Source organism: Streptomyces sp. NPDC020681, assembly GCF_044334895.1.
In the GTDB taxonomy this organism is placed as follows: domain Bacteria; phylum Actinomycetota; class Actinomycetes; order Streptomycetales; family Streptomycetaceae; genus Streptomyces.
Genome location: NZ_JBIRTX010000009.1, coordinates 24,819 through 80,940, shown reverse-complemented (window position 1 = coordinate 80,940; position 56,122 = coordinate 24,819). Strand labels below are relative to the sequence as shown.

The window sequence follows — 56,122 nt, the reverse complement described above, 5'->3', positions numbered from 1 at the left end:
CGGCGGCCTTGGCCGGGGCCGCCGTTGCGGGCATCAACCCGACGCGGCGCGGGCCCGAACTGGCCCGCGACATCCTGCACACCGACTGCCGGGTGCTGGTCACCGAGCGCGCCCACCTTCCCCTCCTCGACGGGCTCGGCCTGCCGGGGGTACGGGTGCTGGTGACCGGCACCGACGCGTACGCCGAACTGCTGGCCCCGTACGCATCCGCCGTGCCCGGAGAGTCCCCGCTCGGACCGGTCGGTCCGGGCAGCCGGATGCTGCTCTACTTCACGTCCGGGTCGACCGGCGCGCCCAAGGCGGCGATCTGCAGCCAGGGGCGGCTGGCGGCGGCGGGCGCTTCGCTCGTCGACCACTTCGGCGTGCGCGCGGACGACATCCACTACATCTGCATGCCGATGTTCCACGGGAACGCGGTGATCGCGGACTGGGCGCCGGCGCTTGCGGCGGGGGCGGGCATCGCGTTGCGGCCGCGCTTCTCCGCCTCGGGCTTCCTGCCCGACGTACGTCACTTCGGCGCGACGTACTTCACGTATGTCGGCCGGGCGGTCCAGTACCTGCTGGCCACCCCTGAGGCGGACGACGACCGTTCGCACTCGCTGCGGCTCGGCTTCGGCACCGAGGCGGGCGCCGTGGACGCGGCCCGCTTCGAAGCGCGGTTCGGAGTGCGGCTGGTGGAGGGCTACGGCTCGTCCGAGGGCGGCGCGTCGATCCAGCGGACCCCGGACACTCCGCCGGGCGCGATCGGCCGGGCGGCCGCGGCGGACGACCTGGCGGTGGTGGACCCTCGGACGGGGGAGGAGCGGGCGGCGGCCGAGCTGTCCGCGGACGGCCGGCTGCTCAACGGCGCTGCCGCGATAGGAGAGTTGGTGAACCGCGGCCCGAACCCCTTCGAGGGCTACTGGCGCCACCCGGAGGCGGACGCGGCCCGTACAAGGGGCGGCTGGTACTGGACCGGCGACCTCTTCTTCCGTGACACGAAGGGCTTCCTGTACTTCGCGGGCCGCGCCGACGACCGGCTGCGGGTGGACAGCGAGAACCTCGCGGCGGCGGTGATCGAGAGCATCCTCTCGCGCTGGGAGCGGGCGGCGGCGGTCGCGGTCTACGCGGTCCCGGACCCGGTCGCGGGCGACCAGGTGATGGCGGCGCTGGCGCTGCGGCCCGGACTCTCCTTCGACGCGGCGGACTTCGCGTCCTTCCTCTCCGAGCAGCCGGACCTGGGTACGAAGATGGCCCCTCGTTTCGTACGGGTGCTGAGCCGGCTCCCGGTGACGGCGACGAACAAGATTCACCGGGTCGGGCTGCGCAGGGAGGGTTTCCGCTGCGGGGGCGATGTGTGGTGGCGTCCTGCGGATGCGGCGGGGTATCGCGTGCTGGGGACCGAGGACGTCTCGGCTCTCGAGGCGGAGTACGCGGACCGCGGGAGGACGGCCCTGCTGGACAGGTGAGGCTCACACCCGGGCACCGTAACCACTCCCGTCCCGGTTGTTTCAGGGCAAGTTGGCGCAACCGCCGAGTGGTCGCCCCCGCGCCCGGGAAGGCAGAAGGTTTCCGAGACCCAGGGAGCCCGTCGTGCCGAGCGTGCCGCCGATGCATCGTCGCCAGTTTCTGCAGACCGCCGCAGGGGCGGCCCTCGCGGCCGGAGCCGTGGGCACGGCCGTCCCCGCCGCGGCGGCGCAGCGCACGGCGCCGGCCGCGGACCTCCACCTCACCGCCGCCACCAACGGCGCGGCCGCGCCCGCCTCCGGCGGCCGTTTCGTCGCCGAGGTGCAGAACATCCTCTGGTCCGTCCCGGCCGACGGATCACCGGCCACGTCCCTCACCCCGCCCGACCTGGAGCCCGGCCGCCCCGTCTGCTCGCCGGACGGACGGCGGATCGCCGTCGCCGCGTTCAAGGGAGGGCAGTTCCACATCTGGACCCTTGGTGTCGACGGGTCGGGGCTGCGGCAGCTGACCGACGGGAACTGGGACGACCGCGGGCCGGCCTGGTCGCCGGACGGGAACCGGATCGCCTTCTCCTCCGAGCGCGGCGGCGACCCGGTCAAAGGCAGCCCGTACCGCATCTGGACCGTCGACGTGCGCACCGGCAGGCTCAACCGACTCACCGGTCTGGACGGCCAGGAGAGCCCGGCCACGCCCTTCGAGGACTACGACCCGGTCTGGTCGCCGGACGGCTCCCGCGTGCTGTTCGTGCGGGCCGGGCACGACGGGACCGCGCTCAGGGCGCGGACGCTCGCTTCCGTGCCCGCCTCCGGCAGCGGCCCGGTCCTCGTCGAGCACACCGAGACCGAGCCGGGCAATCTGCTGACCCCGGCCGTCTCACCCGCCGGCCGGCGCGCCTGGCTGCGGGCCGTCGGGTCCAACACGCGGTACGAGAAGGTCCTGCTCGTCGTGGACGGCAAAGCGGCCGCCGTGGACGGCGAGATCGCGGGCGCGCCGCCGCGCTGGCTGGACGACGAGCGGCTGCTGCTCACCGTCGGCGGGCAGTTCACGGTCGTACGGCCGCACCGCGGCACCGCCGCCGAGCGGATCGCCTTCAGCGCGACGCTCTCCGTCGAGCGCCCGCGCTACCGCGTCAAGTCCTACGACTTCGAGCCGCGAAGCGCCCGTCCCGTGCGGGGCATCCATCTGCCCGCGCTGTCCCCGGACGGCCGTTCCGTCGCCTTCGTCTCCCTCAACGCGCTCTGGATCAGCCACACTTCGCCCGGGACCCGCCCCCGCAAGGTGCTTCAGGCCGCCCCGACGACGTACCTCCAGGGCCCCTCCTGGACCCCGGACGGCACGGCGATCGTGTACGTCGACGACCGCGACGGCGGGCTGAACACCGTCCGCCGTCTCGACCTGGCGAGCGGTGAGGACACCGTGCTGGCGTCCGGCGGCCGGGTCCACGCCGCGCTCTCGCCGGACGCCGAGCGCCTCGCCTGCCTCGACATGGCGGGCAATCTCGTCGTACGGGACCTGGCGGCCGGCACCGAGAAGAAGCTCGCCGCGCCACTGGGCGGCGGCGGGCTGCCCGGCCGGCCGAGCTGGTCGCCGGACGGGCGGTATCTCGCCTACTGCGACCGCAACCGGCTCAACCTCCGCTTCCGCGAGGGCTACAACCTCATCCGCGTCATCGACACCACGACCGGAGCCTCCGCGCTCCATCTCCTCGCACCGCACGTCTCCCTCTCCGACCGGTACGCGAGCGGACCCGTCTGGTCACCCGACGGCCGCCACCTGGCCTGCGTCAGCGAGTCCGCGCTCTGGCTGCTCCCGGTGCGCCCCGACGGCTCGCCCGACGGCGAACCGCGCCGGATCACCGACGAGGCCGCCGACCACCCGAGCTGGTCCGGGGACTCGCGCACGCTGCTCTATCTCTCGAACGGCCGGCTGCGCCTGCTGGAGCCCGGCGGCACCCCGCGCACCGTGCCCGTGCCGCTCACCTACCGCCGCCAGACGCCGGTCGACACGGTCGTCCACGCGGGCAGGCTCTGGGACGGCACCGGCTCGGCCCCGCGCGAGGACGTCGACGTGCTGATCCGGGACGGCCGGATCGCCGGAGTCGAGCCGCACCGCGCGTCCCGCCGGACCGTCCGGACGGTCGACGCCTCGGACCAGACGGTGCTGCCGGGCCTGTGGGACACGCACACCCACCCCTGGCAGTACACCTATGGCGCACGCCAGACGGCGGTGTCCCTCGCGTACGGAATCACCACCACCGTCTCGTTCGCGGGCTTCTCCTACGAACAGGCCAGGCTCCGCGAGGACATCACCGCGGGCCGCCTCGCCGGGCCGCGGCTGCTGACCACCGGCGAGCTGCTCGACGGCTCCCGTGTCGCGTACAGCATGGCCCGCGCCCATCGCACCTCCGAGGGCCTGCAGCGCTCGCTGGCCCGCGGGGCAGCGCTGGACTGGGACTTCGTGAAGACGTACGTCCGGGCCCCGGCCCGGCTCATGAAGGAGGCGGCCGATTTCGGCCATGAGCTGCTCGGTGTCCGCTCCGGCTCGCATCTGTGCTCGCAGGGATTCCAGACCGGCCAGGACCTCACCACGCACCTGATAGCGACGGAGCGCGCGGAGTACGGGCACGGCGCGACCGCCGAAGGATTCACCCACCGGGACACGATCGACAACTACGCCCACGGCTTCCATCTGATCGAGACCCCGTTCACGGCGATCATCGTCCTCTCGGACAACCCCGGGCTGCTCGACGACCCTCGCGTGACCGCGATGATGCCGCCGTGGGACCTGCTCGCACTGCGGGAGAGGGCCGGGCAGCCCGCCACCGACATCGAGCGGCTGTGGCTCCGCCGCGAGCTGGACACCTGCCGCAAGGTGATCGCGGCCGGCGGCCTGCTCGCGCTCGGCACGGACACTCCGCTGACCCCGGTCGGCCTCCATCTCCACCTCGGCCTGCGGGCGCTGGTGGCGCACGGCTTCTCGCCGTCCCAGGCGCTGCTGACGGCGACGGCGAACGCGGCGAAGGCGTTCGGCGCGGACAAGGACCTGGGCACCGTGGAGCCCGGAAAGCTGGCGGATCTGACGATCGTGGACGGCGACCCGTTCGCCGACTTCGAGGCGCTGACCCGGATCAGCCGGGTGCTGATCGCGGGCCGGACGCATGAGCGCGGGAAGCTGGAGGACGTGTACACCCGGCCGTCGGGGGTCCGGGCGGATGCCGACGAACCGCTGTGGGCCGCGGCGAGTGAGCTGATGCACCGGGACGGCTGCTGCGGCTGACACAGCGGCCGGAAACACATCCGGGGCTTCTCGGACGAACCGAGAAGCCCCAGATGATCAGTTGTGCGCCGCCAGGGACTCGAACCCCGGACCCGCTGATTAAGAGTCAGCTGCTCTAACCAACTGAGCTAGCGGCGCGTGACTCGAAAATAATACCTGGTCCGAGGGGGTGCTCCGGACACCTGCCGCGGGCTAGATCGCCAGTGACAGGACGACCGGCGCCGCCTTGCGGTTCAGCGTGTCCGCGGCCGAGCGCAGCCGGTGGGCGTGCTCGACCGGCATGGACAGCGCCAGACAGCCGACCGCCGATCCCGCCGTCAGCGGGACCGCCGCGCAGACCGTGCCCACCGCGTACTCCTGGAGGTCCAGGACCGGGACGGTCGGCGGCTGGCTGTCCAGCTTCGAGAAGAGCAGCTGCTCGCTGGTGATCGTCCGCGAGGTGAGGCGCGTGATCCGGTGCCGGGAGAGATGGTCGCGTCGGCCGTTCTGGTCGAGCTGGGTCAGCAGGCACTTGCCGACCGCGCTCGCATGCGCCGCCGAGCGGAAGTCCACCCACTCGTTGACCTTGGGAGCGCGCGGACCGTCGGAGTACTGCGTGATCTTGACCTCGCCGTCGATGTACCGGCTGATGTAGACCGCGGCGCCGACGGCGTCCCGCAGCTCGACGAGCGTCTCCTGGATCTTGGCCTCGAGCGCCTGCTGGCGGGTGATCCCGGAGCCCAGGAGGACGAGGGAGTCGCCGATCACATAGGCACCGTCCGCAACCTGCTCCACATAGCCCTCGCGGCGCAGCATTGTCAGCATCGGGGCCAGATGGCCGGTCGGAAGACCCGTCTCGCGTCCGATCTGCACATCGGTGACACCGCCACCGTGCTTCGAGATCGTCTCCAGGACACGCAAGACGTACTGCACCGAATGGAACGGCGCGGTCGGCTCGGGCTTCAGCGCCACGGTCTCCCCCTAGCAGGTTGTTACCGCAAGCTTCCGTACCACGATAGCGGCCAAGAGCCGTTCCGGGGTGGGCTGTTGGCGTAAATGATGAGGCGCCTCAGCCTCATATCCTGCGGCTCATCCACCCGTCATATGCCAAAGTCACGAGCGTGCCTTTCGGGCCCTTTGTGCGGTGCATTTCCGCGCGGCGGCCGGCCGGCCGGACACCCCGTCCGGCCTGCCCGGCCGTCGCACGGTTTTTACCGAACCGCGCTGAGGAACTCCCGTGTCCGGATCTGCTCGGGCTCGCCGAAGATTTTGTCCGGGTGGCCGAATTCGATGACCCGTCCCTGGTCGAACATCATCACGCAGTCGGAAATGTCCCGGGCGAAATTCATCTCGTGCGTCACGCAGAGCATCGTGATGTCCGTGGTGTGCGCGATGTCCCTGAGCAGGTCCAGCACTCCCGCCACGAGCTCCGGGTCGAGCGCCGACGTCACCTCGTCGAGCAGCAGCACCTTCGGGCGCATCGCCAGCGCGCGGGCGATGGCCACCCGCTGCTGCTGGCCGCCGGAGAGCTGGCTCGGATACGCGTCGCAGCGGTCGCCGAGACCGACGAGATCCAGCAGCCCACGCGCCCGCTCGTCCGCCTCGTCCTGGGACAGGCCCAGCACATGGACGGGAGCCTCGGTGATGTTGCGCAGCACCTTCATGTTGGGGAAGAGATTGAACTGCTGGAACACCATGCCGATGTTCTTGCGCACCTCGCGGATGTGCTTCTCGCCGGCCGGCACGAGCTTTCCGTCGCGCTCCTCGTGACAGAGGTATTCGCCGTCGACCTTGATCGTGCCCTCGTCCGGCTTGATCAGCGTCATCAGCAGTCGCAGGATCGTGGTCTTGCCGGATCCCGACGGGCCGATCAGCGTCACATGCTTGCCCGGGTGGACCTTGAAGTCCAGCGAGTCCAGGACGGTGTTGTCGCCGAAGCGCTTGGTGACGTTCTCGAAGCGGATCAGCTCGTAGGGGTCCGTGGCGGTGCCGGGCGTTTCCTCGGCGGCCTCGGCGATCTTCAGGGGATTGCTGTCAGCGGACAAGGCGACGCTCCAGTGCTCGCATGAGAAGGGATGCCGGATAGGAGATGAGGATGAAGGCGATGCCGACGACCGTGAACGCCTCGACCGTCAGGAAGGTCTCGGACGCGAACTGCCGTGCCTCGCCGAGCATTTCCATCACTCCGATGACAAAGATCATCGGAGTGTCCTTCAGCATCGCGATGACGTAGTTGCCGAGCGCGGGCGCGACCCGGCGGATCGCCTGCGGCAGGATCACGGCGCCCCAGGTCCGCGTGCGCGGCAGGCTCAGCGCGACGGCCGCCTCCCACTGGCCCTTCGGGACGCCGTCGATGCCGGCGCGGTAGACCTCGGCGGTGTACGTCGAGTAGTGCAGGCCGAGCCCGACGACGCCGGTGACCATCGCGGAGAGCGTGATGCCCCACTCCGGCAGTACGTAGTAGAGGAAGAAGAGCTGCACCAGCAGCGGTGTGTTGCGGACGAACTCGGTGACGACCACCACCGGCCAGCGGATCACGGCCAGGCTGGAACGCTGCGCCAGCGCCCACACCAGACCCAGCGCGAAGGCGAGCAGCGCCCCCAGCACCAGCGCCTGGAGCGTGACCAGCAGGCCGTCCCAGAACCGCGGCAGGAAGTTGTCGACTGCGGACCAGTCCCACTCCATCAGCGCTCACCTCCCGCGGCGACCGAGACGTCCTTCTGGCGGGGCAGGTCGAGCTTGCGGCCGATGCCGAAGGAGCGCGGCGGAGCCTGCCCGATGCCGGCCTTCGCCTTCCGTTCCAGCGCGCGCATACCGCGGGTCAGCACAAAGGCGAGCACGAAGTACATCACCAGGATGACCGTGTAGACGGGCGCGCTCTGGCCGGTGGCGTTGCGTACCAGCGAAGCGCCGAACGCGATGTCGGCGACGCCCATGATGGAGACCAGCGCCGTGCCCTTGAGCAGCTCGATCAGCAGATTGCAGAACGGCGGCACCATCTCCGGCCAGGCCTGCGGCAGGATGATCTTCCGCAGCTGCTGCGCCGGGGTGAAGCTCAGTGCGATGCCCGCCTCGCGCTGCGCGGGCGCAACGGCGTTGACCGCGCCGCGCACCACCTCGGAGCCGTACGCCCCGTAGGTGAGGCCCAGCGCCAGCACGGCGGCCCACATCGGCACCAGCTGCCAGCCGAAGCCCAGCGGCAGCACGAAGAAGATCCAGAACATCAGGATCAGCGCCGAAGTGCCGCGGAAGATCTCGAAGTAGACGCCGGCGAGGAAGCGCACGATCCACAGCCGGTGCGTGCGCGCCAGGCCGATGACAAAGGCGACGACCGCGCCGAACGCCGCGCTGAGGACGGTCAGTTGGACGGTGATCCACACGCCTTTGAAGAGGAGTTCCCACAAACCCGTGCTGATTTCGCTCATGGCTTGCACTTCTCCTTGGCGGTGATGGTGGTCATCTGGTCCTTCGAGAAGCCGAAGGGCCGCATGATGGCCAGCAGTTCGCCGCTCCGCTTCAGCTTGTGCAGCTCGCGGTTGAAGGCGTCGCGGAGACTGGTCTCCGGGCTGCGGAACGCGAAGCCGCCCACGTCGATGACCGGCTTTCCGTCGACGTACGGAGTGACCTCGGCGGTCGCCTCGGCCTTGGTGGACTCGGTCTCCTGGATCACGTTGCGCACGGTGACGGCGGTGCCGACGAAGACATCGACCCGGCCCTGTTCCACCGCGAGCAGACCCGCCAGCTGGTCGGGGAGCGTCGTGATGCTCTTGACCCCGGCCTCCTTGGCGTAGTCGATCTCCGCATAGCCGACGCCGGTCGCCATCTTCGCCCCGGCCTCGGCGATGTCCCGGTAGCTGCGCAGGTTCTTCGGATTGCCCTTCGGCACGATGAAGGCGTCGAGCATCTGGTACTCGGGATCGGCGAAGATCACCTGTTCGCAGCGCGGCGGATTGATGTACATCCCGGCGGCGACCACGTCGAACTGCAGCGAGTTCAGACCGGTGATCAGCGAGCCGAACTCGGTCGGGAACGGCTGGACGTCGGCGACCCCGAGTTCCTTGAAGATCCGCCGCGCGATGGCGGGCGCGGAACCGGTCATCTCACCGTCCTTGCCGATATAGCTGTACGGCTGTTCACCCGCGAGGCCCAGCCGCACCGTCTTCTTCGCGCGCAGCTGTTCCAGCAGATGACCTCCGTCCCCGGCGTCGGCGGTGGCCACTCTGCTGCAGGCGCTCGTCGCGCCGACCGCGCCGGCGGCGCCCAGCGCCGCCGCCCCGGCGAGCAGCGAACGCCGCGCTATCCCGTGGCCTGTGCTGTGTCTTTTCTTCCCCTGTCGTGGAGCCATGGGGGCGCGGCTACCCGCAACGCATGCGGGTATGCGGATGAATCCGGGGCCCTGGTACGGGGGTAGGTGCACTGCACCGACACGTAGCGAGGAGCTTGCATGACCGACCCGACGACCGACCCGACGACCGACCCCGACCGCTTCGTCCAGGTCTCGCTCGACAAGCGCGGCGTCCACTGCACGGCCCGGCTGCTGACCGACAGGGCCCCACTGACCTGCGCGGCCGTCTGGGACGCGCTGCCGCTGGGCAGCGACGTCTACCACGCCAAATACGCCCGCAACGAGATCTACGCCCTGTTCCCCGCATTCGCCGAACAGGAGCCGCCGCTGGAGAACCCGACCGTCACCCCGATCCCGGGTGATCTGTGCTATTTCACCTTCGCCGGTACGGAGTTGAGCACGGCGGCCTACGGATACGACCGCGATGTCTCCCGGCCCGTGACGGTGGATCTGGCCCTCTTCTACGAGCGCAACAATCTGCTGCTCAACGGCGATACGGGCTGGGTGCCCGGCATCGTCTGGGGCACCGTGGTCGACGGCCTCGACCGGATGGCCGAGGCCTGTCAGGACCTGTGGCGGGCCGGCGCGCTCGGCGAGACCCTCAGCTTCCGCCGGGCGTAGCGGACCTCAGCTTCCGCCGGGTGCGGGAGGTGCCGGGATCGCCGCCGCACCCGACTCGTACAGCGCGTGCGCGGCCCGCAGCACCAGCGCGTCCGCGTGCCGTGCGCCGATCAGCTGGACCCCGATCGGCAGCCCGTCCTCGTCCACGCCGCACGGCACGGTCGCGGCGGGCTGCTGCGTCATGTTGAAGGGGTACGTGAAGGGCGTCCACCCGGTCCAGCGGCGGTGTCCCGAGTGCAGCGGGACCTCCTTGCCGCCCTCGAACGCGGTGATCGGCAGCGTCGGCGTGACCAGCAGGTCGTACGAGGTGTGGAAGCGGCCCAGGCGCCGGCCCAGCTCCATCCGGGTGTCCACCGCCGCCAGATACTCCAGCGCGCTGTACCGCGCGCCCCTGTCCGCGATCTCCCGCAGCCCCCGGTCCAGTTGGTGCAACTGCGCCACCCCCAGCGGCTGCAGCAGCCGGGCCGCGCCGCTGAACCACAGCGTGTGGAAGGCCTCCACCGGGTCGGAGATGTCCGGGTCGGACTCCTCGATGTACGCGCCGAGCTCGGCCAGCGCCTCTACCGCTCCGCGTACCGCGGCCGCGACCGCCGGGCTCACCGCGACCTGCCCGCCGAAGGACGGCGAGTAGGCGATCCGCAGCCCCTTGACGCCGTCCGCCAGCGTGCCGCGCACTCCGTCCGCCGGGCCCAGATGCGACCAGTCGCGCCAGTCCTCGCCGCTGATCACATCGAGCAGCAGGGCTGCGTCGGCGGCGTCGCGGGTCATCGGGCCGACATGCGAGAGCGTCCCGAAGGGGCTGGACGGATAGACCGGCACCCGGCCGTACGTCGGCTTAAGCCCGAAGATCCCGCAGAAGGAGGCGGGGATGCGGACCGAGCCGCCGCCGTCCGTGCCGAGCGAGAGCGGGCCCGCGCCGAACGCCACGGCCGCCGCGCTGCCGCCGCTGGAACCGCCGGAGGTGCGGCTCGGGTCGTAGGGATTGCCGGTAGCGCCGTACCGGGGCGAGTCGGTGACGCCCTTCCAGCCGAACTCCGGGGTCGTCGTCTTGCCGAGGAAGACCGCGCCGTGTGCCCGCAGCCGGCCCACCGACGGCGCGTCCTCGTGCCAGCTGCCGTCCTCGCGGACGGTTTTGGAGCCGCGCAACGTCGGCCCGCCGCGCTGCAGCAGCAGATCCTTCACGGTCACCGGCACCCCGTCGAGCAGCCCCTGCGGCTCCTTGATCCGCCACCGGTCGGCGGATGCCTCGGCCTGGGCCAGCGCCTGTTCGGCGTCGACCCGGACGAAGGCGTTGACCAGGGGCTGTACGTCCTCGATCCGGGCCAGCGCCGCGCGGGTCGCGTCGACGGGCGAGAAGTCTCCCTTCTCGTATCCGGCCAGCAGTTGACGGGCGGTCAGATCGGTCAGCTCAGTGAGCGGCTCAGTCATGCATGGGCACGTACCCACGTTTCTTGTCGACCACGTTCGGGAACGGCTTTCCCGCCTCCCACATCTCGTACAACTCCACAAACTGTTCACCCAGCCGGTCGCGCCAGCCGACCGTGTCACCGCTCATGTGCGGCGAGATCAGCAGACCGGGCACGTCCCACAGTGCGCTGTCGGGCGTCAGCGGCTCGGAGACGAAGACATCGAGGGCCGCGCCCGCGATCCACCGGCCCTTCAGCGCGGCGACCAGATCGTCCTCCACGACCAGCTGGCCCCGGCCCACATTGATGAACCGGGCCGACGGCTGCATCAGGCCGAAGCGCCGCTTGTCGAACATGCCGCGCGTGGCATCGGTGAGCGGCGCCGCGCACACCACCCAGTCGGCGCGGGCCAGCAGCGGATCGAGCTCCTCGCTGCCGTGGATGCCCGGCCGCTCGGTGCGGCCGACGACCGCCACGGTGACGCCCAGCGCCTCCAGCGTGCGGGCGACGGCCCGGCCGATCGGACCGGCCCCGACGACCGCCGCGCGGGTGCCCGCCACCCGCAGGCCCTCGCGGTGCCGCCATCGGCGCTGCCGCTGCAGTTCCAGCGTGCCGGGCAGGTCCTTGGCCATGGCGAGCACCAGACCGGCGACGTACTCGGCGATCGGCTCCTCGAAGACCCCGCGGGCGTTGGTGACCACGGTGTCGGACTCGACCAGTTCCGGACAGAGCAGCCGGTCCACTCCGGCGCTCGGCGTATGCACCCAGCGCGGCCGCGGACCGTCTCCGGGCCAGGCGAGCCGTACCGCGTCGGAGGTGAAGTCCCACACCAACAGCACGTCGGCGTCGCTGAGTCGGGAGGCCAGTGACCGCTCGTCGGCATAGGCGACGCGGACCCGTCCGGTCAGCTTGCCCAGACGCGGCGGAGGGTCCGCCGACAGCACGAGAAGGGTGGGTTCAGACATCACGTGGAAGCCGTTTCGACGGGGGCACATCCCGTGCCATAAGGCAAACGGGGGAGTCTGACATTTGTACGGATTGACCCACGCTCGCACCCGAACCTAACGTCGTCAACAACACGTCAAAGGGGGCCTGCGATGGATGTCTCCTTCCTCGGCGGACCGCAGCCGCAGCGCGGCGTCGGCGTCGTCGCCCCGTTCGATTTCGCGCTGGATCGTGAGCTGTGGCGCTGGGTCCCCGACGACGTCTCGCTGCGCCTGACGCGTACGCCATATGTGCCGGTCGAGGTCTCGCTGGACCTCGCCCGCCTGGTGAGCGAGCACGAGACGCTGCATGAGGCGGTTCAGGCCCTGACCGTGTCCGAGCCCGAGGTCATCGCCTACGCCTGCACGTCGGGCAGCTTCGTCGGCGGGATCGCGGGTGAGCGGGCCATGTGCGAAGCGATGACCGCGGCCGGCGACGTGCCCTCGCTGACCACGTCGGGCGCCCTGCTCGAAGCACTCGACGAGCTGGGCGCCTGCCGTATCGCCCTTGTCACGCCCTACACGGAGTCGGTGACCGAGTCCCTGGAGGAGTATCTGGCCGAGGCCGGGGCAGTCGTCACGGGCCGCGCTTTTCTCGGGCTGACCCGGCACATCTGGAAGGTGCCGTACCGGTCGGTGGTGGACATGGCGCGGCAGGCGGTGGTGGGCGCGGCCGACGCGCTCTTCATCAGCTGCACCAATCTGCCGACCTACGACGCGATCCCGCAGCTGGAGGCCGAACTGAGGATGCCGGTGCTCTCCGCGAACCAGGTGACGATGTGGTCGGCGCTGCGCCGGATCGGCGTGCACGCCGTCGGGCCCTATCAGGGGCTGCTGCTCCAGCCGGATGCGCAGCCCGAACTGCCGTCCGCCCCCGACCCCCCGCCCGCACAGCCCGCTCAGCCCGCCGCCCCCGAAGAACAGGAAGGCTGGACATGACCACGGTCGGACTCCTCTACCCCGGGCACTCGGCCGAGGACGACTACCCACGGTTCGAGGTGCTGCTCGACAGCGACATCCGGCTCTCCGTCCTCCACACCGACATCGGCGAGGACGCACACCGCGTCGACGCGCTGCTGCGGATGGGCGCGGCCGACCGGCTCGCGGCGCGCGTGGACGAGCTGCGGCTCGAAGGTGCGGAGTCGGTGGTGTGGGCGTGCACCAGCGGCAGCTTCGTCTACGGCTGGGAGGGCGCGCACGAGCAGATCCGTTCGCTGGCCCGGGCCGCCGGGATGCCCGCGTCGAGCACGTCGTTCGGCTTCGCGCACGCCGTACGGGCGTTGGGTGCGGTACGGGTCGCGGTCGCCGCGACCTATCCGGAGGACATCACGGCGCTGTTCACCGCCTTCCTCAAGGCGTCCGGCGCCGAAGTGGTCGCCGACCGGGCGAGCGGCATCATCACGGCCGCCGAAGTAGGCACCTGGGGCCGCGACGAGGTGCTGGAGCTGGCCCGCGCCGGGGACCATCCGGACGCCGAGGTGGTGCTGCTGCCGGACACGGCCCTGCACACGGCGGCGTATCTCGCCGATCTCGAGGAGGCCGTGGGCAAGCCGGTGCTCACGGCGAACCAGGTGACGGTCTGGGAAGGGCTGCGGCTGGCGCAGCGCCGGGCCTGGGTGTACGGGCCGCAGCTCGGCACGCTGTTCCAGAAGCCGGAGTAGTGCCCCGGGAATAAAGCGGAGACTCCCTCCTGTTTGCAGCTGCTGTACGTATCTTCACGCGCAGGAGGGCTCGCACCGGTGGACGAGATTCGAGGCACGGCGGTCGGGACCGCACCCGTACCGCTGTCGGTACTGGACCTGGTGACGGTCGGCGTCGGCCGCACGGCCGCGGACGCGCTGCGCACCAGCGTCGAGATCGCCCGGCTCGCCGAGAGCCGCGGTTACCACCGCCACTGGGTCGCCGAGCACCACTCCATGCCGGGTGTCGCCTCCTCGTCGCCCGCCGTGATCCTCGCCCATCTCGCCGCGCACACCGAGCGGATCCGCCTCGGCTCGGGCGGCGTCATGCTGCCCAACCACGCGCCGCTGGTGATCGCCGAGCAGTTCGGCACGCTGGAAGCACTCGCGCCGGGCCGGATCGACCTGGGCCTTGGCCGCGCACCCGGCACGGACGGTCCGACCGCCGCCGCCCTGCGCCGCACGGATCGCCTCAACGAGGGCGCGGACGACTTCCCGCAGCAGCTCGCCGAGCTGACCCGGTTCCTCGACGACGACTTCCCGGACGGCCATCCGTACTCCCGCATCCACGCGGTCCCGGGCCCTGTCCAGGGCTCGTCGGCGCGTCCGCCGATATGGCTGCTCGGCTCCTCCGGCTTCAGCGCCCGGCTGGCCGGCGTGCTCGGACTGCCGTTCGCGTTCGCGCACCACTTCTCGGCGCAGAACACGATTCCGGCGCTGGACCTCTACCGCGAGTCCTTCCGGCCGTCCGCGGTCCTTGCCGAGCCGTACGCCCTGATCGGCGTCTCGGCGCTGGCCTCGGACGACGAGAAGGAGGCCCGCCGCCAGGTGCTGACGGGCGCGCTGTCGATGGTGCGGCTGCGCACCGGACGGCCCGGCCTGATTCCGACGCCCGAGGAGGCGGAGGCGTACGAATTCAGCCCGCTGGAGCGGGAGTTCGTGGACAGCTGGCTGAACAACGTCATCTACGGCACCCCGGACGCGGTACGCACGGGTCTCGACGACCTCCAGAAGCGCACCGGCGCCGACGAGTTGATGCTCACGGGCAATGCGCACGGCGGTCTCGCGCGGCTTCGTTCGTACGAACTGATCGCTGACGCCTACGAACTGCCGACTGTTGTGGTTCCTTCCTGATCCACCGCCAGGTGCTGCGTTAAAGCACCCTTAAACCGCTCGTCACCTGTGGTGGCGAGCGGTTCTTCATGGCCGGGCACGGGTCTGACAAGCGGTTTCGCGTGAAAATTGGTCTAGTCCTTATTTGGTCAAGACCATTGACTCGGCGGTGGCCGGATCGCTATCACTTCACCAACTCCCGTTCCGCACCCCCCTCGGAGGAAGCCCGTGCGCTCCCGCAGACCCTTGATCGCCGCACTCACAAGTGCTGCGCTCGCCGCCGGCGCCGCGCTGGCCGCGTCCGTCGGCATCGGTTCCGCCCAGGCGGCCGACGCCGCCGCGCCCTCGTCGGGCGGAGTGAAGATCGCGTACTACGACCAGTGGAGCGTGTACGGCAACGCCTTCTACCCCAAGCACCTGGACACCAGGGGTATCGCGGCCAAGCTCGATGTCATCAACTACTCGTTCGGCAACATCCACCCGACCGAGCTGACCTGCTTCGAGGCGAACAAGGCGGCGGGCGACGACAACAACCCCAACGCCGGTGACGGCGCGGGCGACTCCTTCGCCGACTACCAGAAGTCCTTCGGCGCGGCAGACAGCGTCGACGGCGTCGGCGACACCTGGAACCAGCCGATCGCCGGTGTCTTCAACCAGTTCAAGGAACTGAAGGCGAAGCACCCCCATCTGAAGATCAATATCTCGATCGGCGGCTGGACCTACTCCAAGTTCTTCAACGACGCGGCGAAGACGGACGCGAGCCGCAAGAAGCTGGTGGCGTCCTGCATCAAGCAGTATATCCAGGGCGATCTGCCGGTCGAGGGCGGCTTCGGTGGCGCCGGAACGGCGGCCGGGATCTTCGACGGCATCGACATCGACTGGGAGTACCCGGGCTCGGCGGGCGGCCACCTCGGCAACCACTACGGCCCCGAGGACAAGGCCAACTTCACGCTGCTGCTGGCCGAGTTCCGCAAGCAGCTCGACGAGTACGGCGCGGCCCACGGCGGCAAGAAGTACCTGCTGACGGCGGCACTGCCGGCCGGCCAGGACAAGATCAAGTACATCGAGACGGACAAGATCGGCGCGTATCTCGACTACGCGAACATCATGACGTACGACATGCACGGCGCCTGGGACGCGGACGGCCCGACGTACCACCAGTCGCCGCTGTACTCGCCGGCGTCCGACCCGACGGACCCGATCGCGCCGGGCACGCAGAAGTACTCGATCGACAACGCCATCGACGCGTGGATCGACGGCAACGCGGCGTACGGCATCGCGGGCGGCTTCCCCGCCAACAAGCTGACGCTCGGGTACGAGTTCTACTACCGCGGCTGGAAGGGCGTCCCGGCCGGCACGAAGAACGGCCTCGCGCAGAGCGCCACCGGAGCGTCGGGCGCGCGGCCGGTGAGCCAGCAGGCGGGCATCGCGCACTACAAGGAGCTCGGCGGGATCGTCAACAACGCGGCGACGACGTTCTGGGACGACGAGGCGAAGGCGGCGTACTTCTACAAGGACGGCGAGTTCTTCACCGGCCTCGACAAGCGGGCGATCCAGGCGCGTGCGGACTATGCACACAACCGGGGTCTGGCCGGCGCGATGATGTACTCCCTGCTCGGCCTCGACGAGCAGACGACGCTCCTGAACGAGATCGTCACGGCGGTCGGCGGCTCTCCGTCCCCGTCCCCCTCGGACCCGACCCCGACCCCGTCCCCGTCGGACCCGACGCCGACCCCCTCTCCGTCGGACCCGCCGGCCGGCTGCACGGCAGCGGCCTGGTCCAGCGCCGCGGTCTACACGGGCGGCGCAGTCGTCTCCCACAAGGGCCACACCTGGAAGGCCCAGTGGTGGACCCAGGGCGAAGAGCCGGGCACCACAGGCGAATGGGGCGTCTGGCGCGACCAGGGCGCGTGCTGAGGTAACCGGGGGCACCGCTCCCGAACCCCGCGCGCACGCTTGAGGACTCGGCCGAAGGCCGTTCCCCCTCCACACCACCGCCCCCGCCCGGAAGTTCACTTCCGGCCGGGGGCGGTTCCCATCCCCGGCTGCCTCAGACCGGCAGCGCCGAGACCCCGATCATCGACGCGATCCGCTCCGGCGCCACCGCCCGCGAATACAGCCAGCCTTGTCCTGTGTCGCAGCCGATCCTCCGCAGCCGCGACGCCTGGCCCGACGTCTCCACGCATTCCGCCGTGACCGTCAGGCCCAGCCGGTGCGCCAGTTGGACCAGTGCCTCGACGATCGTCTCGTCCGCCGGGTTCGCGTGCGCCTCGTCCTGGAAGCCGCGGACAAACGATCCGTCGAGCTTCAGTACGGACACCGGGAGCCGGCTCAGATACGCCAGGTTCGAGTAGCCGGTCCCGAAGTCGTCGATCGCGATCTGCACGCCCATGTCGCTGAGCGCCTGAAGCGCCTGGAGCGGCCGGCCCGCCGAGCCCATCACCGCGGACTCGGTCAGCTCCAGCTGCAGCAGATGCGGTGCGAGGCCCGTCTCCGCCAGGATCTCCGCGACGTCCGCCACCAGGTCGGAGTCCCAGACCTGCCGTACGGCGACATTGACGCTGACGAACAGCGGCGGGACGTCCGGGTGGTCCGTCTGCCACTGGCGGGCCTGGCGGCAGGCCGTACGCAGCACCCACCGGCCGAGCTGGACGATCGAGCCGTCCTCTTCAGCAATTCCGATGAACCGATTCGGCGCAAGCGTTCCGAACTGCGGATGGTTCCAGCGCACCAGCGCCTCGACCCCGCGCGTGACCCCGTCCGCGAGCCCCACCAGAGGCTGGTACTCGAGCGCGAACTCGCCGCGCTCCACGGCGGGACGGAGCGTGGAGGACAGCGCCTGCCGGGTCATCCGGTGCGCGTTGCGCTCGGGGTCGAAGAAGGTCCAGCGCGCCTTGCCGTCCGCCTTGGCCCAGTACAGCGTGGTGTCCGCGGCCTGCATCAGACCGGTGGCGGTCGTCCCGGCGGCCGTGCGCTCCACCACGCCGATCGAGGCCGACACCGAAAGCCGCTGCCCGTCCAGGTCGAACGGCCGTTGCAGCGCGACCAGTACGGACCTTGCGAGATCGGCGAGCTGCTCCGTACCGGTCGAGTCCTCGACCAGGATCGCGAACTCGTCGCCGCCGAGCCGGGCCACCAGATGGCTGCCGCTGCGCGTGTGGCCGTCGCTGTCGGCGCACTCGGTGAGCCGTCCCGCGACGGCCGCGAGCAGCCGGTCTCCGACCCGGTGCCCGAGCGTGTCGTTGACCGCCTTGAATCCGTCCAGGTCCAGGTAGCACAGGCCGATCCGCCCGGTGGAGCCATGGTCGTACGCCGACGACTCGAGCGCCGCCGAGAGCCGTTCGAAGAAGAGCGTCCGGTTGGGCAGCCGGGTCACGGCGTCGTGCATCTGGAGATGGCGCAGCCGTGCGTGCAGCTCGCGCCGGTCGCTGATGTCCGCGACGGACAGCAGCACGTTGCGGCTGTCCGGCACCGGCGCGACGGTGACCTCGGCCCACAGCGTTCGGCCGTCCGGGTGCTTGAGGCGGCGCGTGCAGCGGAAGCGGGAGCGGCGGCCGCGCAGCACTTCCTGGTACGCGTGCCAGGTTCGGCGGTCGGAGGCGAGGTCGACGAGATCGGCCGCGACCTGCTCGAAGAGGGCGGCCGGCTCGGTGCCGAACAGGGCGGCGAAGGCCGCGTTGGGGGTGACGATCCGGCCTTCGTGGTCCAGGACGGACATCGCGAGATGCGCGGCGTTGAACGCGGCCCGGCAGTCACGCAGTTCGGCGGCGGAACGGCCGACATTGTGACGCTCCGTGACGATCGGCCGAGTCCTGTCGGGCACTGAGACTCCCGCGGGCCCTGTTCCTTCGGAGGTTCCGCTCACCGCTCGCTCCCGCAGTGCAGTTGTGGCGTACAGGGTCGTCCAGATGTGGTCGGGCAGTGGCCGGACCATCAGGTCGGGGAAGGGCTGGGAAAGTGTGCCGATCATAGAGGCAGGTCCGTGGGGCGTTCCAGCTCCGCCGCTCGGGCGCAGCCCGTTCGTGGCACCCGGCCGATCGTTTCTGCACGGGTCTGAGCTGGGCACGATTCCGCGCTGACCGAATGTGACGTTCCGTGAGCCATCGGAGTGTCGCCGGGTCTCGGGTCGGTGTCGGGCCGGTTTCGGCTCGGTCACCCGAGTGGGGCACCGGAACAGGGCGAACCACTGCAAACCGGCACAAGGTGGTTGAGGTGTCTCCCATTCCGCAGCCGGAGGTCTACGTGGAGGGTCAGCAGTCACCCGCGGGAACACCCGGGGGAGTGGAACGTACGCGGCTGCGCAGCGTCGCCGCCGGCCTCACGTCCCTCATGGCGCTCGCCGCCATGTCCCTGGTCGCCGGACCGGCCGTCGCCAGGACCTCGGCGGGCCCGTGCGCCCTGCCCCGCAGCACGGCCCACCACTCACTCGGCCTCGACACCTGGAACTCCTCCTATCCGCGCCCGGACCACGCACTCGACGCGGTCATGGTCTTCCTGTCGTTCCCGGACTCCGTGCCGCTCAACGATCCGAAGACGCTCGCGGCCGACCACTTCCCGGAGACCAGCAGATTCTTCGAGCGCGCCTCGTACGGGAAGTTCACGCTGCGCGCCCATTCGCAGAGCAAGTGGGTGGCGATGCCCAAGGCCTCGACGGCGTACGGCATAAGGCGGGACTGGGACAACCGGCGGCGCAGCGTGTATCTGCGCGACGCGGTCGCCGCCGCCGACCGGAGTGTCGACTTCTCGCGCTACGACATCGTCTATCTCGTCGCCGACCCGGACGCGCCGGGCGTCGACTCCGACGCGACGAAGGTCGTCAACTTCGACCGGCCGCTGAGCGCCGACGGGGTCGACATCAGGCGGGTGGTCACCGTCTTCGAACGCCATCCCCCGGACCGCAATGTGCTGGCCCACGAGACCGGGCACGTCTTCGACCTGCCGGACCTCTACCACCGGCCGACGGACGGCAAGGGCGACTGGGACACCTTCGTCGGCGACTGGGATGTGATGGGCAGCCAGTTCGGTCTGTCCCCCGACCTCTTCGCCTGGAACAAGTGGAAGCTCGGCTGGCTGGACGAGCAGGCCGTGCGCTGTGTCACCAAGACCGAGCGGATCACGCTGGAGCCGGTCTCCGCCGCGCCGGCGCCCGGCGGCAGTCTCGGCACCCGGCTCGCGATCGTACGGACCGGAGAGGGCACCGCGCTCGCGATCGAGGCCCGCGAGCGCACCGGCAACGACGAGTCGACCTGCTCGGAAGGCGTGCTGCTCTACCGCGTGCAGTCCGACACGGCCTCCGGCGGCGGCCCGATCGAGGTCGTGGACACACATCCGGACAGCGAGGCGTGCTGGGACCAGTCGGTGTACCCGCCGCTGGCCGATGCGCCGCTCGGGGTCGGCGAGACGTTCACGATGCCGGGGAAGCCGGGGGAGCGGACCCGGGTGGAGGTGGCGGACCGGACGCGCACGGGCGCGTTCACGGTCAGGATCAGCACCGCGTAGCCCTCGCGGCACGGCATGCAAAAGGCCCCTCGCTCTCGCGAAGGGCCTTTGCCGTCTGTGCGCCGCCAGGGACTCGAACCCCGGACCCGCTGATTAAGAGTCAGCTGCTCTAACCAACTGAGCTAGCGGCGCCTGCTGACGTCGTAGACCTTAGCATCCTGATCGCCACGAGGAAAAATCGATATACGGACGCTCGGGGCGGAGACCTCGCGCGCCGCCCGGACGCACGCCCAGAGCACCACCTCGGGCCCCGGCAGCCACGGGTGCCGGGTGTCGGGAGCCACCAGCCAGCGCGGCCCGGAGGCGGCCGGGCCGCGGGACAGCGCGGGGATGGTCACCGCGTCGCCGGTCCCGTGGCACATCAGCGGCGGCACGCAGTCGCCCCACTCCTCCCAGTCGAGCAGCGACGGCAGGCGCTGGGCCGTGCCGGGCGCGGTGAAGAGCATCATCCGGCCGCGGTGCACGGCCACGGGCCCGGAGCCCGGCCCCTCGGACCAGAGCCGGTCGAGCATTTGGCGGCCGAAGATCGCCGGAACGTTGACCACGTCGAAGGCCGTGCCGCAGGGGAGTACGGCGGGTGCGGCCGGAGTGGTCTCCCAGAGAGCGAGCATGGAGCGCGGATGCGTCGCGGCGGAGGCGAGCCAGCTCGCGCCGGGCGCGGTGACCTGAGCGACCTGGTGACGGCCCTCGTCGCGGAGCAGCGCGAAGATGTCGGTCCGGCGCTCCTCGTCGGTGACATCTGCGGCGCCGGAGGTGACGTCAGGGGCGACGTCGGGGGTCAGGCGTGGGTCGTCTCGCAGCCATGCGCTCATACCCAGCATATTTACCGGGTGTGACGAGTTCGTTCCTCAGGGTTGGCGGAACTCGGGACGCGGCGGGTCGCGGAGGGGTATCTTGCACCCTCGGCATATGCCGGTGCGATGTTTCGCTGTCCTGTTCTATTGCGGAGTGCGGCTGTTCTACTGCGGAGAACCGCTGTCGAGCAGGCCCCGGCCGAACTCGATCATCTTCTTGGCATAGTCCTCGGTCCACTCCGCGCGCTGTGCGATGTCCGCGGGCGTGAGCCGGTCGAACCGGCGCGGGTCTGCGAGCTGGGCCGCGGCGAGCGCCTGGTACTCCACGGCGCGGTCGGCGGCGGCCCGGAAGGCGAGCGTCAGCTCGGTGGCGCGGGCGAGCAGGTCGGCGGGGTCCTCGATCGACTCCAGATCGAAGAAGTGCTCGGGGTCGGCGGCGGCCTCCGACGGCTCGAAGAGCAGCGGCGCCGGTCGCAGCCGTCGCTCACTCCGCTGGGATTCCGCCATGGGTGACTCCTCCTTGCACTGGGCGTCCGGTGCTCCGGACCGCCATCCATTCTCCCGCCGTGCGCAAGAGGGCCGTGCTGCATCTCCGGCCGCCGCCGGCGCGCGGCGCCCGCCGGCGGCAAAAGACCCGGTCCGGGGGTCGGGGCCCGGGGCTGTGGCCCTGCGTCGGTGGGTCATGGTCGCCAGGGCACGCGGTGTTCCGCCAGATGCGAGAGGACCGCGTGGTTCGCCTCCCACCCGTCGGGGAACTTCACCGTCACTCCCAGCTGGACCGGCTCCGTCGACGGGTGGTCGTCCAGCAGGTCCGAGACGCCCGCCCGGCACACCACGATGCACGCGTGCCGGTGCCGCGAGGCCAGGACGCACAGCCGGCCCGTCTCCAGATGGAACGCCGTCGCGTCCGGCCGGCCGGACAGCGGGTGCAGGACGACCGTGACGTCGTACTCCCGGCCCTGCAGCCGGTTCGCCGTGTCCACCGTCACATCCCGGACGCCGAGCTCCGCCAGCGCCGCCCGGACCGCCGCGGCCTGGTCGCGGTGGGCCGTGCCGACCGCGATCCGGTCCGCGGTCAGCGGGACGGGATCCGGCGCGCCCGTGCTGGTCGCGACGCCGCCGCGGTCCAGCAGCCGCCGGACCACCAGCGCGAGGGCCCGTACCGCCTCGGGGTCCGTACGCGGCGTGTGCCGGGCGGGCAGCTCCAGCAGGCCCCAGCCGGACTCCGCCGCCTCGTCGAGCACCCGGTCGGGGCCCGAGCCGTCCGACTCGACGGCGAACGAGAGCCGCCGGTCGCCGGGGCCGGTGCCGCTGCGGAACGGCGTGTACGGATAGAACGCGTCCGAGACGAGCGGCGCGGCCGACGCCGGCAGCCGCCAGGAGACCGGCAGCCGGTGCTGCGGCAGCTCCGGATTGTGCGCCAGCAGCGTGGTGACGGCGCTCGCCGACGGGTCGTACGACAGCCCGGCCCACTGGTCGGCGCCGACGATCGAGAACGGGTCCAGCTGACCCGGGTCGCCCACGAACAGCGCGCGCTCGAAGAGCCCGGCGACGGCGAGCAGCGCGTCCGAGCGCATCTGGTACGCCTCGTCCACGATCGCGTGCGGCCAGGCCTCCACGCCCTGCACATGCGCCCACTTCGCGGCGGTCGAGATGACGATCTCCAGGCCCGCGAGGTCGCCCGCCTTCGCGGACTTGCGGACGTTCGCGAGTTCGTCGAGCGCCTTGTCGTACGGGTCCGGGTCATTGCTGTGCAGCCGCCCGACCGGCAGCTCCGGGTCCTTCTCGGCGAGCCGCAGCACCAGGTCGTCGACCTGTGCGTTGGTCTGCGCGATGACCATCAACGGCCGTCCGGCCGCGGCCAGTTCGCGTGCGGCGTGCACCACGAGCGTGGACTTGCCCGCGCCGGGCGGAGAGTCCACGACGACGCCCCGGGCCGTGCCGTGCAGCGTGTCGCCGAGGATGGCTTCGGTGGCCCGCGCGGCCTCGGCGGCGGGATCGAACACTGCCCCGTTCACAGGACGTCCTCCGGGGTCACAGCGTCCGGGGCTTCCGCCGATGCGCCCGGTGGGCCGCCGTGGGTCCACGGAGTGTCCTCCGGGTCCGGCAGCTTCGGGCCGCCGCGCTGGTCGTGCTCGAACAGCGTCCAGGCGATCCGGTCGCCCTTGACCGGCACCGAGCCCTCCGCCGGCTCCTTGGCGCGGCCCATGCGGTCGGTCAGCCGCAGCACCAGGACGCCGTCGGCCTCGTACCGTACGAACTCCGCGGTCTGCGGCTTGCCTTCCAGCGAGCGGTACACCTTCGCCCGCTCACCGAGATGCGGACGGTCGTCCGTGCGCAGCGTGACCAGCGGGCGCGGGCTCGGCCGCTTCGACTCCGACCAGGCCATCACCACCTCCGTCACCTCGCCGACGAACGCCTCGCCCGTGAGCCTGCGCCCGGCCAGCACCAGCGGGTCGTCCAGCGCCTCCTGCGCCTCCAGTTGGGCCTGGGCCGTCTCGCGCGAGGCGAGCTTCTGCGCGGCCGTCACCGCGTCGTCGCGCCGCGGCTGCGGCGGCTCCCCTGCCCGTACGCGATCGCGGTGCGCGGTGAACGACCAGCGGTCCCGGGTCCAGCGGTCCGCGGCCCGGGAACCCTCGGGCAGCTCCCGCAGCAGCTCCAGGCCGCGCCACACCGCGTGCCAGGTCGGTTCCAGCTGGGTCAGCAGCAGCCGGCGGATCTCCCGCTCGGCGGCGGTCAGTTCGCCGAGCCGGGCATCCGCCACGGCTCCGTCCTCGGCCGCGCCGAGTGCCTGGCGCGCCCGGTCGTAGCGCTCGACGGCCGGGGCCAGCAGCCTGTTGTCGAAGGCCGGATCGGTGGCCGGGCCCGCGGGCGGGAAGAGCAACTGGCCCCGCGCGTCGCGCGCCAACTCGGCCCGCAGCGCCGCCTCCGCGCCCGATTCCCCTTCCGGCGCGTCGATCCAGGCGAGCAGCGCGCCCAAGTGCTGGTCCTCCAGCGACGACTGGCCCGTGGCCCAGTGCCGGGCCAGCAGATCGGTAGCCGCGAGCAGCAGGGAGGAACCCGGGACCCGCGCCCGCTCGCCGTAGTGCGTCAGCCAGCGGCCGAGCAGCGGCACGCGCGGCGGCGCGGGATACGGCGCGTCCGGGTCCTGCTCGGCGGTACGCCGGAACCGCATCGACCGGCCGAGCAGCCGTACGAAGTCGACGCCGGCCCGTCCGGGCACGATCAACTGCGGTGCGTCCGCGCACAGTTCGGCCTCGACCTTGACCCGCTTGCCGGTCTCCGGATCGGCCTCGGTCCGCTCGACCAGCTCGATGTCGTCGGCGTACGCGTCCAGATGCGGCAGCACGGCGTCCGCCAGCTCGGCCAGGAACGTGAACCGAAGTTCGCGGTCGCGCGGCTGCGGCACGACCAGCAGCCGCGGCTCCTTCTCGTCGGTGCCGACGAGAGCGCCGAGCGGCGCACCCGCCTCACCGGCCGTGGTGAGCGGTACGAGGACCAGCGGCCGGTCGGTCAGATGCCGGTGCCGTACGGTCGCGAGCCGGGTGGCCCGTCCCGATTCCACGGCCTCCAGCCGGGCGAGGGTGGAGATCAGCGACATCCGGCCGCCTCCAGGGCCTCGGCCCGCAGCGCCGCCGCCTTGCGCAGCGCGGCGACCGCCGGATCGTCGGGGCCGTCGGGGTCGACGGCCGTGTCCCGCGCCGCCGCCAGCACGTCGCCGATCGTCGTCAGCCCGCCCAGCTCACCGCGGACCGAACGGCCCAGCGCCGTCACCGCACCCGCCTCACGGGCCCGGTCACGGCAGTGGAAGGCCAGCTCGCACGCGGCCAGACACTCCGGTGCGTACGCCGCGTCCACCGACTCCACCGCGGCCGTCAGCTCCTCCGCGGGACGCTCCAGATCGAAGGTGGTGCCTTCCGGCAGCGCGGCGGCGATGTCCTCGATGCGGGTCAGCCGGGTCAGTTGGCGGCGGGTGACCGACAGCTGCTTGCGCACGTCGACGACCGACGCGGTCGGCAGATTGGAGAAGTCCTTGGGGCAGACCAGGAGGACCGAGTGGGCGACCCGCGCTCCGTCCGTCAGCGCGGCGACCCGCTCCAGCGCCAGTACGTACACCGCGGCCTGGCGGGCGGCCGCGCCGACCTTCGCCGCGTCCGCCGAGCCGTCGATCATCGGGAAGGACTTGATCTCGACGACCGTCCACCGGCCGTCGGGATGGACCACCACCGCGTCCGGTTCCAGATAGGCCGGTGAGCCCGCGACCTCCAGCGCCAGCATGGGGTGGTCGAGCAGCGTCCACGCCTGCGCGGCGGTCGCCTCGCGCAGCGCCAGCGCCGTGCGTGCCGCGCGGCCTTCAGGACCGGCCGCCGACAGATCGGGCACCAGGACCTCGGCCGGGGTGTCCACGCCGAGCAGCCGCAGCAGTTCGGTACCGCCGTCGGCCTTGACCTTCGCCTCGAAGGCATTGCCGCGCATGAAAGCGAACTGCGACTGCCCGAACGCCGCAGGAGCCCCGAGCGCCGTGGCGAGCGCGGCCTTGTCGACGCCGGCTCCGTCCAGCAGCGCACGCCGCTCGCAGCCCGGGTTCGCGGCGAGGGCCGCCAGCGCTCTGGCGTCCAGCGGATGCGGCTGCGCGGCCGGGCCGCGCAGCTCAGCGAGTCGCTGCCGGAGTGCTGTCGTCGGCGCCTGCGGACGAGGTCCGCTGTCCAGGGATTCGCTCACCCGCGGAAGTCTCGCATCCGGTGCTGACAATCGGGGACTTCGAGGCGGAAGGCAGCGGAGGGATACGGGTCCGCAGGCGGTCGGCGAGTCGCAGCGCGGGCCGCGTCAGCAGCGCGCCGGCGGCCATCACGGCGACGCCGGCGACCGCGTCGAGGAAGTAGTGGTTGGCGGTGCCCATCACCACGATCGTGGTGAGCAGGGGATAGGCGACGGCGATGACCTTCATCAGCGGCGTACGGCCGTGCCGCCACAGCATCACACCGCACCACAGCGCCCAGCCGACGTGCAGGCTCGGCATCGCCGCGTACTGATTGGTCATCCCGCCCATGCCGCGCGGCGCGCTCGCCTCGCCGCCCCACCAGCCGTACGAGCTGTACTGGGCCATCGTGTCGACGAAGCCGTATCCGGCGTCCAGCAGGCGCGGGGGGCAGGTCGGCAGGAGCGTGAAGCCGATGAGGCCGAGGAGGGTGGAGAGCAGCAGCCAGGTGCGGGCGGCGCGGTAGCCGGCGGGCCTGCGGCGGAAGAGCCAGATCAGGATGGCCGGGGTGACGAGATAGTGCAGCGACGCGTAGGCGAAGTCGGCGGGTATGCCGAGGGCCGGGGTCTTGGTGAACAGACGGTTGAGCGGATGCTCGGCATTGAGCAGGAGTGCCTTCTCGGCCCGGAGTATCGCGAGGCCGTGGTCGACCGCGGTCGACTCGTCGCCGCGCGCGAGCAGCCGGCCGCAGGTGTAGGCGCCGTAGACCACGACGATCAGCACCAGTTCGGTCCACCAGCGGGGCCGTTGGCGAGGCGCGGTGTACGGCATCCGGACGTTTCTCCATCGTGTGTTCTGGTGACCCGTTGGCCACCGGTCAACCGTACGGTGTATGGGACAGCACCCTGTCAGCGGGTCCCGGCGACCGGAAGACGCTGAGATCGTCCCGGAGGTTGCCCTGCGTTCAGGTGGGCGATGATGGAACGACACCGCATGTGAACCTCGGGAACCCCAGGGAGACCCGCCAGATGGCACCGCGCATTCTGCTCGCCCGGCACGGCCAGACCGAATGGTCCCTGCTCGGGAAGCACACCGGCAGGACGGACATCCCGCTGCTCGACGAGGGCCGCAGGGGAGCGAAGCTCCTCGGCGAGCGGCTGCACCGGTCGCCGTGGTCGGGTCTGCCGGACGTCGAGGTGCGCACCAGCCCGCTGTTGCGGGCGTCCGAGACCTGCGCGCTGGCGGGCTTCGCGGACCGGGCGACCGAGTGGGACGCGCTGATGGAGTGGGACTACGGCGCGTACGAGGGCCGGACGTCGACTCAGATCCAGGCGGAGCGTGCGGACTGGGTCATCTGGCGCGACGGGGTCCCGGAGGGCGAGTCACTGGCACAGGTCGGCGAGCGTGCGGACCAGGTGATCGCCTGGGCCCGGGACTCGGACCGCGACGTGCTGCTCTTCGCCCACGGCCACATCCTGCGCGTCCTCGCGGCCCGCTGGCTGGACCTGCCCCCGTCCTTCGCGGCCCACCTCCGCCTGGACCCGACGGCGCTTTCGGTACTGGGCTGGGCCTACGGGGACCCGGCGCTGGACCGCTGGAACGACACGTCGCACATGGAGCGTTGAGGTCCCGCCGCTGGTCACAGCGGGAGCGCGGCGTCTTCGTGGCGGTCGAGGAAGGACGCGATTTGAGCGGCCCGGCGGTGGGGGCGCAGGACGCGGGACGTCGTCGCGAGCATCGACTGGATGCGCGAGGACTGCACGCCGTCCAGGAGGTCCAGGACCTGGTGGCCCGCCGAGGCCGCCTCGTCGGGGCGGCCGCCGCGCGCCAGGTCCGTTGCCAACTCCGCCCGGTACAGCGCCAGATTCCGGGTGAACCGGCGGTCCTGGAGCGTGGCCGCACGACGGGCATGGCGGATCGCCCGCGGCCAGTCGTCCAGCGCCGCCCAGCACTGGGCCTGCAGCGCCTCCAGCTCCGGCTCGCCGAAGAAGGACATCCACTCGGGGTCGGCCTCGGCCGCGCCGCGTTCGAAGTACGCGTGCGCCCGGGCCAGCGCCTGCTCGCAGGACGTACGGTCCCGAAGTCCCGCCCAGCCGCCCGCTTCCCGCAGCGCGAGAAGCGACAGCAGCCGAGGTGAGGCCAGCCGGCGGGCCGCGCGCTGGCCCGCCTGGGCCGCGCGGACCGCCTCGCGGTACCGGCCTGCGTCCCTGGCCAGGAAGGACGTGTTGCAAAAGGCGTGCGCCTCCAGCGCCGGATCGCCCGACACCCGCGCCGTCGCCAGCGCCTCCGCGTAGTGCGAGCGCGCATCCTCGAGACGGCCCGAGTCATGTGCCAGCCAGCCCACGGAGATGGCGAGTTCGCCCGCTCCGGAGTGCAGCCGGTCCGCGGTGGAGCTGCGCGCCGTCATGCCCGCGTCGAGCAGTGCGTACGCCGCGCGCAGCGGCTGCGCGGCCCGCTGGTACAGCCCGTCCGCGCCGTGCCGGTCGTCCAGCAGCCGGATCCGCCGTACGGCCTCCTCGACGGCGTGCACCTCCGTGTCGCCGACCCGGCGCTGTGCGGGCACCAGGCCGATCCCGAACCCGAAGGACGCGGCCGCCACCGTGGCGGTACCGCTCGTCATGAATGCGCGACGCAGCACGTCGCTCTCCTCGTCGCTGTCGATGTCACTGTTGCCGTCGCCGAGCGCACCAAGAGGCGACTGCGGCAGCCGGCCACGTCCGCTCCCGCCCCGCACCCGTTCCCGCGCCGTGAAGCCCAGATCCGCGAGTGTCAGACCGGGGAACAGGTGCAGGAACACGCGCTCGTACGCGTAGTTGGGACAGCGGATCTCGCCGGCCTCGACGCGCCCTACATAGCGGGCGTCGCACGAGACCTGCTCGCCGATCTCTCGAGCGGCCTTGCGTACCGCCGCCGCGAACTCTCCCGGCGAGCGCTGTCCGCGCAGCCGCCGGAAGGCGAGGTTGGGAACCGCCTGTGATGGCTGTGACGACGACCCCATGGCAGAGCCCCCTCTTGGTGCTGCCGTGCTCCGGCGGAGCAAGAACGTACCTGCTGTGACAGACCGCGCACGCAGGGTTTGCCTACAAAAGGGATAACTCCCCCGCGATCTGCCATGAAGTGCCATCCTTTGCGGCGGTGTGCCGCCGTAGCCCTTGACGGCAACGGGCGTTGAACCATGCGGAGACCCGCTACGTGTCTCCACTCGAGCGAGGAGGGGATCCCCTTGTTGGAGGTCGGCATGGAGAAGAGCACCGCGACGACCGCTCGGCACCGGCCAAGCCCGGACGGCAGCGCACCTCCCGGCGGACGCGCCGCCGGCCCTGCCGAGCCCTGCGACCTGGTCACCGTTCCCGCCCGGCAGGGCCTCGAAGCGGTGGACATCATGCGCCGGGCCGCCGACCCGGCGGCGGCCGTGGGTCCCGTGCTGCACGACGGGTCCTGCGACACCGTCGGCTTCCTGGTGCCGCCCGGTACGGCGGACGGCTGGGACATGCCGGGCAGCGCCTGTACGCAGACCTCGGGACACGGACTGCGCATTCCGGCCGAGCCTCCGGTGCGGGGCAGCGGCTGGCTGCTTCCGCCGGGCGACGCGGAAGAGGTCACGGATCCGGAGGCGCTGCGCGAGGCGCTGGACGAGGCCGCCCGTCTCATCCGGGCCGCCGACAGCCGCCGCTAGGGCGGTTCCGGACGCCGCTCGGCCCGGCCGCCCGCCCCGCGCAGGCGGGGGCCCGCCACCTGCCGCGATAATGGTGGCGTGGCGAAGAGCAAGCGACGCAAGGGCGGGGGCGGTGCCCCCGAGACCCTTGCGGTGCCGGTGGACGGCGGGCTCGCCGAGCTGGTGCCCGATCGCGAGCGGCCGCGCGGCTGGACGCTGCTCCTCGACGGCGCGCCGCAGTCCCATGTCGATCTCGACGACCCGGTCCATCTCTCCTTCGAGTACCAGCGCCGCCTCGGTCATGTCGCCGATCTCGCCGCCCCGCCCGGCCGCCCGCTCCAGGTCGTCCATCTCGGCGGCGGAGCCTTCACGCTCGCCCGCTACATCGCCGCGACCCGCCCGCGTTCCACCCAGCAGATCGTCGAGCTGGACGCCTCGCTCGTCCAACTGGTCCGGCAGCAGCTGCCGTTGGACCCGGGTGCCCGGATACGCGTACGGTCCGCGGACGCCCGCGAGGGACTCGGCAGGATCGCCGACGGCTGGGCCGACCTGGTCATAGCGGACGTCTTCAGCGGCGCCCGAACGCCGGCACATCTGACCAGCACGGAGTTCCTCGCCGACGTACGAAGGGTGCTGCGGCCCGGCGGGCAGTACGCCGCGAATCTCGCCGACGGCCCGCCGCTCAGCCATCTGCGCGCCCAAGTCGCCACCGCCGCCGCGCTGTTCCCGGAGCTCGCGCTCGCGGCGGATCCGACCGTGCTGCGCGGCCGCCGCTTCGGCAACGCCGTGCTGCTCGCGTCCGACCTGCCGCTGGCCGTGCCTGAACTGACCCGGCGGGTGGCGAGCGACCCGCATCCCGGCCGCGTCGAACACGGCAGGTCACTAACAGACTTCACGGGCGGCGCGCCGCCGGTCACGGACGCCAGCGCCAGACCGTCACCGGTCCCGCCACCCGCGGTCTTCCGCTAGGGCCTGTCGTCTGGATCTTGCCGGGCTCGCGTGCCCTGGTGCCGCGCCTCGCCGCGTTGTCGTCGGTCGGCATGGCTCCGCCATGCCTCCCTCCTCCGCCTTGCGATCCACGGCACCAGAGCCCGCTCACTCATCCGGCCTGATCCAGACGAAAGGCCCTAGGTCGTGTCCGGTCGCGAGGCGCGCGGGGTCCGGGGCCGCGCCCCGGTCACAACCGACTAGCGCTCGTCGAACTGGACCATCGGCGGATGGCCGTTCCATGTGCAGAACACCGAGACCTCGCGGCCGTCCTTGGTGAACGTCACGCGGATCCACTCCGGCTGTGTCCACACCTGCATCTGCCAGCCCGCGTTCGGCGTCGCCGATGCCAGCTCGGCCGACGTGGCGCCGATGTCGAACACGACCCGGCCGCCGTCGACGGTGTAGCCCTTCACATTTCCGGACGGACTGGTCGCCGAACTGGGCGGCTTCGACGGCTTCTTGGCCGACGGGGTCGCCGACGGGCCGCGCTCCGTCTCCGAAGGGCTCGGCTTCTTCGTCGGGCTCGGCGCCCGATGCGTGGACGACGCCTGTGGCTTCGCGCCCTGCGTGGTGGAGTCCGCGTTGATCGGCAGCGCGCGTGGCCGGTCGTAGGCGGTCCCGGACATGACGGTGTGGACGCCCCACCAGGACAGCGTGACCGCCGCGCCGGTGGACATCGACCACGCCATGGCATGTACAAGTCCTCTACGCATCGGGGCCATACTGCACCACGCGCCCCACACGTGTCCCCAAGAGGAGCGAGATGCTCCGGATGGTCACCGGGTTATTCCTGATGGCGACCGGGATACCTCGTATGGCGTACGGTGCCGCCCATGGCAAGTGTGCTCGTGGTCGAGGACGACCAGTTCGTGCGCTCCGCCCTCATCCGGCACCTGACCGAGGCTTCCCACACGGTACGGAGCGTCGGCACGGCCCTCGAGGCGTTGCGCGAGGTGGCCCATATCCGTTTCGACGTGGTGATTCTCGACCTCGGCCTGCCCGATCTGGACGGGGCCGAGGCGCTGAAGATGCTGCGCGGGATCACCGACGTACCCGTGATCATCGCCACAGCGCGGGACGACGAGACGGAGATAGTCCGGCTGCTCAACGACGGCGCGGACGACTACCTCATCAAGCCCTTCTCGGTGGAGCACCTGTCCGCGCGGATGGCCGCCGTGCTGCGCCGTTCACGGGCCGCCGCCGGTGAGGCCCCGCCCTCGCGGGTGCTCCAGGTCGGCGGGCTCTGCATCGACCCGCTGCGCCGCCAGGCCGAGCTCGACGGCGCGGCGCTCGACCTGACGCGGCGTGAGTTCGACCTGCTGGCGTTTCTGGCCGGGCGGCCCGGCGTGGTCGTACCGCGCAAGGAACTGCTCGCCGAGGTCTGGCAGCTGAGCTACGGCGACGACCAGACCATTGACGTCCATCTGAGCTGGCTGCGTCGCAAGCTCGGTGAGACCGCGGCAAGGCCCCGCTATCTGCACACGCTGCGGGGAGTCGGAGTGAAGCTGGAACCGCCGAACGGACAACAGCCATGAGATGGGCCCTCGTCAAGGTTTCGCTGGCCGTCACGGTGATGGTGGTGCTGGCGTTCGCCGTGCCGCTCGGGCTCGTCATCAAGGAGATGGCCCGCGACCGCGCGTTCTCCAACGCCGAGCGGCAGGCCGCGGCGATCGGCCCGACCCTGTCCATCACCGCCGAACGCGGCCCGCTGGAGCGGGCCGTCATGTCCACCCAGGCCGGCGCGGCCGGGCGGATGGCGGTGCACATACCGGCCTCCGGCGAGCCCGGCAGCGTACCGGTGGAGATCGGACAGCGCCGGGCCGCGCGGATCGACCTGGCCACCACGCAGCGGCTCGGCCGCGCCTCCATCACCGATGTCGTCGGCGGCTCCGCGCTGCTGCAGCCCACCGCGATCGGCACCGGCCAGATCGCGGTCGTCGAGGTGTTCGTGCCCGAGGGCGAGGTCAGCAACGGCATCACCACCGCCTGGCTGGTGCTCGCCGTCGTCGGCATTGCGCTGGTGGTCGGCTCCGTCGCCGTCGCCGACCGGCTCGGCATCCGGATGGTGCAGCCCGCGCAACGCCTCGCGGGCGCGGCCCACGACCTGGGCGAGGGAAAACTCGGCGCGCGCGTCCCGGAGGAGGGCCCGACCGAACTGCGCTCCGCCGCGATCGCCTTCAACGCCATGGCCGACCAGGTGGTCCAGCTCCTCGCCAACGAACGCGAACTCGCCGCGGACCTCTCGCACCGGCTCCGTACGCCGCTCACCGTGCTGCGCCTGAACGCGGCGTCGCTCGGCGAAGGACCGGCCGCCGACCAGACCAGGGCCGCGGTCGAGCAGCTGGAGCGCGAGGTCGACACGATCATCCGCACCGCGCGGGAGGCCAAGCCGCAGACCATGGCGAGCGGGCCGGGCTCTGGCTGCGACGCCTCCGAAGTGGTCCGCGAGCGGATGGACTTCTGGTCCGCGCTCGCCGAGGACGAAGGCCGCAAGGTGCGCGTGGCGGGCGTCGACCGTCCCGTACGGATCCCGGTAGCCCGGCCCGAACTGGCCGCTGCGCTCGACGCGCTGCTCGGCAACGTCTTCCGTCACACACGCGTCGGCACGGCCTTCTCCGTCGACGTCCACAACGGCGAGGACGCGGTCATAGTCCTCGTCTCGGACGCCGGCCCGGGAATCGCCGACCCGGAGGCGGCCATGGCCCGCGGCAACAGCGGCGGCCGGGCCGGCTCGACGGGCCTCGGCCTGGACATCGTGCGCCGCGTCGCTGAGTCGACGGGCGGCGACGTCCGTATCGGCAGCTCGGTGCTGGGCGGCACGGAGGTCCGCATCTGGATCGGCCTCGAACCGGCGGGAGGCGCTCCGGGCGTGCGCCGAGGCCACCGGGGGACGGTCAGACGCCGCAAGCGGGCAACGGTCTGACTCCCTGGGCCGAGCAGCGCAAACGTGTCACTGGTCTCCACCATTAATCCGCTCCGATGCCTTCCTTAAGGCCGTCCTAAGAACCACAACTCCTGCCCTGAACTGGTCATTTGTCCGTTTCGGGCCCGCTAGCGTGCTGCCACACCCCCCACCCCCGTAACAGAGGTAGGCAGGCAATGGGCACCAGTACGCATCGGCGCACCGCGAGCGTCAGGACCAAGGCGGTCGGCGCGATCGTGGCGGCCGCCGTGATCGGCGGCGCGGCTTTCGCTCTCGCGGGCACCGCACAAGCCGCCTCGGTCGGCGCCGCGTACACCAAGACCAGCTCCTGGACCGGTGGCTACACCGGCCAGTACGTCATCACCAATGCCACCGACAAGGCACAGTCGGGCTGGACGCTCGAGTTCGACCTCCCGGCGGGGACCACGATCAGCTCGCTGTGGAACGGCGAGCACACGGTCAAGGGCCGGCACATCACCGTGAAGCCCGCGAGCTGGAACAAGGAGCTCGCGCCCGGCAAGTCCGTCACGGTCGGCTTCGTGACCGCCGCCGGCGGATCGGCGACCGCCGCCGACCCGACGTCGTGTCTCATCAACAAGGTCAAGTGCTCGGTCGACGACGGCGCGACGCCGCAGCCCAGCGGCCGTCCCACCGAGGCCCCGAAGCCGACCCCGACGCCGACGGCGACCAAGCCGCCCACACAGCAGCCCACCCCGACCAAGCCGCCGACGCCGACTCCGACGCCCACCCAGACCGGCAGCCCGAAGGCCACCGCGGGCTTCGCGCCGTACATCGACACCTCGCTCTACCCGGCGTACGACATGCTGGACGCTTCGGCGCAGACCGGGGTCAAGGAGTTCAACCTGGCCTTCATCACCTCCGGCGGTGCCTGCGCGCCGCTCTGGGGCGGTGTCACCGACCTGAACAGCAACGCCGTCGCGAACCAGATAGGTGACCTGCGTGCCAAGGGCGGCGACGTCCGCGTCTCCTTCGGCGGCGCGGCAGGCTCCGAACTCGGCCTGCGCTGTGCCTCGGCCGACGAGCTGGCGAAGGCGTACGGCAAGGTCATCGACGCGTACAAGCTCACCAAGGTCGACTTCGACATCGAGGGCGCGGCCCTGCCGGACACCGCCGCCAACACCCGCCGCTCGCAGGCCATCGCGGCGCTGCAGAAGTCGCATCCGAACCTGGATGTCTCCTTCACGCTGCCGGTCATGCCGGAGGGCCTGACGCAGCCCGGCGTGGACCTGATCGCCGACGCGAAGAAGAGCGGCGTGAAGATCTCCGCGGTCAACATCATGGCGATGGACTACGGACCGGCCTACAGCGGTGACATGGGCCAGTACGCGATCCAGGCGGCGACCGCGACCCAGGCGCAGATCAAGGGCGTGCTCGGGCTGTCGGACGCGGCGGCGTGGAAGGCGGTCGCCGTCACGCCGATGATCGGCGTGAACGACGTCGTGACCGAGATCTTCAAGGTCGAGGACGCTTCTCAGCTGGTCGAGTTCGCGAAGTCCAAGGACATGGGCTGGCTGTCGATGTGGTCCTCGACGCGTGACAAGCAGTGCGCGGGCGGCGAGAAGCCCGCGGCGGACGCGACGTGCAGCTCGATCCTGCAGTCCCCGCTGGCGTTCACGAAGGCTTTCGCCGCCTACAAGTAGCCCCGGCTGCCACCCCCCACCCACCCCCCACGCGCGCGTTCCGGCCGGCCACCCCCCACCCGGCCGGGACGCGCGTTTCTCCGTCAGGACGCCGGCATGTCCGGCAGCACACCCGTCCGTGCCAGCTCCGCGTACCAGCGGGCGCTCGACTTGGGCGTGCGGGTCTGCGTCTCGTAGTCGACGTACACCGCGCCGAAGCGCTTGCCGTAGCCGTACGCCCACTCGAAGTTGTCCATCAGGGACCAGAGGAAGTAGCCGCGTACGTCCGCGCCGTCGTCCATCGCCCGGTGCACGGCCGCGAGATGGCCCTGCAGATAGCGGATGCGGTCCGGGTCGTGGACGGAGCCGTCGGCGGCGGGCTTGTCGTCGTACGCCGCGCCGTTCTCGGTGATCATCAGCGGCAGGCCCGGCGCCTCGCGCGTGTAGTGCATCAGCAGGTCGTATAGGCCGGTCGGGTCGATGGACCAGCCCATCTCCGTGCGGTCGCCGGGCGGTTGGTGGAAGGAGACGCTGTCCGCTCCGGGCCAAGGCGAGTGCTCGCTCGCTCCATGGCCATCGCTTCGCTCGGGGTGACTGTCAGTGGCAGCGGATACAACTGCGGGTGAGTAGTAGTTCAGTCCGAGCGAGTCCAGGGGGTGCCGGATGACGGCCAGATCGTCGCCGTGGACGAAGGACCAGTCGGTCAGCTGGGCGGTGTCCGCGAAGAGGTCCTGCGGATACGCACCGCTCAGCAGCGGGTCCGCGAAGACGCGGTTCGCGAGCGCGTCGATACGGCGCTTGGCGTCCAGGTCCGCCGGGCTCTGGCTGCCGGCTCTGACGACGCTCGGATTGAGGCTGATGGACAGCTGGGCGTGGCTGGGGAGCGTGCCGCGCAGCGCCTGGGCGGCCAGGCCGTGGGCGAGATTGAGATGGTGGGCGGCGCGCAGCGCGGCCACCGGGTCGGTGCGGCCCGGGGCGTGGACACCGGAGCCGTATCCGAGGAAGGCGCTGCACCAGGGCTCGTTGAGGGTGGTCCACATATCGACGCGGTCGCCGAGCGCGTCGGCGACGATCCGGGCGTAGTCGGCGAAGCGGTGCGCCGTCTCGCGCTCCGGCCAGCCGCCGGCGGACTCCAGCTCCTGCGGCAGATCCCAGTGGTAGAGCGTGAGCACCGGCTTGATGCCGTGGTCGAGCAGATCGTCGACGAGTCCGCGGTAGAAGTCGAGGCCGGGCTGGACGGCGGGACCGCGGCCGGTCGGCTGCACCCGCGGCCAGGAGACCGAGAAGCGGTACGCGCCGAGTCCGAGATCCGCCATCAGCCGGACGTCGTCGGCGCGGCGGTGGAAGTGGTCGGTGGCGGTGTCCCCGGTGTCGCCGTTCTCGGTCTTGCCGGGCGTGTGGCTGAAGGTGTCCCAGATCGACGGTGTGCGGCCGCCTTCCCGCACGGCGCCCTCGATCTGGTACGCGGCGGTGGCCGAGCCCCACAGAAACCCGGGCGGAAAGCTGACAGACATGGACGAGCTCCCAACGTGTGCGTGAGGACAGTGAGGTGAGACAGCGTCAGCCCTTGACCGCGCCCTGCATGATGCCGCCGACGATGTGCTTGCCGAAGACGACGAAGGCGATCAGCAGCGGCAGCGTGCCGAGCAGCGCGCCGGCCATGATCACCGACTGGTCGGGGATATAGCCGCGGCCGAGCCCGGTCAGCGCGACCTGCACGGTCGGGTTGCCGTTCTGGGTCAGCGCGATGATCGGCCAGAAGAAGTCGTTCCAGGCCATCACGAAGGTCAGCATCCCGAGCACCGCCATCGCGGGCCGGGCCGCCGGGAAGACGACATGCCACACCACGCGCCAGCTGCTCGCGCCGTCCACGCGGGCCGCCTCGATCAGCTCGGTCGGCAGCGCCTCGACGAGGTACTGCCGCATGAAGAACACGCCGAAGGCGCTGACCAGCGTCGGCAGGATGACGGACTGGAGCTGGTCGGTCCAGGACAGCTCGGCGATCAGCATGTACAGCGGTACGACGCTGAGCTGCGGCGGCACCATCATCGTGCCGATCACCAGCAGCAGAAGGAGGTTCTTGAAGCGGAAGCGCAGTTTGGCGAAGGCGAAGCCGGCGAGCGTGGAGAAGAGCACGGTCCCGGTCGCGATCGACCCGGCGACGATCGTCGTGTTGAGCAGGGCCGTGCCCATGTTGGCGTCGGTCCAGGCGATCTCGAGGTTCTTGAACAGATTGCCGCCGAACCAGAACGGCGGCGGGGTCTGCGCGAGCCGGGTGTTGTTGCGGGAGGCCGCGATCGCCGTCCACACCAGAGGGAACAGCGAGCCGACGGTGAAAACGATCAGTACGGCATAGGTGATCCGGCCGCCGTGCAGCTGGCGTCCGGCACGTTTCGCGCTCAACATCACAGGGCCCCCTACGCGTTCTTGCTCAGTCGTCGGGCGAGCAGCCAGTTGATCGCGCCGATCACCAGCAGGATCAGGAACATGGCCCAGGCGATCGCCGACGCCCGGCCGAGATGGAGGTTCACCCAGCCCTGTTCGTACAGATAGAGCCCGAGCGTCTGGAACTGGTGGTCGGCGCCGCCGGTCGCTCCGGCGCTGCCGTTGAACAGCAGTGGCTCGCCGAAGAGTTGGGTCGCGCCGATCGTCGAGACCACGCAGGTGAACAGGATCGTGGGCCGCAGCGAGGGGACGGTGACATGGATGAACTGCTGCCAGCGGGAGGCCCCGTCCAGCGCCGCCGACTCGTACAGATCGTTCGGTATGGCCTGCATCGCGGCCAGATAGATCAGTGCGTTGTAGCCGGTCCAGCGCCAGATGACGATCGTGGACACCGCGAGCTGCGAGGTCCATGTGCCGTTCTGCCAGTCGACGCTGTCGATGCCGACCAGACCGAGAGCCCAGTTGATCATTCCGTAGTCGCGGCCGAAGAGCAGCACGAAGACCAGCGTGGCCGCGGCCACCGAGGTGGCGTACGGAGTCAGTGCGGCGACGCGGAAGAACATCGAGCCGCGCAGCCGGTAGTTGAGCAGATGCGCGATGCCGAGCGCGATGAGCAGCTGCGGCACCGTGGAGATCAGCCCGATGGTGACCGTGTTCTTCAGCGCGTTCCAGAAGAACTCGTCCTCAAGGAGCCGCGAGAAGTTGCGCAGCCCGACCCACTCCATGTCGGTGGGCGCGGTCAGCTCCACCCGGTGCAGCGATGCCCAGCCGGTGTAGAGCAGCGGAAAGAGCCCGAAGGCCAGGAAGAAGACGAAGAACGGCGCGACGAAGGCGTACGGACTCCACTTCACGTCCCGTCGGTAGCGGCGGCTGCGCCGGTCCCGGCGGCGGTCGTCGGCCACCGCCGCGTCGATCGTGCGCGGGGCCGCGCCCTCCTCCCCCTGGGAGGGCGCGGCGGCCGGTGCGTCACTTGCCATACCGGTCACTGGTCCAGCGCGTTGTCGATCGCCTTGACTGCCGCGTCCCAGCCCTGCTGGGAGGAGCGGCCCTTCTGATCGACCTGGAGCATTCCGATGTCGCCCAGGTTCTGGTTGATGATCAGGTCCTTCGGCCCGAGGATCTGGACGGGCACGCCTTCCGCGGCATTCGAGAAGATCTGGCCGATGGGCGCGTTGGCGAAGTAGGCGTGCTTGGCGCCGGAGACTTCGGGCAGGGAGTACGCGGCCTGGGCGCTCGGGAAGCTGCCGCGCTTGGCGAAGAACTTCGCCTGCTGTGCGGGCGCGGTCAGCCAGGCCACGAGCTTGGCGGCCTCCACCTTGTTCTTGCCGGCCTCAGGGACGGTCAGGAACGAGCCGCCCCAGTTGCTGGGCTTCGGCGCGGTGGCCACGTCCCACTTGTCCTTGCCCGCGGCCCCGCCCTTGTCCTGGATGTAGCCGAGCATCCAGGCCGGGCAGGAGATGGTCGCGAAGGTGCCGTTGGCGAAGCCCTGGTCCCAGGCCGGCGTGAACTGCTGGAGCTTGCCGGTCAGACCCTCCGTCGCGAACTCCGCGGCTATGTCCCAGGCGCCCTTCACGGCCGAGTTCGTCTTGTAGACGATCTTGCCGTCCTTGTCGTAGAAGCGGTTCTCGTTGCTGCCGAGGATCGCCGACATGACGCCGGTCGCGGAGTCCACGAACTTGGCGCCCGCGGGCGCCTTGGCCTTGAACTGCTTGCCCGTGTCCAGGTACTTGTTCCAGTCGCCCGCCCACAGCTTGCCCACGGCCTCGCGGTCGGTGGGCAGTCCGGCCTTGGCGAACAGGTCCTTGCGGTAGCAGATGCCCTGCGGACCGATGTCGGTGCCGAGGCCGATCGTCTTGCCGTCCTTGGTGGCCTGGTCCCACTTCCACGGCAGGAACGCGTCCTTCTGCACGCCCTCCGTCTTGCCCAGGTCGACCAGCTTGCCCGACTGGGTGGCGGTGATCTCGGCGATGTTGTTGACCTCGACGGCCTGGATGTCGGCGAGGCCGCTGCCGGTGCCGAGGTGCGTCAGCAGCTGCGGGTAGTAGTTCTCGTTCCGCTCGATCGAGGTCTGCTCGATCTTGATCTCCGGGTGGAGCTTCATGTACTCGTCGTACAGACCGGCCTCCTTGAGGCCGAAGGCCCCGAAGACGCCCACCGTGATCGTGGTCTTCGCCTTGCCCCCACCACCACCGGTCGAGGAACTGCCGGTTGGTTCGTCGCTGTCTTCGGCGCAGCCGGCCAACAGCCCGGCCCCGAGCGCGGCGACGACCGCGAGGATTACTGCCCTGCGCATTGCGTCCTCCTTGTGCCCTGACGTGCCGACCCCCCGGCCAACTGGCATGTGGTGCCAGTGACATTGGTGCTTGACCGGCTCGGGCGGGGAACGTGCGGGTTGTGTATGAGTCAGGTACGGTGGGAGCGCTCCCATGTGTGATGTGTTGAAGGGTCGCGGCTCGCTCAAGGGGTGTCAAGGCACCCGGCACGTTATGTTCTCGGACGGGGAAACTGGGGAGGCGGACATGATGTCTCGGGCAATCCGTACGCGAGGCGGAGGGCGGGGCACGGGCAGGCCGACGCTCGAAGAGGTCGCCGCGCGCGCAGGAGTGGGCCGGGGCACGGTCTCCCGAGTGATCAACGGTTCGCCCGGGGTCAGTGACCGTACGAGGGCCGTCGTCGAGGCCGCCGTCGCCGAACTGGGATACGTCCCCAACCGCGCCGCCCGCGCGCTCGCCGCCAACCGCACCGACGCGATCGCCCTTGTCGTCCCGGAGCCGGAGGACCGGTTCTTCGCCGAGCCGTACTTCTCCGACATGGTGCGCGGCGTGAGCGCGGCACTCGCCGACACGGACATGCAGCTGCTGCTGACCCTGGCCGGCAGCGACCGCGAGCGCCGCCGCCTCGCGCAGTATCTGGCGGCCCATCGCGTCGACGGGGTCCTGCTGGTCTCGGTGCACGCCGACGACTCGATCCCCGACATGCTGGAGGACCTCTCCATCCCGGCCGTGATCAGCGGCCGCAGGTCCGCCGCTGAGACGCTCGCCGCGGTCGACTCCGACAACTTCGAGGGCGCCCGCGACGCCGTGACCCATCTCGCGTCCCGTGGCCGCCGCCGGATCGCGACGATCACCGGACGCCTCGACGTGTACGGCGCCCAGTGCCGCCTGGAGGGCTACCGCGCGGCTCTGGCGGCATCGGACCTGGCCGCCGAGCCGGACCTGATCGCCCGCGCCGACTTCACCGAGGAGGGCGGCCGCCGCGCGATGCGCGAGCTCTTGGAGCGCCGCCCGGACCTGGACGCGGTCTTCGCGGCCTCCGACGTGATGGCGGCCGGCGCCCGTCAGGTGCTGCGGGAGGCGGGCCGACGGATCCCGGACGACGTGGCCCTGGTCGGCTTCGACGACTCGGCGGTGGCCCGCCACATGGACCCGGCGCTGACCAGCGTGCGCCAGCCGATCGAGGAGATGGGCCGCACGATGGCCACGGTGCTGCTCCAGGAGATCACCGGCGCCACGGGCGAGGGCGGGACGGGCGAGCGTCCGCAGATCGTGCTCCCGACGGAGCTGGTCGTACGCGATTCGTCGTAGCCGCACACCGTGGCGACGGAAACGACAGACGGAAACGACAAAGGCCCCGGTCCGAAGACCGGGGCCCTGTATCGATCAGGGTGAGTAACGGGACTTGAACCCGCGACATCCTGGACCACAACCAGGTGCTCTACCAGCTGAGCTATACCCACCACGGCCGGTCGCTTTTCCGACCGGCCGAGAAAAAGTGTACAGGGTCGGGGAGGGTGCTCGCGCCCCGGTTAATGGAGCCCTGACGCGGCCCTCACCGCGCCCGTCACTCTGCCGGCAGGACGTACTTCTTCGCGATCGTCTTCGCCGTCTCCGAGTCGGGTCCGGGCTGCGGCACGAAGACCGCCTCCCGGTAGTAGCGGAGCTCCGCGATGGATTCGCGGATGTCCGCCAGCGCCCGGTGGTTGCCGTTCTTCTCCGGACTGTTGAAGTACGCCCTCGGGTACCAGCGGCGAGCCAGTTCCTTGACCGAGGAGACATCGACGATCCGGTAGTGGAGGTACTGCTCCAGCGTGGGCATGTCGCGCAGCAGGAAGCCGCGGTCCGTGCCCACCGAGTTCCCGCACAGCGGGGCCTTGCCGGGCTCCTTGACGTGCTTGCGCACGTACGCCAGGACCTGCTCCTCGGCTGCGGCGAGCGTGGTGCCGCCCGACAGCTCGTCGAGGAGGCCCGAGGCGGTGTGCATCTGCCGCACCACGTCGGGCATCGTTTCCAGCGCCGCGTCAGGGGGGCGGACCACGATGTCCACCCCGTCGCCGAGCACATTCAGTTCCGAGTCGGTGACCAGCGCGGCCACCTCGATGAGTGCGTCGTCCGTCAGCGAGAGCCCGGTCATCTCGCAGTCGATCCACACCATACGATCGTTCATGCGTCCTACCTTAGGGCGTGTCTTTCGGATCTTGCCGGGCTCGGCCCGATCCACAGACACGCCCCCGGCCGACCGGCGATCGCCGGTCGGCCCAGGGAGTGCCCTTGTGACGCGCTTATGGAGCGCTGCGCTGCCCCGGCAGGCTGGGACGGCCGTGACCTGCCGCATACGGGTCGGGTCCGGGCTTTCCGAGCTCCGGTGGCGCCGCCGATGTGGCGGCCGGACCGGACGGGCCCGACGCCGCGGCGGCGCGCCTCACCTGGGCCGTTGCCTGCGCCGGTACCACGTCCACCACCGACGGGGGCGGAGCCTCGCTCTGCGGGCGGCGGACCCGGTACGCGGCCCGGTAGGCGGCCGGGGACGAGCCCAGCTGCCGCCGGAAATGGCCACGCAGGGCCACCGGCGAGCGGAAGCCGCAGCGGCCCGCGACCTCGTCGACCGAGTAGTCGGAGGTCTCGAGCAGCCGCTGGGCCTGCAGCACCCGCTGGGTGATCAGCCACTGCAACGGCGCGCTGCCGGTGAGCGAGCGGAATCGCCGGTCGAAGGTGCGCCGGCTCATGTACGCCCGGGCCGCCAGGGTCTCCACGTCGAACTGTTCATGGAGATGCTCCAGCGCCCACGAGACGACTTCGGCCAGCGGGTCCGACCCGATTTCCTCAGGTAAAGACCTGTCCAGATAGCGCTCCTGGCCGCCGCTGCGCCGTGGTGGCACCACCAGTCTGCGGGCCAGTGCCCCGGCCGCCTCGGTGCCGTGGTCGGTGCGCACGATGTGGAGGCAGAGGTCGATTCCGGCCGCCGTTCCCGCGGAGGTCAGCACATCTCCGTCGTCGACGAACAATTCACGCGGATCGACATGGACGGACGGATACCTCTTGGCCAGCGTCGGCGCGTACATCCAGTGAGTGGTCGCGGGCCGGCCGTCCAGCAGACCGGCGGCGGCGAGCACAAACGCTCCCGTGCACAGTCCGACGATCCTGGCCCCCTCCTCGTGCGCGCGCCGCAGCGCGTCGAGCGCCTCCGGCGGTGGCGGTGAAGTGATCGACCGCCAGGCCGGTACGACGACGGTCCCTGCTCTGCCGATGGCCTCCAGGCCGTACGGCGCGGTCAGTTCGAGTCCGCCGGTGGTCCGCAGCGGGCCCTCCTCACCTGCGCATACGAGCAGGCGATAGCGAGGAACTCCGGCGTCCTGACGGTCAATTCCGAACACCGAGAGCGGGATGGAACTCTCAAAGATGGGGCCGCCGCTGAACAGCAGCACAGCGACGACTTCCCGGCGCCGGCGCCCGGAGAGCTTCCGTGCCACCTCCGGTGCGGCGGAGTCCTGACTCATGACGCTAAGCCCCCCTCGGTGTTCGCGTCTCCCCGTTCTTTTCGGGCCTTTCGCTCCTGCACGTTTCCCCTCGGTTTTGCACGGGCTCCGAGCCTTCGATACTCATGATCGAATCTACTGCGTCCCGTGGCGCCGACGTGACAAGTTCGGCATGCCCCGCTATGTCGACATGGCAACTTGGCGCGAAGCATTCGATCACGAAGCGTTTCACTCACAGGCTCCGGAAGGAAGTGCGCCTCGCGCGCATGGCCCGTCCCCGTAGGGTGCAAGCGCCGCGAATAGTGCTTTCTTGCCTGGTGGCAAGGGGGTTGGCAGGCCATTTCCCCAAGGAATGGCCACTGGCGAGAAGTTGGCTGAAAACATACGGGCGCGGGTGTGCGAACCCGTCAGTCCCCGGGCGCACATCCCGAGCCGTGCCGACCGCCCCGGCGCGCCCCCGGGGCAAGCCTCGCCCGCCGCCCGCGAGGAGCCGGCGCCGCGTCGGCGACCCGGGCGCGCGCGGCGGTGCGCTCGGAGCGGCGCAGCAGCACCCGGCAGGCCGCGGTCACCGCGGCGAGACCCAGCGCGGCGGACGCGGCGCCGCCGACGGAGGTCCCGTACACGACGAGGACCACCGGAACGAGCACACAGCTGAACGCCGCCCAGCGGACCACATCGCTCGCCGGGCTTGCCGTGATCGCGGACTCGGCGGAGGGCCGGGGGGCGGGGGCGGGCTGTCGTGCGGGCACGGGGAAGCTCCCAGGGAGGCGGCGTGGATCAAGGTGCCAACGAGGGTCCCGGCCCTCCGGTCACCCTGGCCCCGCCCGGGACCCGGCCGGGACCTCGGCCCCGGGATCACACCGGCTGTAGACACCACGCGGCATTGCCATACGGGGCGGGCCTCGTGCATGCTCCCTGGAACGCCGCACATGGGGCGTCGCTCCCTGGGCAGGAGAGGAGTGTCGCCGTACCCTTGGGGTATGGGCCAGGGAAGATGATTCCCGGACACAGCTCCGCTGCCATGTCGTTCCCTCCCGATGAGGACCTTCTTCGCGAGACACCGATGGCCGGTCACGAAATCCCCGAACCCGCGGACCGCAAGCAGGTCGCCGACCATTCGTCGGACCTGCAAGCGGCGGAACAGGCACGTCATTCCTGCGATCCGGCCTTCCGGCACGGAGTCGTCGTCGGCTTCGACGGATCGACCTCCAGTGAGCGGGCGCTCGCATACGCCATCGGTATGGCACGCCGCTCCGGCTCCGGCCTGATCATCGTCCATGTCGCCAACCGGCTGCCCACCACCGTCTGGGCGGGCTGCGAGCCGCCGGTCTTCGTGGACGTCCCCGATCACCGCACCGAGGTGCTGGGCCTCGAGCTGGCCTGCGCGGACTATCTCACCGAGGTGCCGTGGATCCTGGTCGAGCGCGGCGGCGACATCTGCCACGAGCTCGAAGAGGTCGGCAAGGAGTACTCGGCCGACGCGATCGTGGTCGGCTCCACGCACGGCATCGTGGGGCGCATCTTCGGCTCGGTGGCCGGCCGGCTCGCGCGTCGCGCGCAGCGTCCTGTGATCGTGATCCCGTAGCGGATTCCGCCGCCCGCCCTCAGTCCTTCGTTATCCGGCGTACGCCCCCTCGTGGCCGTCCCGTAATCCCGCTGACGCCCCTGGTCCGGCGGGGTTCAACTGGCTTGGCGCGGGCGGAAATTCATGACCCGTCAGAGGTGGATTGTGCGCTTGTGAAGGGTACATAAGTGTCCTGGGAAGCAGCACAACTGCACAGGACACGAAGGGAGCCCGCCGTGGACAAAGACGTCTCTGCGGGAAGCGCCACCTCAACTCAGACCCTCGGCAACCTCGCCCTTGGACTGACCCTGCTGGCATTCGGCATCGGTCACACCGGTGTCATAGACAACGTGGCGGCGGCGGACGCGGCCGGCATCGCGACATGGATCGGCGGCGTGGCACTGTTCATCGCCGGGCTGTTGGAGTTCCGCGCGGGCAACGCCGGTACGGGCACGGCATTTTCGGGCCTCGGCGCGTTCTGGTTCACCTGGGGAAGCGGCGTCGGCGCCGAGGTGTCGGCGGAGGCCGGTGGCCTCTTCCTGCTGCTCTTCGGGCTGCTCGCACTGACCCTGACGGCCGCGTCCGCGGGCAGCGGACTGTTCGGACAGGGTGTGTACGGGCTTCAGACCGTCTCGCTGGTCCTCCTCGGCATAGCGTCGTTCGCGACGAACGACGGTCTTGCGAAGGCGGGCGGCTGGGTCGGCGCGGTCGCGGGTCTGGCGGCCTGGTACGGCGCGACGGCCGCACTCGCCAAGTGGCCGACCTTCTCCGGACGCGCTGCCGGCAGTGGAGTGACGGCCACAGGCTGAGGCAGCCACAGGCCGGCGCCCGGACTGCGCCGGCCTACGAGAGAGCGGTCCCCCCGCGCGTGAAGGTGGCAACGCGCGGGGGGACCGCTCTCCTCTTTGCGGCTAAACCGCCGCCGCTCTCGCGGAGTTGGTTGCTCGCCGTCGGGGGTGCTCAATTGATGGTTGTGGTACGACCATCAAAGCGGTGACCTACTCGACGGTGACGGACTTGGCCAGGTTCCGCGGCTTGTCGATGTCACGGCCCATCGCCAGCGCCGTGTGGTACGCGAAGAGCTGCAGCGGGATGCCCATCAGGATCGGGTCCAGCTCGTTCTCGTTCTTCGGCACGACGATGGTGTGGTCGGCCTTCTCCTGCTCGCGGTGGGCCACCGCGAGGATCCGGCCGCTGCGGGCCTTGATCTCCTCCAGTGCCGCGCGGTTCTTCTCCAGCAGGTCGTCGTCGGGGACGATCGCGACCGTCGGCAGCGCGGGCTCGATGAGCGCCAGCGGGCCGTGCTTGAGCTCGGACGCCGGGTAGGCCTCCGCGTGGATGTACGAGATCTCCTTGAGCTTCAGGGAGGCCTCCAGCGCCACCGGGTAGCCGCGCACCCGGCCGATGAACATCATCGACTTGGCGCCCGCGTACTCTTCGGCGAGCTTCTTGATCTCGGCCTCGCCCTCGAGGATCTCGCTGATCTGCGCCGGCAGCTTGCGCAGGCCCTCGATGATCCGCTTGCCGTCGGCGACGGAGAGGTCGCGGATGCGGCCCAGGTGCAGGGCCAGCAGCGCGAAGGCGACGACGGTGTTGGTGAAGCACTTGGTGGAGACGACGCAGACCTCGGGGCCCGCGTGCACGTACACGCCGCCGTCGGCCTCGCGGGCGATCGCGGAGCCCACCACGTTGACCACGCCGAGGACGCGGGCGCCCTTGCGCTTGAGCTCCTGGACGGCCGCGAGCACGTCGTACGTCTCACCGGACTGGGAGACGGCGATGTAGAGGGTGTCGGGGTCGACGACAGGGTTGCGGTAGCGGAACTCGGAGGCCGGCTCGGCGTCCGCGGGGATCCGGGCCAGGCCCTCGATCAGCGAGGCGCCGATCATGCCCGCGTGGTACGAGGTGCCGCAGCCCAGGATCTTCACCCGCCGGATGCCGCGGGCCTCGCGGGCGTCCAGGTTCAGGCCGCCCAGGTGCACCGTGGAGAACTTCTCGTCGATGCGGCCGCGCAGGACGCGGTCCACCGCGTCGGACTGCTCCGAGACCTCCTTGTGCATGTACGTGTCGTGGCCGCCCATGTCGTAGGAGGCGGCCTCCCACTCGACGGTCTCGGGGGTGGCGGTGGTGCGCGTGCCCGAGGTCGTGTAGGTGCGGAAGTCGTCGGCCTTCAGTGTGGCCATCTCGCCGTCGTCGAGGGTGACGACCTGGCGGGTGTGGGAGATCAGCGCGGCGACGTCGGAGGCGACGAACATCTCCTTCTCGCCGATGCCGAGGACGACCGGCGAGCCGTTGCGGGCCACGACGATGCGGTCGTTGAAGTCCGCGTGCATGACGGCGATGCCGTAGGTGCCCTCGACGACCTTGAGCGCCTCGCGGACCTTCTCCTCGAGCTTCTCGGCCTGGGAGCGGGCGATCAGGTGGGTGAGCACCTCGGTGTCGGTCTCGGAGGCGAAGACGACGCCGTCCGCCTCCAGCTTCGCGCGCAGCTCGGCGGCGTTGTCGACGATGCCGTTGTGGACGACCGCGACCTTGTTCTCGGGGTCGAGGTGCGGGTGCGAGTTGATGTCGCTCGGGGCGCCGTGCGTGGCCCAGCGGGTGTGGGCGATGCCGGTGGTGCCGGCGAAGCGCTTGGGGATCCGGGCCTCCAGGTCGCGGACCCGGCCCTTGGCCTTGACCATCTTGAGGCCGGTGGCCTTCGGGCTCGTGATCACGATGCCCGCGGAGTCGTAGCCCCGGTACTCCAGCCGCTGCAGGCCTTCCAGCAGCAGTGGTGCCACATCACGCTTGCCGATGTATCCGACAATTCCGCACATAAAGTTCTTGCCCCTCCATAGATCAGGTGTGTGCCCGCGGGCCGTCAGCCATAGACGATGCGACGCAGCTGCCGGAGCGTGAGCTCCGGCGGCGCCACGGCGCGGTGCGGCAGCTCGGCCGCGATCCGCTCGAAGATCTCGGTGTTCGCCAGGCCACCTGACTGCAGCTCGCGGTGGCGGCGGCGGACGTATTCCTCGGTCTTCTCGTCGAAGTACGCCAGCACGTCGAGCACCACCCGGGACGCTTCACCGCGCTGGAGCGCGGTGCTGCGCACCAGATGATCGATGAGGTCGTCGTAGGTCGTGCGCCCCGACGTGCGGTGTTCGAGCACCCGTAGATATTGCGGGGTCACCCCGTGCGTTTGCAAGAATCTTGCCCGAATCCGGGCACTGGGGGGCTTGAGAAGGGTCACATACGCTTCAGAACGGCCTGTTTTGCGGTGGAGAACTCCTCGTCCGTCAGTATTCCGGACTCATACAGCTCGCCGAGCTCACGCAGTCGGCGCAGCAGCGCGTCATGATCGTCGCCCGCGGGCGCGGTGGCCCCGATCGCCGGGACGGCGTCCTCGGGCGCGTGCGGATGCGGCATCGCGGCGGTCACCGCGGCCCCGACGAGAGCCATCAGCGGATCCTTGCGGAAGCCCCACAGCTCGACGGCGTGCGGGTCGTACTTCGGCGCCGGCGGACTCACGATCTTGGCCACCCGGAAGCGGAGATAGCCGTTCTCCAGACCGACCGCGGGCAGCCACTCGACCGCGTCCACATCCTCGATGTGCAGCACCCGGGCGCCGGCGGAGGACTTGGACTCCTCCGTCTTCCAGTTCCACTCCAGCCGGATCCGCTCGCCGTCGAAGGTGACGGTGGCGTCACCTGCGCCGACGGTGATCGGCAGGGACGGGCCCGGCAGCAGATACGAGAACACGGGACCGTCCGGGATCTCGTCCAGCAGCAGCGCGTTGCGCACCTCGTCGACGAAGTACTCGGCGACGCCGGCGCGGTCGTTGGCGACGGTCAGCCGGTACGGGTCGGCGCTGTCCTCCAGCTTGCCGCCGGTGATCTGGAGGAGCGGGTCGGCGCCGTTGCGCAGCCGCAGCCGGACGCGGCCGGACTTCTTGCCCAGCTCGAAGGAGATCCCGGCGATCGCCTTCAGCGGTACGGCGACCTCGCCGAGTGTCTTGCGCAGCAGCCCGACGCTCTTGTCGGACCCGGGCACGATGCGCACGGTGTCCCCGTCGAAGGTCCAGGTCCCGTCCTTCTGGATGATTTCCGCCATGCGGTGATTCTCGCACCGGGTGCGAACGGACTCCCGCCGCGCCAGGGGCACTTGGGCCCAGGAGTCCGGATGCGTGGCACTTGCCACACGGCCAAGTGGTCTACACCTTGACGCTGGTTGAGGTGCACGGTACGCATGATGACGCCCGTTCGGTTGCTCAGTCGAAGGGAATCAGCCCTGTGCGACAGCCCGGAACGCTTCCCCGTATCGTCGGTTCGCTGCTGCTCCTCGCCACGGCGGGCATCAGCTGCCTCGGCGCGGGCTCCGGCCCCGCCGGTGCCACAACGGCCATCACCGTCCGGCCTCTCGGCCAGATCGTGCCCGCGCCCGCGTCCGTACGGCCCGCCGGTGCGCCGTACACGCTCACCGCACAAACCCGGATCCACGTCGACGACTCCCGCGAGGCGCGCCGGATCGGCGGGTATCTCGCCGAGGTGCTGCGTCCGTCCACCGGGTACGCGCTGCCCGTCACCCAGGACGACCGCGGCTCCGGCGGTATCCGGCTGCGGCTGCGCTCGTCGGAGCGCGCGCTCGGCGACGAGGGCTACCGGCTGGAGTCGTCCCGGGGCGGGCTCACGCTGACCGCCCGCAAACCCGCCGGGCTCTTCCACGCCGTGCAGACGCTCCGTCAGCTGCTGCCCGCCGCCGTGGAGAAGGACACCCGGCAGCGCGGCCCCTGGAAGGTCGCCGGCGGCACCGTCACGGACACCCCGCGCTATGCCTACCGGGGCGCGATGCTCGATGTCTCGCGGCACTTCTTCACCGTCGACCAGGTCAAGCTCTACATCGACCAGATGGCGCTCTACAAGATCAACAAGCTGCATCTGCATCTCTCCGACGACCAGGGCTGGCGGATCGCGATCGACTCCTGGCCGCGGCTGACGACGTACGGCGGCTCGACCCAGGTGGGCGGCGGGCCCGGCGGCTACTACACCAAGGCCCAGTACAAGGACATCGTGGCGTACGCCGCGGCCCGCCATCTGGAGGTCGTGCCGGAGATCGACATGCCGGGCCACACGAACGCCGCGCTCGCCTCGTACGCCGAGCTCAACTGCTCCGGCATCGCACCGCCGCTCTACACCGGCACCGACGTCGGCTTCAGCTCGCTGTGCGTGCCGAAGCCGTTGACATACGACTTCGTGGACGACGTGGTCCGTGAACTGGCCGCGCTCACCCCGGGCCAGTACCTCCACATCGGCGGCGACGAGGCGCACTCCACCAGCCATGCGGACTATGTGGCGTTCATGGACAAGGCGCAGGCGGTCGTGGCCAAGTACGGCAAGACCGTGGTCGGCTGGCACCAGCTGACCGGTGCGAAGCCGGTGGCGGGCGCGGTCGCGCAGTACTGGGGTTACGACCAGACCGGCGCGGCCGAGCGCAAGCAGGTCGCGGACGCGGCCAAGGCGGGCACACGGCTGGTTCTCTCGCCGGCGGACCGGGTGTATCTCGACATGAAGTACAACAAGGACACGCCGCTGGGCCTGGACTGGGCGGGCCTCGTCGAGGTCGACCGCTCCTACGACTGGAATCCGGCGACCTATCTCGCGGACGCCGGTGCTCCGGCGTCCGCGGTGCTGGGGGTGGAGGCGCCGCTGTGGACGGAGACGATCTCCACCAGCGACCACATCGAGTACATGGCCTTCCCGAGGCTGCCGGGAGTGGCCGAGCTCGGCTGGTCACCGCCCGAGACGCACGACTGGGAGTCGTACAAGGTCCGGCTGGGCGAGCAGGGCCCGAGGATGTCGGCGCTCGGCATCGACTACTACCGCTCCCCGAAGGTCCCTTGGGCCGACTAGGGCCTGTCGTCTGGATCATGCCGGGCTCGCGTGCCCTGGCACCGCGCCTCGCCGCGTTGTCGTCAGTCGGCATGGCTCCGCCATGCCTCCCTCCTCCGCCTTGCGATCCACGCCACCAGACCCCGCTCACTGATCCGGCCTGATCCAGACGAAAGGCCCTAGGCCGGACAGGACCTGCCACCCGCAGGAAAGAGGGACGGGCACCTGTGAGGGACCGTATTCACAGGTGCCCGCCCCGTTCAGTGGGAGAACCGCGCGATCGGGTTCTCGAGGGTGCCGATGAGCTGGAGCGCGCCGGCCGGGTCCGCGAGGTCCACCATCTGCTTGTTGTTGCGCAGCTGGAGCCGGTTCAGGCAGGACAGCGCGAACTCGTCCGCGAACATGTCGTACTCCTTGAACTTGTCGGCCAGATGCGGCACCGACTCCTCGTACGCGCGCACGCACTCCGCGACCGTCCGCCAGAACGTCTCCTCGTCCAGGCGGCCCTCCGCGGCCAGCGTCGCGCCGAGGAAGCGGAGGAAGCAGTCGAAGACATCCGTGAAGATCGACAGCAGCTTCATCTCGTCCGGCACGTCCGCACGGATCCGCTCGACCGCCGGCGGCAGCACCGCGTCCGGGTCCATCACCGCGATCTCCTCGGCGATGTCCTTGAAGATCGTCCGCCGGACGGTGCCGTCCTCGCCGATGACGAGGATGACGTTCTCGCCGTGCGGCATGAAGACCAGATCGTACGCGTAGAAGCTGTGCAGTACGGGAGTGAGATAGGCGCCCAGATAGCGGCGCAGCCACTCCGCCGGGGCCAGGCCCGACTCGTCGATCAGCGCGCCCGCGAAGGACGCGCCCTCGTGGTCCACGTGCAGCAGCGACGCCATGGTGGCCAGCCGCTCGCCGTCCTCGACCGACGCCACCGGGGACTCGCGCCAGAGCGCGGCGAGCATTTTGCGGTACGGCGAGTAGCGGTCGGTCGCCCGCTCGTACTGGCGGTGGTGGTAGCCGATCGCCGCGCGCTCGCGGATGATCGAGAACCGGGCCGCCTTGAGGACGTCGTCGCTGTCGATCAGGCCCGCCAGCCAGTCGTTGATCGCCGGCGTCGCCTCCATGTACGCGGCCGAAAGCCCGCGCATGAAGCCCATGTTGAGCACCGACAGCGCGGTTTTCACATAGTGCTTCGCCGGTGAGGTGGCGTTGAAGAAGGTGCGGATCGACTGCTGGGCGAGGTACTTGTCCTCGCCCGTGCCCAGATACACCAGGCGCTGCTGGGCGACCTCGGCGGCGAAGGTGACGGAGAGCTTGTTCCACCACTGCCAGGGGTGGACGGGCAGCAGGAAGTAGTCGGCGAGGTCGAGTCCGAGTTCGCTGAGCTGCCCGCCGAAGCGGGCGAGGGCGGCCTCGCCGAGTTCCTCGTGGACCAGCGCGTCGTAGTCGAGTCCGGCGCCGGCCGTGAAGGTGGCGTGGTCGCGGTGGGCGGCCAGCCACACCAGCTGGATCTCGCTCGCCGTCTCCGGCGCGTACGACAGGTATTCGTGCACGCCGAAGCCGAGCCGGCCGTTGTTGGCGACGAAGCAGGGGTGGCCCTCGGTCATGCCGGTCTCGACGGCCTGGAATCCGGCCCGGGTCAGCTCGGCCGAAGTGGTCTGCTTCTTGGTGAGTTTGTACGCCGTGCCGGAGAGAGTGGAGGAGATCTCCTCCAGATAGACCGGCAGGATCTCGTCGCTCAGACCGAGCGAGGTGCGCAGCTCCAGAAAGAAGTCCAGCGCGTCCAGTGGCTGCTGCGCGCCGTCCCGGTGCCGGGTGATGGAGTCGGCCTCGACCTGCCAGTGGTCGAGCGCGAACCGGCGGGCGGCAAAGCGGTATTCGGTCGCGGAGTCGTCGCTCAGGACCCGGTAGTTGTCCTCGCCGAGCGATTCGGGCACGAGCAGCCGCTCGTGCGAGAACTCCGCAAGCGCCTTGCGGACAAGCAGCCGGTTGGCCTGCTCCCACAGCTCGGGCGTCAGATGCGATACGGCGTCGGCGAGGCTCATCGGGTCACTCCACGTGCGGCCATGCTGGGGCTTTTCAGGAACTGTTCACGGGTGCAGAAGCTGAGATACGCGTCCTTCTCCGGCTTCTCGATCTTGTCGACGACCTCGAATCCGACGTACTCGTTGAGCGCATGAACGGCGTCGTTGCGGATGTCGGGCTCGACGACCACCCGCGCGGTGCTCTCGTCGGCGAACAGCGCCTCCATCACCGCGGTGATCACCTCGCGAGTGAATCCGCGCACCGGAGTGTCGGTCGGCGCGACCAGGAAGTGCATGCCGACATCGCCCGGCTCCGGGTCGTAAAGGCCTTGCAGCTCCACATACCGGGGGTCGTAGCGCTCCATCAGGAAGACGGGCTCGCCGTCCTTCAGACCGATGAAGGCGTCATGGTGCTCATGCGCCGATATCGCCATGTATTCGCGCTCGACGTCCTGGAGTTTTGCGTCCTGCATCATCCAGAAGGCGGCTTTGGGATGGGTCACCCACCCGTGCAGCAGTTCAGCGTCGGCGAAAGGATCGAGAGGGCGGACGGTGAACGTCATACGGAGAACTCCTGGAACGCGATGGACTTTTCGACGGGGTAGTACTCGGACCCCAGCATCTCGCCGATGATGTAGGCGTTGCGGTACGCGCCCATGCCCAGGTCGGGAGAGGTGATGGAGTGCGTGTGCACCCCCGCGTTCTGCAGAAAGATCTCGCGTCCCACGGTGTCGATCGAGTAGTTGCGGGCGATGTCGAAGCGGCCCTGACCGTCCCTGCGGATCCGGTTCTCGACCGGCTCGAGGAATGCGGGCGTGACGTACTTGTAGCCGGTGGCCAGGATCAGGCCCTCGGTGTGCAGCTCGTACTCCTTGCCCTGCTCCTCCTGGCGCAGTGAGAGCGTGTACGTGCCGTTCTCGTACCGCGCCTCGTTCAGCGAGGAGTTGGACAGCAGCCGGGTCTGGACCGGGCCCTTGAGGTTCTTCTGGTAGAGCAGATCGAAGATCGCGTCGATCAGCTCCGAGTCGATGCCCTTGAACAGGCCCTTCTGCTGCGACTCCAGCCGGTAGCGGGTCGCCTCGGGCAGCGCGTGGAAGTAGTCGATGTACTCCGGTGAGGTCATCTCCAGCGTCAGCTTGGTGTACTCCAGCGGGAAGAACCGCGGTGAGCGCGTGACCCAGTTGAGCCGGTAGCCGTGCACATCGATCTCGGAGAGCAGGTCGTAGTAGATCTCCGCGGCGCTCTGGCCGCTGCCGACCAGCGTGATCGAGTCCTTCTTCTGCAGCGCTTCCTTGTGGTCCAGATAGCGCGAGTTGTGCAGCAGGTCGCCGCCGAGGTCGCGGCAGTTCTCCGGGATGTACGGCGGAGTGCCGGTGCCGAGGACGATACGGCGGGCGCGGAACTCCTCGCCGCCGGCGGTGTGCACGACATACAGCTCGTTCTCGTACGCGACCCGGGTCACCGTCGTGCTGAAGCGGATGCTGCTCAGTTTCGCGGCGGCCCAGCGGCAGTAGTCGTTGTACTCGGTCCGCAGCGGATAGAAGTTCTCGCGGATGTAGAAGGAGTACAGCCGTCCCGATTCCTTCAGATAGTTGAGGAAGGAGTACGGCGAGGTGGGGTCCGCGAGCGTGACGAGATCCGACATGAACGGCGTCTGGAGATGGGCGCCTTCGAGGAACATCCCCGAGTGCCACTCGAAGTCCGGCTTGGACTCCAGGAAGACGCCGTTCAGCTCGTCGATGGGCTCAGTCAAACAGGCGAGGCCGAGGTTGAACGGACCGAGTCCGATCCCGATGAAGTCAAGAGGCGTGGACAAGGTTCTCTCCAAGGTACTGCTCGGCATGGCCGGCGATCAGATCGAGTACGGCGGCGATGTCTTCGGTCGTCGTCTCGGGGTTGAGCAGGGTGAACTTCAGGTACTGGCGGCCGCCGACCTTGGTGCCGGCGACCACGGCCTCGCCGGACGCGAACAGCGCCTTGCGGGCATAGAGGTTGGCCCGGTCGATCAGCGTGGGGCTGGTGACTGCCTCGGGGATGTAGCGGTAGACGAGCGTGGACAGCTGAGGCTGGACCACGACGTCGAAGCGCGGGTCGGCGGCGAGCAGCTCCCAGCCGGCCGCGGCCAGGTCGCAGACCTCGTCGAAGAGCCGGCCGACGCCGTCCGCGCCCATCACGCGCAGCGTCATCCACAGCTTCAGCGCGTCGAAGCGGCGGGTGGTCTGCAGCGACTTGTCGACCTGGTTCGGTATCCTCCCCCGCAGCCCTCCGGGCGCGGGAGGTGCCCCCACCTCGATCGTCTGCCGAGGGTTGAGGTAGTCCGCGTGGTACGTGGCATGGCCGAGCGTGGCGCGGTCCCGGACGAGGATCGCGGACGAACTCACCGGCTGGAAGAAGGACTTGTGGTAGTCCACGGTGACCGAGTCGGCGTGCTCGATGCCGTCGAGGAGATGACGCCGGGTCGGCGAGGCCAGCAGCCCGCAGCCGTACGCGGCGTCCACATGCATCCACGTCCCGTACTGCTGCGCCAGCTCGGCGATCTCGGGCAGCGGGTCGATGGAGCCGAAGTCGGTCGTGCCGGCGGTCGCGACGACCGCCATCGGGACCAGGCCCTCGGCGGCGCAGCGCTCCAGCTCGGCGGCGAGGCTGACCGTCTGCATCCGCTTGTCGCGGCCGACGGGGATGGAGACCACGGCATCCCGGCCGAGACCGAGCAGGGTCGCGGACTTCTGCACGCTGAAGTGGCTGCACTCGGAGGTGAAGATGCGCAGTTTCGCGAGGTCGGTGGTCTTGGCCTCCTCGCGGGCCAGCAGCAGCGCCTGCAGATTGGACTGCGTGCCGCCGCTGGTGAAGACGCCGTCGGCGGCCTCTCCGAGGCCGATCCGCTGCGCGGTCCAGTCGATCAGGCGGCGCTCGATGAGCGTGCCGCCGGCGCTCTGGTCCCAGGTGTCCAGCGAGGAGTTGACCGCGGAGAGCACGGCCTCGCCGAGCACGGCCGGGATGACGACCGGGCAGTTGAGATGGCCGAGGTAGCGGGGGTGGTGGAAGTAGACGGCGTCGCGCAGATAGACGCTCTCCAGCTCGTCGAGTGCGGCGGTGGTGTCGCCGAGCGGCTGGTCGAGGTCGACCGCCGAGATCACCGGGGCGAGGTCGTCGGGGGTCACGCCGGTGAACGGCTGCCGGGTCGTGGCGAGTCGGTTCGCCACCCGCTCGACTCCTTCGGTCACGGAGCGCCGGTAGCTCTCTGCCGTTACGTCGTTGAGCAGGTGCGAGCGCATTGCAATGTCCTTAACGATGCAGGCGGTGGGGGGGGGGGGGGGTGGGTGGGCTAAAAAAAGACAAAACGCCCCCCCCAGACCCCGCCCCACCCCCCCACGGGTGGGGGTTGGTTCTCGTCTAGGGGGGGCGCGCGCCCCCCCCCCCCCCACCGC

General features: G+C 70.3%; 48 protein-coding genes and 3 tRNA genes (1 of these 51 running past the window's edge). 18 read left to right on the top strand and 33 right to left on the bottom strand.

Annotated features, from left to right (window positions below; all coding sequences use genetic code 11):
- Together ACH4YL_RS22395 and ACH4YL_RS22390 are read left to right on the top strand one after the other, a co-directional pair.
- Positions 1–1,448, top strand: partial view of an AMP-binding protein gene (locus tag ACH4YL_RS22395; RefSeq protein WP_398509170.1) — the 3' portion only. 217 nt of this gene lie to the left of the window's left edge; the window shows 1,448 of its 1,665 coding nt (coding positions 218–1,665); the start codon falls outside the window, past its left edge; its stop codon occupies positions 1,446–1,448.
- Positions 1,449–1,590: 142 nt separating this feature from the next.
- Positions 1,591–4,722 carry an amidohydrolase family protein gene (locus tag ACH4YL_RS22390; protein ID WP_398509169.1) on the top strand — a complete coding sequence of 1,044 codons (3,132 nt, stop codon included), beginning with the start codon at positions 1,591–1,593 and terminating at the stop codon, positions 4,720–4,722.
- Between the two features lie 64 nt (positions 4,723–4,786).
- Here ACH4YL_RS22390 and ACH4YL_RS22385 read toward each other — a convergent pair.
- From ACH4YL_RS22385 to ehuB, 6 genes are all read right to left on the bottom strand, one after another.
- A tRNA-Lys gene (locus ACH4YL_RS22385) sits at positions 4,787–4,860 on the bottom strand.
- Between the two features lie 54 nt (positions 4,861–4,914).
- A complete protein-coding gene (locus ACH4YL_RS22380) occupies positions 4,915–5,673 on the bottom strand; it encodes an IclR family transcriptional regulator (RefSeq protein WP_398509168.1) in 759 nt (252 codons plus the stop codon).
- A gap of 239 nt (positions 5,674–5,912) precedes the next feature.
- Entirely contained in the window at positions 5,913–6,725 is an 813-nt protein-coding gene (ehuA, locus tag ACH4YL_RS22375; protein WP_398509361.1) for an ectoine/hydroxyectoine ABC transporter ATP-binding protein EhuA, read from the bottom strand.
- 10 nt (positions 6,726–6,735) lie between these two features.
- Complete coding sequence (ehuD, locus tag ACH4YL_RS22370) at positions 6,736–7,386, bottom strand: ectoine/hydroxyectoine ABC transporter permease subunit EhuD (RefSeq protein ID WP_398509167.1); 651 nt, start codon at positions 7,384–7,386, stop codon at positions 6,736–6,738.
- On the bottom strand, positions 7,386–8,126 hold the full coding sequence (gene ehuC / locus ACH4YL_RS22365; protein WP_398509166.1) for an ectoine/hydroxyectoine ABC transporter permease subunit EhuC: 741 nt from the start codon (positions 8,124–8,126) through the stop codon (positions 7,386–7,388). Before ehuC ends, ehuD begins: the two co-directional genes overlap by 1 nt.
- Complete coding sequence (gene ehuB / locus ACH4YL_RS22360) at positions 8,123–9,046, bottom strand: ectoine/hydroxyectoine ABC transporter substrate-binding protein EhuB (RefSeq protein ID WP_398509165.1); 924 nt, start codon at positions 9,044–9,046, stop codon at positions 8,123–8,125. Before ehuB ends, ehuC begins: the two co-directional genes overlap by 4 nt.
- Before the next feature lie 99 nt (positions 9,047–9,145).
- Between ehuB and ACH4YL_RS22355 the strand changes: the two genes are divergently transcribed.
- Positions 9,146–9,667, top strand: coding sequence for a DUF3830 family protein (locus tag ACH4YL_RS22355; RefSeq protein ID WP_398509164.1), 522 nt, complete (start codon positions 9,146–9,148; stop codon positions 9,665–9,667).
- A 6-nt stretch (positions 9,668–9,673) separates the two neighbouring features.
- On the opposite strand, the gene ACH4YL_RS22350 is transcribed toward ACH4YL_RS22355, so the two are convergent.
- Together ACH4YL_RS22350 and ACH4YL_RS22345 are read right to left on the bottom strand one after the other, a co-directional pair.
- The gene (locus tag ACH4YL_RS22350; RefSeq protein ID WP_398509163.1) at positions 9,674–11,095 is read right to left on the bottom strand and encodes an amidase; all 1,422 of its coding nucleotides are present in this window, start codon (positions 11,093–11,095) and stop codon (positions 9,674–9,676) included.
- On the bottom strand, positions 11,088–12,038 hold the full coding sequence (locus tag ACH4YL_RS22345; RefSeq protein WP_398509162.1) for a D-2-hydroxyacid dehydrogenase: 951 nt from the start codon (positions 12,036–12,038) through the stop codon (positions 11,088–11,090). The genes ACH4YL_RS22350 and ACH4YL_RS22345 overlap by 8 nt, the downstream gene beginning before the upstream one ends.
- A gap of 132 nt (positions 12,039–12,170) precedes the next feature.
- On the opposite strand from ACH4YL_RS22345, the gene ACH4YL_RS22340 reads away from it, so the two are divergent.
- The 4 genes from ACH4YL_RS22340 to ACH4YL_RS22325 all read left to right on the top strand — a co-directional run bounded on the left by ACH4YL_RS22340 (position 12,171) and on the right by ACH4YL_RS22325 (position 16,765).
- On the top strand, positions 12,171–12,995 hold the full coding sequence (locus ACH4YL_RS22340; RefSeq protein ID WP_398509161.1) for a decarboxylase: 825 nt from the start codon (positions 12,171–12,173) through the stop codon (positions 12,993–12,995).
- Positions 12,992–13,717: a decarboxylase gene (locus ACH4YL_RS22335; RefSeq protein ID WP_398509160.1), complete on the top strand. Its 726-nt coding sequence runs from the start codon at positions 12,992–12,994 to the stop codon at positions 13,715–13,717. The genes ACH4YL_RS22340 and ACH4YL_RS22335 overlap by 4 nt, the downstream gene beginning before the upstream one ends.
- Before the next feature lie 78 nt (positions 13,718–13,795).
- Positions 13,796–14,869, top strand: coding sequence for an LLM class flavin-dependent oxidoreductase (locus ACH4YL_RS22330; protein ID WP_398509159.1), 1,074 nt, complete (start codon positions 13,796–13,798; stop codon positions 14,867–14,869).
- A gap of 207 nt (positions 14,870–15,076) precedes the next feature.
- Entirely contained in the window at positions 15,077–16,765 is a 1,689-nt protein-coding gene (locus ACH4YL_RS22325; protein ID WP_398509158.1) for a glycosyl hydrolase family 18 protein, read from the top strand.
- A 133-nt stretch (positions 16,766–16,898) separates the two neighbouring features.
- On the opposite strand, the gene ACH4YL_RS22320 is transcribed toward ACH4YL_RS22325, so the two are convergent.
- Positions 16,899–18,713, bottom strand: a complete 1,815-nt coding sequence (locus tag ACH4YL_RS22320; protein ID WP_398509360.1) for a putative bifunctional diguanylate cyclase/phosphodiesterase — start codon at positions 18,711–18,713, stop codon at positions 16,899–16,901.
- Positions 18,714–19,060: 347 nt separating this feature from the next.
- On the opposite strand from ACH4YL_RS22320, the gene ACH4YL_RS22315 reads away from it, so the two are divergent.
- Positions 19,061–20,347 carry a M6 family metalloprotease domain-containing protein gene (locus ACH4YL_RS22315; RefSeq protein ID WP_398509157.1) on the top strand — a complete coding sequence of 429 codons (1,287 nt, stop codon included), beginning with the start codon at positions 19,061–19,063 and terminating at the stop codon, positions 20,345–20,347.
- Between the two features lie 58 nt (positions 20,348–20,405).
- Here the strand turns inward: ACH4YL_RS22315 and ACH4YL_RS22310 are convergent.
- The 7 genes from ACH4YL_RS22310 to ACH4YL_RS22280 form a co-directional block, all read right to left on the bottom strand.
- Positions 20,406–20,479: transfer RNA gene (locus ACH4YL_RS22310), tRNA-Lys, on the bottom strand.
- A complete protein-coding gene (locus ACH4YL_RS22305) occupies positions 20,470–21,159 on the bottom strand; it encodes a bifunctional DNA primase/polymerase (RefSeq protein ID WP_398509156.1) in 690 nt (229 codons plus the stop codon). The genes ACH4YL_RS22310 and ACH4YL_RS22305 overlap by 10 nt, the downstream gene beginning before the upstream one ends.
- A gap of 147 nt (positions 21,160–21,306) precedes the next feature.
- On the bottom strand, positions 21,307–21,648 hold the full coding sequence (locus ACH4YL_RS22300; RefSeq protein ID WP_398509155.1) for a hypothetical protein: 342 nt from the start codon (positions 21,646–21,648) through the stop codon (positions 21,307–21,309).
- 173 nt (positions 21,649–21,821) lie between these two features.
- A complete protein-coding gene (locus tag ACH4YL_RS22295; RefSeq protein WP_398509154.1) occupies positions 21,822–23,159 on the bottom strand; it encodes an AAA domain-containing protein in 1,338 nt (445 codons plus the stop codon).
- Positions 23,156–24,742 carry a hypothetical protein gene (locus tag ACH4YL_RS22290; protein ID WP_398509153.1) on the bottom strand — a complete coding sequence of 529 codons (1,587 nt, stop codon included), beginning with the start codon at positions 24,740–24,742 and terminating at the stop codon, positions 23,156–23,158. The genes ACH4YL_RS22295 and ACH4YL_RS22290 overlap by 4 nt, the downstream gene beginning before the upstream one ends.
- Complete coding sequence (locus ACH4YL_RS22285) at positions 24,733–25,863, bottom strand: hypothetical protein (protein WP_398509152.1); 1,131 nt, start codon at positions 25,861–25,863, stop codon at positions 24,733–24,735. Before ACH4YL_RS22285 ends, ACH4YL_RS22290 begins: the two co-directional genes overlap by 10 nt.
- Positions 25,793–26,671, bottom strand: a complete 879-nt coding sequence (locus ACH4YL_RS22280; protein ID WP_398509151.1) for a phosphatase PAP2 family protein — start codon at positions 26,669–26,671, stop codon at positions 25,793–25,795. Before ACH4YL_RS22280 ends, ACH4YL_RS22285 begins: the two co-directional genes overlap by 71 nt.
- 197 nt (positions 26,672–26,868) lie before the next feature.
- On the opposite strand from ACH4YL_RS22280, the gene ACH4YL_RS22275 reads away from it, so the two are divergent.
- Positions 26,869–27,465 carry a histidine phosphatase family protein gene (locus tag ACH4YL_RS22275; protein ID WP_398509150.1) on the top strand — a complete coding sequence of 199 codons (597 nt, stop codon included), beginning with the start codon at positions 26,869–26,871 and terminating at the stop codon, positions 27,463–27,465.
- 14 nt (positions 27,466–27,479) lie between these two features.
- On the opposite strand, the gene ACH4YL_RS22270 is transcribed toward ACH4YL_RS22275, so the two are convergent.
- Positions 27,480–28,838 carry a tetratricopeptide repeat protein gene (locus ACH4YL_RS22270; RefSeq protein WP_398509149.1) on the bottom strand — a complete coding sequence of 453 codons (1,359 nt, stop codon included), beginning with the start codon at positions 28,836–28,838 and terminating at the stop codon, positions 27,480–27,482.
- A 240-nt stretch (positions 28,839–29,078) separates the two neighbouring features.
- Between ACH4YL_RS22270 and ACH4YL_RS22265 the strand changes: the two genes are divergently transcribed.
- Both ACH4YL_RS22265 and ACH4YL_RS22260 read left to right on the top strand, forming a co-directional pair.
- Positions 29,079–29,516 (top strand): hypothetical protein, encoded by a 438-nt coding sequence (locus tag ACH4YL_RS22265; protein WP_398509148.1) that lies wholly within the window; start codon positions 29,079–29,081, stop codon positions 29,514–29,516.
- Between the two features lie 78 nt (positions 29,517–29,594).
- Entirely contained in the window at positions 29,595–30,464 is an 870-nt protein-coding gene (locus ACH4YL_RS22260) for a spermidine synthase (protein WP_398509147.1), read from the top strand.
- Positions 30,465–30,682: 218 nt separating this feature from the next.
- Here ACH4YL_RS22260 and ACH4YL_RS22255 read toward each other — a convergent pair whose 3' ends face one another.
- Positions 30,683–31,198, bottom strand: a complete 516-nt coding sequence (locus ACH4YL_RS22255; RefSeq protein ID WP_398509146.1) for a hypothetical protein — start codon at positions 31,196–31,198, stop codon at positions 30,683–30,685.
- A 120-nt stretch (positions 31,199–31,318) separates the two neighbouring features.
- On the opposite strand from ACH4YL_RS22255, the gene ACH4YL_RS22250 reads away from it, so the two are divergent.
- From ACH4YL_RS22250 to ACH4YL_RS22240, 3 genes are all read left to right on the top strand, one after another.
- The gene (locus ACH4YL_RS22250; protein WP_398509145.1) at positions 31,319–32,020 is read left to right on the top strand and encodes a response regulator transcription factor; all 702 of its coding nucleotides are present in this window, start codon (positions 31,319–31,321) and stop codon (positions 32,018–32,020) included.
- Positions 32,017–33,408 (top strand): sensor histidine kinase, encoded by a 1,392-nt coding sequence (locus tag ACH4YL_RS22245; protein WP_398509144.1) that lies wholly within the window; start codon positions 32,017–32,019, stop codon positions 33,406–33,408. The genes ACH4YL_RS22250 and ACH4YL_RS22245 overlap by 4 nt, the downstream gene beginning before the upstream one ends.
- 176 nt (positions 33,409–33,584) lie before the next feature.
- Positions 33,585–35,069 carry a cellulose binding domain-containing protein gene (locus ACH4YL_RS22240; RefSeq protein ID WP_398509143.1) on the top strand — a complete coding sequence of 495 codons (1,485 nt, stop codon included), beginning with the start codon at positions 33,585–33,587 and terminating at the stop codon, positions 35,067–35,069.
- An 83-nt stretch (positions 35,070–35,152) separates the two neighbouring features.
- On the opposite strand, the gene ACH4YL_RS22235 is transcribed toward ACH4YL_RS22240, so the two are convergent.
- The 4 genes from ACH4YL_RS22235 to ACH4YL_RS22220 are packed head-to-tail and all read right to left on the bottom strand — an operon-like array spanning position 35,153 to position 39,786.
- Positions 35,153–36,562 carry a GH1 family beta-glucosidase gene (locus tag ACH4YL_RS22235; RefSeq protein WP_398509142.1) on the bottom strand — a complete coding sequence of 470 codons (1,410 nt, stop codon included), beginning with the start codon at positions 36,560–36,562 and terminating at the stop codon, positions 35,153–35,155.
- Between the two features lie 46 nt (positions 36,563–36,608).
- Positions 36,609–37,454, bottom strand: a complete 846-nt coding sequence (locus ACH4YL_RS22230) for a carbohydrate ABC transporter permease (RefSeq protein ID WP_398509141.1) — start codon at positions 37,452–37,454, stop codon at positions 36,609–36,611.
- An 11-nt stretch (positions 37,455–37,465) separates the two neighbouring features.
- Positions 37,466–38,470: a carbohydrate ABC transporter permease gene (locus ACH4YL_RS22225; protein ID WP_398509140.1), complete on the bottom strand. Its 1,005-nt coding sequence runs from the start codon at positions 38,468–38,470 to the stop codon at positions 37,466–37,468.
- A gap of 5 nt (positions 38,471–38,475) precedes the next feature.
- Positions 38,476–39,786, bottom strand: a complete 1,311-nt coding sequence (locus ACH4YL_RS22220) for an extracellular solute-binding protein (protein WP_398509139.1) — start codon at positions 39,784–39,786, stop codon at positions 38,476–38,478.
- A 226-nt stretch (positions 39,787–40,012) separates the two neighbouring features.
- Here ACH4YL_RS22220 and ACH4YL_RS22215 point away from each other — a divergent pair, with 226 nt between their 5' ends.
- Positions 40,013–41,077, top strand: coding sequence for a LacI family DNA-binding transcriptional regulator (locus ACH4YL_RS22215; RefSeq protein ID WP_398509138.1), 1,065 nt, complete (start codon positions 40,013–40,015; stop codon positions 41,075–41,077).
- Positions 41,078–41,156: 79 nt separating this feature from the next.
- Here ACH4YL_RS22215 and ACH4YL_RS22210 read toward each other — a convergent pair.
- The 4 genes from ACH4YL_RS22210 to ACH4YL_RS22195 all read right to left on the bottom strand — a co-directional run bounded on the left by ACH4YL_RS22210 (position 41,157) and on the right by ACH4YL_RS22195 (position 43,994).
- Positions 41,157–41,229: transfer RNA gene (locus tag ACH4YL_RS22210), tRNA-His, on the bottom strand.
- Positions 41,230–41,333: 104 nt separating this feature from the next.
- Positions 41,334–41,936 carry an oligoribonuclease gene (gene orn, locus ACH4YL_RS22205; RefSeq protein WP_398509137.1) on the bottom strand — a complete coding sequence of 201 codons (603 nt, stop codon included), beginning with the start codon at positions 41,934–41,936 and terminating at the stop codon, positions 41,334–41,336.
- Between the two features lie 115 nt (positions 41,937–42,051).
- Positions 42,052–43,266 (bottom strand): GlxA family transcriptional regulator, encoded by a 1,215-nt coding sequence (locus ACH4YL_RS22200; RefSeq protein WP_398509136.1) that lies wholly within the window; start codon positions 43,264–43,266, stop codon positions 42,052–42,054.
- A 386-nt stretch (positions 43,267–43,652) separates the two neighbouring features.
- Complete coding sequence (locus ACH4YL_RS22195; RefSeq protein ID WP_398509135.1) at positions 43,653–43,994, bottom strand: hypothetical protein; 342 nt, start codon at positions 43,992–43,994, stop codon at positions 43,653–43,655.
- A gap of 314 nt (positions 43,995–44,308) precedes the next feature.
- Between ACH4YL_RS22195 and ACH4YL_RS22190 the strand changes: the two genes are divergently transcribed.
- Complete coding sequence (locus ACH4YL_RS22190) at positions 44,309–44,830, top strand: universal stress protein (RefSeq protein ID WP_398509134.1); 522 nt, start codon at positions 44,309–44,311, stop codon at positions 44,828–44,830.
- Positions 44,831–45,045: 215 nt separating this feature from the next.
- Positions 45,046–45,618, top strand: a complete 573-nt coding sequence (locus ACH4YL_RS22185) for a GPR1/FUN34/YaaH family transporter (RefSeq protein WP_398509133.1) — start codon at positions 45,046–45,048, stop codon at positions 45,616–45,618.
- A gap of 189 nt (positions 45,619–45,807) precedes the next feature.
- Here ACH4YL_RS22185 and glmS read toward each other — a convergent pair whose 3' ends face one another.
- From glmS to ACH4YL_RS22170, 3 genes are all read right to left on the bottom strand, one after another.
- Positions 45,808–47,625 carry a glutamine--fructose-6-phosphate transaminase (isomerizing) gene (gene glmS, locus ACH4YL_RS22180; protein WP_398509132.1) on the bottom strand — a complete coding sequence of 606 codons (1,818 nt, stop codon included), beginning with the start codon at positions 47,623–47,625 and terminating at the stop codon, positions 45,808–45,810.
- Positions 47,626–47,669: 44 nt separating this feature from the next.
- Positions 47,670–47,957 (bottom strand): hypothetical protein, encoded by a 288-nt coding sequence (locus ACH4YL_RS22175; RefSeq protein ID WP_398509131.1) that lies wholly within the window; start codon positions 47,955–47,957, stop codon positions 47,670–47,672.
- Positions 47,958–48,034: 77 nt separating this feature from the next.
- Entirely contained in the window at positions 48,035–48,898 is an 864-nt protein-coding gene (locus ACH4YL_RS22170; protein WP_398509130.1) for a DUF4429 domain-containing protein, read from the bottom strand.
- A gap of 179 nt (positions 48,899–49,077) precedes the next feature.
- On the opposite strand from ACH4YL_RS22170, the gene ACH4YL_RS22165 reads away from it, so the two are divergent.
- Positions 49,078–50,694 carry a beta-N-acetylhexosaminidase gene (locus ACH4YL_RS22165; protein ID WP_398509129.1) on the top strand — a complete coding sequence of 539 codons (1,617 nt, stop codon included), beginning with the start codon at positions 49,078–49,080 and terminating at the stop codon, positions 50,692–50,694.
- Between the two features lie 239 nt (positions 50,695–50,933).
- Here the strand turns inward: ACH4YL_RS22165 and ACH4YL_RS22160 are convergent, their stop codons facing one another.
- From ACH4YL_RS22160 to ACH4YL_RS22145, 4 genes are read right to left on the bottom strand one after another with little or no spacing between them, the layout of a single operon-like run.
- Positions 50,934–52,715, bottom strand: coding sequence for an IucA/IucC family protein (locus tag ACH4YL_RS22160; RefSeq protein ID WP_398509128.1), 1,782 nt, complete (start codon positions 52,713–52,715; stop codon positions 50,934–50,936).
- On the bottom strand, positions 52,712–53,257 hold the full coding sequence (locus tag ACH4YL_RS22155) for a GNAT family N-acetyltransferase (RefSeq protein ID WP_398509127.1): 546 nt from the start codon (positions 53,255–53,257) through the stop codon (positions 52,712–52,714). The genes ACH4YL_RS22160 and ACH4YL_RS22155 overlap by 4 nt, the downstream gene beginning before the upstream one ends.
- A complete protein-coding gene (locus tag ACH4YL_RS22150) occupies positions 53,254–54,537 on the bottom strand; it encodes a lysine N(6)-hydroxylase/L-ornithine N(5)-oxygenase family protein (RefSeq protein WP_398509126.1) in 1,284 nt (427 codons plus the stop codon). Before ACH4YL_RS22150 ends, ACH4YL_RS22155 begins: the two co-directional genes overlap by 4 nt.
- Positions 54,494–55,969: a pyridoxal phosphate-dependent decarboxylase family protein gene (locus tag ACH4YL_RS22145; protein ID WP_398509125.1), complete on the bottom strand. Its 1,476-nt coding sequence runs from the start codon at positions 55,967–55,969 to the stop codon at positions 54,494–54,496. Before ACH4YL_RS22145 ends, ACH4YL_RS22150 begins: the two co-directional genes overlap by 44 nt.
- Positions 55,970–56,122 lie beyond the last annotated feature (153 nt).

Excerpts from the sequence above, each read along its gene's own strand:
- ACH4YL_RS22390 (WP_398509169.1), top strand. The coding sequence starts at position 1,591 with ATGCATCGTCGCCAGTTTCTGCAGACCGCCGCAGGGGCGGCCCTCGCG.
- ehuD (WP_398509167.1), bottom strand. The coding sequence starts at position 7,386 with ATGGAGTGGGACTGGTCCGCAGTCGACAACTTCCTGCCGCGGTTCTGG.
- ehuC (WP_398509166.1), bottom strand. The coding sequence starts at position 8,126 with ATGAGCGAAATCAGCACGGGTTTGTGGGAACTCCTCTTCAAAGGCGTG.
- ehuB (WP_398509165.1), bottom strand. The coding sequence starts at position 9,046 with ATGGCTCCACGACAGGGGAAGAAAAGACACAGCACAGGCCACGGGATA.
- ACH4YL_RS22355 (WP_398509164.1), top strand. The coding sequence starts at position 9,146 with ATGACCGACCCGACGACCGACCCGACGACCGACCCCGACCGCTTCGTC.
- ACH4YL_RS22350 (WP_398509163.1), bottom strand. The coding sequence starts at position 11,095 with ATGACTGAGCCGCTCACTGAGCTGACCGATCTGACCGCCCGTCAACTG.
- ACH4YL_RS22345 (WP_398509162.1), bottom strand. The coding sequence starts at position 12,038 with ATGTCTGAACCCACCCTTCTCGTGCTGTCGGCGGACCCTCCGCCGCGT.
- ACH4YL_RS22340 (WP_398509161.1), top strand. The coding sequence starts at position 12,171 with ATGGATGTCTCCTTCCTCGGCGGACCGCAGCCGCAGCGCGGCGTCGGC.
- ACH4YL_RS22335 (WP_398509160.1), top strand. The coding sequence starts at position 12,992 with ATGACCACGGTCGGACTCCTCTACCCCGGGCACTCGGCCGAGGACGAC.
- ACH4YL_RS22305 (WP_398509156.1), bottom strand. The coding sequence starts at position 21,159 with ATGAGCGCATGGCTGCGAGACGACCCACGCCTGACCCCCGACGTCGCC.
- ACH4YL_RS22300 (WP_398509155.1), bottom strand. The coding sequence starts at position 21,648 with ATGGCGGAATCCCAGCGGAGTGAGCGACGGCTGCGACCGGCGCCGCTG.
- ACH4YL_RS22290 (WP_398509153.1), bottom strand. The coding sequence starts at position 24,742 with ATGTCGCTGATCTCCACCCTCGCCCGGCTGGAGGCCGTGGAATCGGGA.
- ACH4YL_RS22280 (WP_398509151.1), bottom strand. The coding sequence starts at position 26,671 with ATGCCGTACACCGCGCCTCGCCAACGGCCCCGCTGGTGGACCGAACTG.
- ACH4YL_RS22275 (WP_398509150.1), top strand. The coding sequence starts at position 26,869 with ATGGCACCGCGCATTCTGCTCGCCCGGCACGGCCAGACCGAATGGTCC.
- ACH4YL_RS22270 (WP_398509149.1), bottom strand. The coding sequence starts at position 28,838 with ATGGGGTCGTCGTCACAGCCATCACAGGCGGTTCCCAACCTCGCCTTC.
- ACH4YL_RS22265 (WP_398509148.1), top strand. The coding sequence starts at position 29,079 with ATGGAGAAGAGCACCGCGACGACCGCTCGGCACCGGCCAAGCCCGGAC.
- ACH4YL_RS22255 (WP_398509146.1), bottom strand. The coding sequence starts at position 31,198 with ATGCGTAGAGGACTTGTACATGCCATGGCGTGGTCGATGTCCACCGGC.
- ACH4YL_RS22250 (WP_398509145.1), top strand. The coding sequence starts at position 31,319 with ATGGCAAGTGTGCTCGTGGTCGAGGACGACCAGTTCGTGCGCTCCGCC.
- ACH4YL_RS22245 (WP_398509144.1), top strand. The coding sequence starts at position 32,017 with ATGAGATGGGCCCTCGTCAAGGTTTCGCTGGCCGTCACGGTGATGGTG.
- ACH4YL_RS22240 (WP_398509143.1), top strand. The coding sequence starts at position 33,585 with ATGGGCACCAGTACGCATCGGCGCACCGCGAGCGTCAGGACCAAGGCG.
- ACH4YL_RS22235 (WP_398509142.1), bottom strand. The coding sequence starts at position 36,562 with ATGTCTGTCAGCTTTCCGCCCGGGTTTCTGTGGGGCTCGGCCACCGCC.
- ACH4YL_RS22230 (WP_398509141.1), bottom strand. The coding sequence starts at position 37,454 with ATGTTGAGCGCGAAACGTGCCGGACGCCAGCTGCACGGCGGCCGGATC.
- ACH4YL_RS22225 (WP_398509140.1), bottom strand. The coding sequence starts at position 38,470 with ATGGCAAGTGACGCACCGGCCGCCGCGCCCTCCCAGGGGGAGGAGGGC.
- ACH4YL_RS22220 (WP_398509139.1), bottom strand. The coding sequence starts at position 39,786 with ATGCGCAGGGCAGTAATCCTCGCGGTCGTCGCCGCGCTCGGGGCCGGG.
- ACH4YL_RS22215 (WP_398509138.1), top strand. The coding sequence starts at position 40,013 with ATGATGTCTCGGGCAATCCGTACGCGAGGCGGAGGGCGGGGCACGGGC.
- orn (WP_398509137.1), bottom strand. The coding sequence starts at position 41,936 with ATGAACGATCGTATGGTGTGGATCGACTGCGAGATGACCGGGCTCTCG.
- ACH4YL_RS22200 (WP_398509136.1), bottom strand. The coding sequence starts at position 43,266 with ATGAGTCAGGACTCCGCCGCACCGGAGGTGGCACGGAAGCTCTCCGGG.
- ACH4YL_RS22190 (WP_398509134.1), top strand. The coding sequence starts at position 44,309 with ATGGCCGGTCACGAAATCCCCGAACCCGCGGACCGCAAGCAGGTCGCC.
- glmS (WP_398509132.1), bottom strand. The coding sequence starts at position 47,625 with ATGTGCGGAATTGTCGGATACATCGGCAAGCGTGATGTGGCACCACTG.
- ACH4YL_RS22170 (WP_398509130.1), bottom strand. The coding sequence starts at position 48,898 with ATGGCGGAAATCATCCAGAAGGACGGGACCTGGACCTTCGACGGGGAC.
- ACH4YL_RS22160 (WP_398509128.1), bottom strand. The coding sequence starts at position 52,715 with ATGAGCCTCGCCGACGCCGTATCGCATCTGACGCCCGAGCTGTGGGAG.
- ACH4YL_RS22155 (WP_398509127.1), bottom strand. The coding sequence starts at position 53,257 with ATGACGTTCACCGTCCGCCCTCTCGATCCTTTCGCCGACGCTGAACTG.
- ACH4YL_RS22150 (WP_398509126.1), bottom strand. The coding sequence starts at position 54,537 with ATGCCGAGCAGTACCTTGGAGAGAACCTTGTCCACGCCTCTTGACTTC.
- ACH4YL_RS22145 (WP_398509125.1), bottom strand. The coding sequence starts at position 55,969 with ATGCGCTCGCACCTGCTCAACGACGTAACGGCAGAGAGCTACCGGCGC.